Origin of the sequence: Fischerella thermalis PCC 7521, from assembly GCF_000317225.1 — a bacterium.
Classification (GTDB): domain Bacteria; phylum Cyanobacteriota; class Cyanobacteriia; order Cyanobacteriales; family Nostocaceae; genus Fischerella; species Fischerella thermalis.
Window position 1 is genome coordinate 1 of sequence record NZ_AJLL01000102.1, and the last position, 42,896, is coordinate 42,896.

Annotated in this window: 33 protein-coding genes and 3 pseudogenes; 16 read left to right on the forward strand and 20 right to left on the reverse strand. The window is 40.8% G+C overall.

The annotated features are described in order from the left end of the window. The coding region (locus tag UYK_RS24475; protein ID WP_016872178.1) for a tetratricopeptide repeat protein at positions 1-358 on the forward strand (358 nt) is incomplete at its 5' end. 148 nt (positions 359-506) lie between these two features. Here UYK_RS24475 and UYK_RS0122115 read toward each other — a convergent pair. From UYK_RS0122115 to tmk, 4 genes are all read right to left on the reverse strand, one after another. Continuing rightward, complete coding sequence (locus UYK_RS0122115; RefSeq protein WP_009456954.1) at positions 507-1,490, reverse strand: YegS/Rv2252/BmrU family lipid kinase; 984 nt, start codon at positions 1,488-1,490, stop codon at positions 507-509. A gap of 144 nt (positions 1,491-1,634) precedes the next feature. Continuing rightward, positions 1,635-1,856, reverse strand: coding sequence for a hypothetical protein (locus UYK_RS0122120; protein WP_009456953.1), 222 nt, complete (start codon positions 1,854-1,856; stop codon positions 1,635-1,637). A gap of 128 nt (positions 1,857-1,984) precedes the next feature. Beyond that, the gene (locus tag UYK_RS0122125) at positions 1,985-2,299 is read right to left on the reverse strand and encodes a response regulator (RefSeq protein ID WP_071588140.1); all 315 of its coding nucleotides are present in this window, start codon (positions 2,297-2,299) and stop codon (positions 1,985-1,987) included. 559 nt (positions 2,300-2,858) lie between these two features. After that, the gene (gene tmk, locus UYK_RS0122130) at positions 2,859-3,509 is read right to left on the reverse strand and encodes a dTMP kinase (protein ID WP_009456951.1); all 651 of its coding nucleotides are present in this window, start codon (positions 3,507-3,509) and stop codon (positions 2,859-2,861) included. A gap of 74 nt (positions 3,510-3,583) precedes the next feature. Between tmk and UYK_RS25425 the strand changes: the two are divergent. The 4 genes and pseudogenes from UYK_RS25425 to UYK_RS0122150 form a co-directional block, all read left to right on the forward strand. Beyond that, positions 3,584-3,865, forward strand: a pseudogene (locus UYK_RS25425) (YsnF/AvaK domain-containing protein); the annotation flags it as partial. A gap of 181 nt (positions 3,866-4,046) precedes the next feature. After that, positions 4,047-7,976, forward strand: coding sequence for a hypothetical protein (locus UYK_RS0122140; protein WP_016872182.1), 3,930 nt, complete (start codon positions 4,047-4,049; stop codon positions 7,974-7,976). Positions 7,977-8,166: 190 nt separating this feature from the next. Further along, positions 8,167-8,574 carry a tetratricopeptide repeat protein gene (locus UYK_RS0122145; protein ID WP_009456948.1) on the forward strand — a complete coding sequence of 136 codons (408 nt, stop codon included), beginning with the start codon at positions 8,167-8,169 and terminating at the stop codon, positions 8,572-8,574. A 20-nt stretch (positions 8,575-8,594) separates the two neighbouring features. Then, positions 8,595-12,329, forward strand: a complete 3,735-nt coding sequence (locus tag UYK_RS0122150; RefSeq protein ID WP_009456947.1) for a class I SAM-dependent methyltransferase — start codon at positions 8,595-8,597, stop codon at positions 12,327-12,329. A gap of 566 nt (positions 12,330-12,895) precedes the next feature. Here UYK_RS0122150 and UYK_RS0122155 read toward each other — a convergent pair. Beyond that, positions 12,896-15,118: an O-linked N-acetylglucosamine transferase, SPINDLY family protein gene (locus UYK_RS0122155; protein ID WP_009456946.1), complete on the reverse strand. Its 2,223-nt coding sequence runs from the start codon at positions 15,116-15,118 to the stop codon at positions 12,896-12,898. A 155-nt stretch (positions 15,119-15,273) separates the two neighbouring features. Continuing rightward, complete coding sequence (locus UYK_RS0122160) at positions 15,274-15,804, reverse strand: type IV pilin-like G/H family protein (RefSeq protein ID WP_009456945.1); 531 nt, start codon at positions 15,802-15,804, stop codon at positions 15,274-15,276. A 597-nt stretch (positions 15,805-16,401) separates the two neighbouring features. Here UYK_RS0122160 and UYK_RS0122165 point away from each other — a divergent pair. Then, the gene (locus tag UYK_RS0122165; protein WP_009456944.1) at positions 16,402-19,152 is read left to right on the forward strand and encodes a cation-translocating P-type ATPase; all 2,751 of its coding nucleotides are present in this window, start codon (positions 16,402-16,404) and stop codon (positions 19,150-19,152) included. A gap of 810 nt (positions 19,153-19,962) precedes the next feature. Here UYK_RS0122165 and UYK_RS0122175 read toward each other — a convergent pair. From UYK_RS0122175 to UYK_RS0122185, 3 genes are all read right to left on the reverse strand, one after another. Further along, positions 19,963-23,517: a beta strand repeat-containing protein gene (locus tag UYK_RS0122175; RefSeq protein WP_009456943.1), complete on the reverse strand. Its 3,555-nt coding sequence runs from the start codon at positions 23,515-23,517 to the stop codon at positions 19,963-19,965. A gap of 21 nt (positions 23,518-23,538) precedes the next feature. Next, positions 23,539-23,796 (reverse strand): GEVED domain-containing protein, encoded by a 258-nt coding sequence (locus UYK_RS26415; RefSeq protein WP_257998873.1) that lies wholly within the window; start codon positions 23,794-23,796, stop codon positions 23,539-23,541. A gap of 361 nt (positions 23,797-24,157) precedes the next feature. Next, entirely contained in the window at positions 24,158-24,745 is a 588-nt protein-coding gene (locus UYK_RS0122185; RefSeq protein ID WP_009456940.1) for a transposase, read from the reverse strand. Between UYK_RS0122185 and UYK_RS26420 the strand changes: the two genes are divergently transcribed. Continuing rightward, positions 24,744-24,893 carry a hypothetical protein gene (locus tag UYK_RS26420; protein WP_157221849.1) on the forward strand — a complete coding sequence of 50 codons (150 nt, stop codon included), beginning with the start codon at positions 24,744-24,746 and terminating at the stop codon, positions 24,891-24,893. The two genes, UYK_RS0122185 and UYK_RS26420, sit on opposite strands and share 2 nt — an antisense overlap. Positions 24,894-24,908: 15 nt before the next feature. Here UYK_RS26420 and UYK_RS0122195 read toward each other — a convergent pair whose 3' ends face one another. From UYK_RS0122195 to UYK_RS26425, 5 genes and pseudogenes are all read right to left on the reverse strand, one after another. Continuing rightward, positions 24,909-28,682, reverse strand: coding sequence for a hypothetical protein (locus UYK_RS0122195; RefSeq protein WP_016872185.1), 3,774 nt, complete (start codon positions 28,680-28,682; stop codon positions 24,909-24,911). After that, positions 28,679-30,214 (reverse strand): DUF11 domain-containing protein, encoded by a 1,536-nt coding sequence (locus UYK_RS0122200; protein WP_009456938.1) that lies wholly within the window; start codon positions 30,212-30,214, stop codon positions 28,679-28,681. The genes UYK_RS0122195 and UYK_RS0122200 overlap by 4 nt, the downstream gene beginning before the upstream one ends. A gap of 88 nt (positions 30,215-30,302) precedes the next feature. Next, a complete protein-coding gene (locus UYK_RS0122205; protein ID WP_009456937.1) occupies positions 30,303-30,875 on the reverse strand; it encodes a DUF11 domain-containing protein in 573 nt (190 codons plus the stop codon). A gap of 71 nt (positions 30,876-30,946) precedes the next feature. Beyond that, positions 30,947-33,445 (reverse strand): DUF7925 domain-containing protein, encoded by a 2,499-nt coding sequence (locus UYK_RS0122210; protein ID WP_016872186.1) that lies wholly within the window; start codon positions 33,443-33,445, stop codon positions 30,947-30,949. A 474-nt stretch (positions 33,446-33,919) separates the two neighbouring features. Then, positions 33,920-34,015: pseudogene (locus tag UYK_RS26425) on the reverse strand (IS5/IS1182 family transposase); the annotation flags it as partial. Between the two features lie 187 nt (positions 34,016-34,202). On the opposite strand from UYK_RS26425, the gene thrC reads away from it, so the two are divergent. Together thrC and UYK_RS0122220 are read left to right on the forward strand one after the other, a co-directional pair. After that, positions 34,203-35,501 carry a threonine synthase gene (gene thrC / locus UYK_RS0122215; protein ID WP_016872187.1) on the forward strand — a complete coding sequence of 433 codons (1,299 nt, stop codon included), beginning with the start codon at positions 34,203-34,205 and terminating at the stop codon, positions 35,499-35,501. A gap of 114 nt (positions 35,502-35,615) precedes the next feature. Next, the gene (locus tag UYK_RS0122220; RefSeq protein ID WP_009456934.1) at positions 35,616-35,891 is read left to right on the forward strand and encodes a MoaD/ThiS family protein; all 276 of its coding nucleotides are present in this window, start codon (positions 35,616-35,618) and stop codon (positions 35,889-35,891) included. Between the two features lie 80 nt (positions 35,892-35,971). On the opposite strand, the gene UYK_RS0122225 is transcribed toward UYK_RS0122220, so the two are convergent. Next, positions 35,972-36,325, reverse strand: a complete 354-nt coding sequence (locus UYK_RS0122225; protein WP_009456933.1) for a hypothetical protein — start codon at positions 36,323-36,325, stop codon at positions 35,972-35,974. Between the two features lie 247 nt (positions 36,326-36,572). On the opposite strand from UYK_RS0122225, the gene UYK_RS0122230 reads away from it, so the two are divergent. Further along, positions 36,573-37,184, forward strand: a complete 612-nt coding sequence (locus tag UYK_RS0122230; protein ID WP_009456932.1) for a DUF2996 domain-containing protein — start codon at positions 36,573-36,575, stop codon at positions 37,182-37,184. Here the strand turns inward: UYK_RS0122230 and UYK_RS0122235 are convergent. Then, complete coding sequence (locus tag UYK_RS0122235) at positions 37,181-37,687, reverse strand: TM2 domain-containing protein (RefSeq protein ID WP_009456931.1); 507 nt, start codon at positions 37,685-37,687, stop codon at positions 37,181-37,183. The genes UYK_RS0122230 and UYK_RS0122235 overlap by 4 nt on opposite strands. 468 nt (positions 37,688-38,155) lie before the next feature. On the opposite strand from UYK_RS0122235, the gene UYK_RS0122240 reads away from it, so the two are divergent. After that, positions 38,156-38,665 carry a hypothetical protein gene (locus tag UYK_RS0122240; RefSeq protein WP_009456930.1) on the forward strand — a complete coding sequence of 170 codons (510 nt, stop codon included), beginning with the start codon at positions 38,156-38,158 and terminating at the stop codon, positions 38,663-38,665. 40 nt (positions 38,666-38,705) lie between these two features. On the opposite strand, the gene UYK_RS0122245 is transcribed toward UYK_RS0122240, so the two are convergent. Next, entirely contained in the window at positions 38,706-39,200 is a 495-nt protein-coding gene (locus UYK_RS0122245) for a DUF4385 domain-containing protein (protein WP_016872188.1), read from the reverse strand. A gap of 77 nt (positions 39,201-39,277) precedes the next feature. Here UYK_RS0122245 and UYK_RS0122250 point away from each other — a divergent pair, with 77 nt between their 5' ends. Together UYK_RS0122250 and UYK_RS0122255 are read left to right on the forward strand one after the other, a co-directional pair. Next, positions 39,278-39,739 (forward strand): VOC family protein, encoded by a 462-nt coding sequence (locus UYK_RS0122250; protein ID WP_009456928.1) that lies wholly within the window; start codon positions 39,278-39,280, stop codon positions 39,737-39,739. Between the two features lie 175 nt (positions 39,740-39,914). After that, positions 39,915-40,190 carry a hypothetical protein gene (locus UYK_RS0122255; RefSeq protein ID WP_009456927.1) on the forward strand — a complete coding sequence of 92 codons (276 nt, stop codon included), beginning with the start codon at positions 39,915-39,917 and terminating at the stop codon, positions 40,188-40,190. Positions 40,191-40,285: 95 nt separating this feature from the next. Here UYK_RS0122255 and UYK_RS0122260 read toward each other — a convergent pair whose 3' ends face one another. Then, positions 40,286-40,666: a phosphomannose isomerase type II C-terminal cupin domain gene (locus tag UYK_RS0122260; protein ID WP_009456926.1), complete on the reverse strand. Its 381-nt coding sequence runs from the start codon at positions 40,664-40,666 to the stop codon at positions 40,286-40,288. A gap of 79 nt (positions 40,667-40,745) precedes the next feature. Next, the gene (cutA, locus tag UYK_RS0122265) at positions 40,746-41,069 is read right to left on the reverse strand and encodes a divalent-cation tolerance protein CutA (protein WP_009456925.1); all 324 of its coding nucleotides are present in this window, start codon (positions 41,067-41,069) and stop codon (positions 40,746-40,748) included. Positions 41,070-41,489: 420 nt separating this feature from the next. On the opposite strand from cutA, the gene UYK_RS0122270 reads away from it, so the two are divergent. Then, a complete protein-coding gene (locus tag UYK_RS0122270; RefSeq protein WP_009456924.1) occupies positions 41,490-41,879 on the forward strand; it encodes a hypothetical protein in 390 nt (129 codons plus the stop codon). Positions 41,880-41,939: 60 nt separating this feature from the next. Here the strand turns inward: UYK_RS0122270 and UYK_RS0122275 are convergent, their stop codons facing one another. After that, positions 41,940-42,125: a hypothetical protein gene (locus tag UYK_RS0122275; RefSeq protein ID WP_009456923.1), complete on the reverse strand. Its 186-nt coding sequence runs from the start codon at positions 42,123-42,125 to the stop codon at positions 41,940-41,942. 168 nt (positions 42,126-42,293) lie between these two features. Here UYK_RS0122275 and UYK_RS25435 point away from each other — a divergent pair. Beyond that, a pseudogene (locus UYK_RS25435) lies at positions 42,294-42,558 on the forward strand (transposase); the annotation flags it as partial. A gap of 90 nt (positions 42,559-42,648) precedes the next feature. After that, positions 42,649-42,855, forward strand: a complete 207-nt coding sequence (locus tag UYK_RS0122280; RefSeq protein ID WP_235182373.1) for an SH3 domain-containing protein — start codon at positions 42,649-42,651, stop codon at positions 42,853-42,855. Positions 42,856-42,896 lie beyond the last annotated feature (41 nt).

Sequence of the window (42,896 nt, forward strand, 5' to 3'; positions counted from 1 at the left end):
AGCAATTGCATATAGCCACAAAGGTAAGGTGCTATGGCAAAAAAAACAATATAAAGAAGCTCTTGCAGCTTTTGATCAAGCTTTAATGAACGATCCACAATATTTTACTGCTTTGCGGGGTCGGGGTTTAGCACTTCAAGGTTTAAAGCAATATAAACAAGCGATCGCTCAATTTCAGCAGATGCTAAATGAATCTCCTTTGACAGATACTCAAAAAGCAGAAACTTTGTATTACATGGGACAGACTCATTGTCAGTTGTCCCAATTTTCAGACGGAATTGTTGCTTTAGAAGCAGCCCTCAAACTCAAACCAGACTACCAAGCAGCAGAAGAAGCGAAAGGTAAATGTAGTAGATGATTAAAGCAAAGGGAATAACCCAGCTTCTCCAAGAGTTTCTTGACACTTTCAGGTCGTTGTTTGTCAAAAACCTCGTTGTCTCAGCCTTGAGTGGAAGCTACCACATTTTCATGCATGGCGGTGAAATTTTTTCATCGGGACTACCTTCTTAAGAGTCAAAGCTTTCATTGGTTTGTTTGACCTGAATGTTTAAGTTAGGTAATCCCTCTAACTTTTCTGGAGGAGGAAGTTCCTCTTGCGCTAGGGGTACAAAAACTTTTAGACTTGTTGGTATGCACTCAATTTCTACTGGAGTTTTTCCTAGAACTTCACCATCAACAACAACTTTTTGAGGTGGCTCGGTTGTAATTTTAAATTTTTTAGCTCGTAGATATCCAATGTCATTTCTTTCTGCTGGACTACCCGTAGAAGCTGTCTGAAATAAGTGAAATGTAGCCGCGATCGCAGCTGCTCTGTTAGCCGGAGCTACTATAGTTAAATCCAGCAATCCGTCATCTACAATGAGTCCTGCTGGCCCTTGGGCTAAAACGGATGTAGCAGGTGCAGCATTTGCTACTGTTACTGCTGCTGCACAAGTTGAAATTACCTTATCTTCAGTTTCAATTTCTACATCAAATGACTGTAATTCACTTAATTGTTTAAATCCAGCTATGATATAAGCCAAGAAACCAAAACGATTTTTCGATTCCCGGTCTGCTTTTTCTACGGTTTCTGCTTCAAAGCCAATACCTGTCAGCAGTACCATTGGATAACCATTGCAAGTGGCAGTATCTACAATCCGCGTCCCACCTTGCAAAATTGTTTTGCAAGCACCTTCAATTGTGTCTGGTATGCCTAAGGCTGTGGCAAAGGCGTTTGCTGTTCCACGAGAAATGATGCCAAATGGAATATCACTACCTACTACAGCCGCCGCTGCTGCCGAGAGAGTGCCATCTCCTCCAGAAGCAATGATAGCATCTACTCCTCTTTGCACTGCATCGTGTGCTAGTTGATCGGCAGAGATTTCTTCTGTTGTGAAGTGAATATCCAGGTCGATTTCTGGCTCTAAGATAGCTCGAATTTGTGCCAACTCTTGCTCTGAGTCGCCCTGACCTGCTACTGGATTAAAAATGAGGCAGGCTGAACGTTTCATGTACTTAAAAATAATATAGTTCGCAAAGTTATCAAATCAATTCTTAACATATCTGTAAAATTAAAACTTCCCCCTTACGATAGGATTTTGAGTAATGAATCGAAAGATTAGAAGTTCCAAGTTTTGAATTAGACCAAATACAACCTAAACTTGTTCTGCATCTTGATTAAGTAATTCAAATTCATCCCGGGGCAATGATACTATGATACGCTCTGAAGTACAATCTACTTGAATTAGCCAGCGTCCTGTTGGGCGACCATTTGAAAGTAATTCTTCACCACAAACTACTCCAAGCTTTCCCGCTACATATGCTGGATGCAGAACTATGACTTTTTGTGTAACCAACGGTTGTCGAGATTTTAGCATTACCCCAATTTCCATCCACACTACGATTCTCAAATTTATGCATCCCGATCATAAGAGTTCTTCAAAATAGCTGCAAAGCTTCATTGTCTTAATTTTGGTTTAAGTAAGTAGATTCATTATTGTAATAATTATTTTTTATCAGATAGACTGGCAACTACTTTTACTAATCTATCGGGATCAATAGGTTTGGTTAGGTGCGTCTGAAAACCTGCATTGAGTACGAGGATATCTTCATCATCTCTCAAGTAACCTGTTACGGCAATAGCTGGAATAAATCCACCGAGTTCTTGCTCACGGGAGCGAACCTTCTGGATTAACGAGCAGCCATTTCCATCTGGTAAATTAATGCTACTGATCAAGATACTTGGTTTCATATATTCGAGTGCTAAGAGTGCTTCACTAATTGCTGTTACTACTATTACGCCTCCTCCAGCGTCTTGCAGTACAAAAGTTCTCTACTAAAAGTATCTGTAAACCATTAAGTGTATGAAATTCATTTGATATCATTAATATGTCCAAATATTTCTGATTTTACTATTTCGAAAATCTCGTTATTTAAATAATTTACTTTTTATGTATAAAAGCATAAAAATGCTTTTAATTAATGAAAGAATATTCAATGTTTACGTGAAATTTAAATTTTATATTTACTAGCTAAGCTCAAATAATATCGTCAAAATCAAAACTACGCATCTATCTATATGATGAGTAGAATAGGGAATATTGTTAAATCATACTGTAGCAGTAACTACAACGAATCAATTATACTGAAATCAGTATGATGGGAGACTATCTGATATCTTTAGAAAAGCATGGGCAAATATAATTTGTCAAAAAATTAAAGTTTATATCAAGTATGGCTAATCATATCAAGTCCGGCTAATTACTTACGATATTATTGTGATGCAGTTGGGCATTGGGCATTGATTTTTGCCATTACCCATTACCAATTACCAATTACCGGCCTTCACAGATATGATAAGTCTTTAAACGGACATGATATCACTTATCATCTTGCAAGAAGTCTAATTTAAGTCTCTGAGTTAAAACGTCTTGAATTTGTTTTTCTACTATCTCTACACTGGCACTAGCGTCTATACGTACAATTCTGTGTGGTTCGGTTGTAGCTAATTCTGCATATCCTTGTTGTATGCGACGATGAAAGGCAATTGCTTCTTGTTCAATGCGGTCTAGCGCCATAGTTGTTCCACGTTTGCGGGTTAATCCGACCTCAACATCAAGATCAAGCCATAGGGTAATATCACTTTCTAAGCCATCAGTGGCAATGCTGTTGAGCTTATGGATTAAGCTCATATCTAAGCCACGACCATAACCTTGGTAAGCAATGGTGGAGTCAGTATAGCGATCGCATAATATTATTTTCCCGGCTGCAAGATTTGGTCTGAGTTCTTCTTCCACGTGTTGCGATCGGTCAGCAGCGTATAATAACAACTCTGTTCTATCAGCGATCGGCTGATCTAGTGACTTTTCTAGTAACAAGCGCCTCAGATGCAAGCCTAAAGGAGTTCCTCCCGGTTCACGAGTCACTGCGACAGAGAGACCCAGGCTTTGCAACCACTTACTACAAAGTTGTATCTGAGTTGTTTTGCCGCAACCTTCTACCCCTTCAAATACGATCAATTTACCGTTCATTTTGCTGAACCGATTTTTACCTAGGTGCTTTATTAGGGTAGCAGGTATGTTGCTCAAACCTGAAAATTGGAAATACAGCCCGTGTAGCAGTTCCCGTTGCAAAAGAGCGAGTTGTAATTGAGCGCACAAATCCTACTAATGCTACACCAACCAGTCCAGATCAGGCCTTTCGTGAAGGTGAAGCAGCTCGCATGGAAATTTACGAAGAAACACCCGATATTCGCAAAGAAGCTGTTGTGCGCGAAGAAGTCCGAGTCAAGAAAGTTGTAGAACAGGACACAGTTCAAGCTCAAGAAAATGTTCGACGCGAAGAGCTTGACATAGATAGCGAGGGGCGTCCGATTGTGTACAAGTAAGTTCAAGTCAAAGTCTCACACTCAGCAGATATGCCGCCCAAAAGGCGTACTCAGGGCGGGGTGTAACTCAGGTGAGTAAATAAAAATTAACGACAGTCAGCAACATAAGTGGCACAGCTAGAGCGAAAATACAGTTGGAGAAACTGATGATTTAAGTATCTTAGCTGCATTGCTACTACTTATGTCATCCCCCCTTGACCGCCCACTCAAAATTGAAATTAGGCTGCCATCCTACCATCCGCAGTTACTGCAAGGACTTGATACGTGGTTGCGCTTGGGCTTGATATCTGATGCCCAAATTCGGCAATTATGTCGAGAACACCTTGTTTGCAAAGTAGTATTGGAATCTCAGATTCAACCTGAACCAGAGAAAGCAACTGTCACATCTACATCTGTACAACCTGTAACTACTAACAAAGTTCAGCCACCACCAGAACCAGTAAAACCGAATTTTGCCACAGAAATATTGCAGTCACTTCTATCAGAATTAAGTGTGCGTTGGCTGCTGTTTTTGGGTGTATTTCTGGTAGTGTTGTCTTCTGGAGTGCTTGCAGCTAGCCAGTGGGAAAGATTTCCTGCATCAGGACAGTATGGGGTTTTGTTTGCTTATACCCTGAGTTTTGCGGGAATGAGTTTGTGGACAGCCAAGCAAAGTAATTTAAGACTGACGGCACAGACATTATTAATTGTCACGCTTTTATTGGTGCCAATAAATTTTTGGGCGATGGATCGCTTTGGGCTGTGGCACAATCCTGTGAACTGGATAGTAGTGGCGATCGCCTCTATTTGTCTAAGTGCGATTACAATTTTGATCGGCAAAAGTCGCCTATTTCCAGCCAATTTAGCAAATCAAAAATTATTTTTAGTAAATATTCTCGGCTTAAGTTATCTGCACTGGGGCTGGAATCTACCAATATTTCCCTTAATTGCCCTTTATCTGGCAGTTGTAGGAACGACTCTGATTACCGCTTATCAAACTCGTTTGCGATCACGACAAACAGATAACGGTATTAGTTTATCTGCCTTGGTTGTGGTTTATGCCTTACTGGTATTGTTAGTTAGGGGAATTTTTATTCACCACCTAGATGTGACGCAGTTGGGGTTAGCTGTTGGTATTTGTGGTTGGCTGCTAACTTGGTTGGCACTATCGAAAGGTGTAGAGACGCGCCATGGCGCGTCTCTACAAGCCCCATCTGTACCTTGGCAACTAATCGGTGGTATCTTGTTATTCCTCGGTTGGTTGGTTTCGATAGTATCTCATCCTTGGCAGGCAATAGGTGTAAGTGGTTTGGGTTTGTGGTTTTGCGCTCGTCGTTTGCAACTATATAACCACAAGCGTGACTTTGTAGCTATTTTTGCAATCGGTTTGCAGGCTATCTGGCTGGGCTGGCGGTTAGTACCTGATGCTTTACAGCAAAGGGCGATCGCCACTGCAACTCAACTCACCAATTCGCACAATCATCCTTGGGCGTTACTAAGTATTGCTTTATTTCCCTATGTCATTTTGATGGTGCTGCTGACAGACAAGCTGTACTGCACTAGTAGAAGAGAAATAGCTAAGTTTGGCGAAAAGCTAACATTGGGTTTTGCTTCTGCGTTAACCGTAATTGCCTTAGTTAACCCAGGATTGCGATCGCTAAATCTACTTCTATCCACAATTACTTTAGCAATTGTCACACAAAGGTACATGTATCGCGACAGAGGAACAAGGGAACAAGCAGATATTGTTGCAGATCCCTCATCTTTGTCCTTCCCTGTCTCCCCAACCTTAATATTTCTCACTCATATCACCGGAGTGTTGACGCTGTGTTCGATCATTGATTGGGTGTTCCCAAATCTGAGTAATGAAATCTGGGCAACTATTTTACTGGTCGTGATGGTAGCCGAGTGGCTATTTAGTCTTGGTTATGGTTGGTGGCAACGTAGTGCTTGGTATATTGGTTTGGGACTAGCTGCAATTAGTTTTTACCTATTTTGGGTAAATGCTGAATTCGCCTGGAGAAACTATGCTGTCAATAATGCGAGTTGGGGGCTGATTTGGTTAACTACTCCCCTAACTCTCACAGGTGTCGCTAGTCGTAGTGGTGGAGAAAAGCGGGATTTTACTACTGTCTTGAGTGTCATCGGGTTGGGACTTACCCAGTTACTCACTTTACCTGTAGCTACAGCCAGATTAATCGGTTTGACAGTTGCTGCGGCTTTGATGTTTGTAAACACTAGTTTTTTAAGACACAAAGCTTATGCGGTAATTACAGTTGGTTTTGTTCTGAGTGCGATCGCCACCTTGCTGTGGGAAGGCGTACCCGGTTTCCCGAAACTATCAGTACAAGGGTGGTTTGTAGTCGGGGCAATAACTATCTTATGTTTATGGTTGACTCGCACAGCACTGCGACAAAGAAGTAATGAATTAGCAAATATTTATGCAGTTGCCACAGATAGATGGGCGATCGCATTAACTGGTGTAGAGTTATTGAGTTTGACACTGCACTCTGTCTGGATTTACCAAAAAGTTGCAACTCCTGGATTATTGTATGTAGCTGCTAATGTGATTATTCTGGCAGCCATCATTTATCGTAGTTGGCGACAACCAACAAATTCTGCCTTTTATGGCATTGGTTGGTGTTTAGAATTATTAATTGCCGAGTTGCTGGCTTTTGGTGAACGTTCGACTATTCAAATTGCGATCGCCAATATAGCCTTGGGTTTATTCTCTCAGTTGTTTGGAGAATGGTGGCAACGGCGACACCGCCTAGAAAGATTGCCTAGCAGCTTTCACATTCTTCCATTGATCTATGCAAGTTTCAGCTTACTGCTACGATTGAACACCTTCACAGACTGGACGGGTTTGGCTTCTTTGGGTGTAGCTGTAATTGTGATTGGAGTGGGGCGACGTCGGCAAGAATTTAAACCCCTAGTTTACCTGGGAATTTTAGGTATATCAATTTCTGCCTATGAACTGTTGTTCTATCAAATGCTGCAAGCTTCGGGGGGTGCGTGGGGCGATGGTTTAATTGCGATGTCAGCTTTAGGCACAAGCATCATGTATGCCTATCGTATATTGTCCCCTTGGCTGGTCAATTATTTACGACTGACACCACAAGAATTAAAAGTGATTGCCCATCTGCATTGGGCTTGGAGTAGTTTTTTGCTAATAGTTGCGATCGCCGCACCCATCCAAGTTAACCGCCTCTTGGGTTTAGGAACAGGTATATTTTTGGTTCGTTACGCCATCTTTCAGGGAAGACGCCCACAGCACAGAGAAAACAGCAGTAACTTTGCGTCAGTAGCGACACCCGATGAAATTTGGGTTTACCTGGGGTTATTAGAAGTAGCTGCGATGAGGGTTTTTTGGCGAGAAACGGCTGTGGGACAATGGTTTGCTGGGCCGTTAGTACCTTGGAATGCTGCGATCGCCTGTGTGGTTGCCTATTTCCTCTACATCTTACCTTGGGAAACTTGGGGTTGGTCGAAAAGACCTTGGCAAAGAGCCGCCTACATCATACCACTAATACTTTTATGGGAAACCAGGCTGCTAATTCATCCAATTGCTTTGCTGTTAACAGCTGGATTTTATGCTTTCCTTGGCAAATTTAGCAATCAATTCCGTGTCACTTACATCAGCGTGGCGTTGATTGATTGGGCTATTTTCCGCTGGTTTGCTGTCTTGGGTTTGAATGATAGTTTATGGTATGTGACAGTAATCGGCTTATCCCTACTATATGTTGCCCAATTTGATCCCCAACTAAGACAACCAGAAATGAAAGCCAGCCGTCACTACTGGCGACTGCTGAGTAGCGGCTTAATTTGTGGGTGGGCGATATTATTTCATCAAGATACAGTCCTGATACCAGGAATCTTCAGTCTGATCGCTATCTTTGCAGGCTTAGGTTTGCGAGTGCGGGCTTTTCTGTATGTTGGTACAGCCACATTTATCATCACCGCTTTTTATCAATTGGTTCTTTTTAGCTTGCGCTACCCATTCTTTAAATGGATTATTAGCTTAGTAGTGGGTATCATCTTCATTTCCATCGCCGCCAACTTTGAAACTCATCGCGCCCAGTTAAATTCTTTACTTCGCAATACAAGCGATAAATTTCAAGATTGGGAGTAGATCACTCCTGTTTCTTCTGTGTGTTTTCTGTTTATCTGCGGTTCAATTAAAAAAACACAGAGACACAGAGGACACAGAGAAAATTGTGCGAAATATCTTTAGCTCAGATGTTAGTTTTTGAAAAACACTGGGTATTCTCTTAACAGGAGGATTGCTGGTACTTAAGTATTTACCGCAGTAACTGTTGAAGATGGCTAGTTCAGGTGAAGAATACCTAGTCGCCCACCGTAAAAAAATAGAGCGGCGACAAAAGATTTTGACTTGGGTGTCAATTGTATCTTTTTTTGGCTCTGGGGTGTTTGCTATAGTTCCTACACTGCAACAGGCTATTCAAAACCCTAAACCAGTGACATCTTCTGCTGATACCTCGTTACAACAACAAGCCCAGGGTTTCGAGTTGGTATTACAGCGAGAACCAGAAAACCAAACTGCATTGGAAGGGTTAGTGAAAATACGGTTGCAGCTAGGTGATATGAAGGGTGCGATCGCACCCTTGGAAAAGTTGGTGAAATTGAATCCAGAACGACAAAATTACAAAGTCCTCTTAGAAGAGTTGAAAAAACAAGTCAGTAGCAAGAACAAACAAGAGAATAACTAATTAAAAATATAAGTATGAATATGAATAATGAAAATACTAATTCTGAACTGAACCGCTTAATTCCCCCAGAAATTAAAAATGATGAATTTTATGCAATTCTTCAAAGAATTACTAGAGAAGAAAATATCAAAACTGTTTTAGAAATCGGTTCATCTTCAGGAGAAGGAAGTACAGAAGCATTTGTTACAGGAATAAGACACAATCCTCACAAACCCATCTTATTTTGTATGGAAGTGTCAAAAACTAGATTTACTGAATTAAAAAAGAGATACGAAAATGATGATTTTGTAAAAGTATATAACTTATCTTCTGTACCTATAGAAAGTTTTCCTAACGAAAAAGAAGTTGTTGATTTTTACAATAATACAGAAAACAATCTAAAAAATTATCCGTTAGAACGTGTGCTTTTTTGGCTACATCAAGATATTGAGTATGTAAAGAGTTCTGGATTATCCGAGCATGGAATTAGAAAAATCAAACAGGAAAACAATATTGATTATTTTGATTTAGTACTGATTGATGGTTCAGAATTTACCGGGAATGCTGAATTCAATGAAATTTATGGAGCAAAATATATTTGTTTAGATGATATCAATACATTTAAAAATTATAGAAATTTTCTACTATTATTGGAAGATTCTAGTTACACTTTAATTAATTGTAATAAAAGAATACGTAATGGCTATGCTATTTTTAAACAAAAAAATGTTAAACCAGTTACTTATCAAACTATTCATGATGCTGTTAAATCTATACCAGGGTTCATGATTTCTGGGCAAGAAGAATACCTTTTTAACAAAGTACAATCTCTTCCAGAAGAAGCTGTGATAGTAGAGATTGGTTCCTTTAAAGGGCATTCAACGGTTGCTATGGGCTATGCTTGCATAGGAACAAATCGAAAAATTTATGCCATTGATACATGGGATGGTAATGATTCCGATTTTTCTGAGCGACAATTTTTTGAAATTTGGCGGCAAAATATTCAAATCAATGGACTTGAGGAATATATTATACCATTACGTGGTTACTCCCATGATGCGTTGAGTTGTTGGCATGAATTAACAGATGGTAAAAATATTGACTTTATTTTTATTGATGGTTCTCACCAGTATTTAGATGTTTTAAAAGATTTTGAATTATCATTTCCATTGGTCAAAGATGGTGGTTGGATAGCATTTCATGATGTTATACATACATGGCCTGGTCCAGAACGTGTATGGCATAAAACAGCGAAATACATTCTCGTAAACCATGAATATTCCTCAAGTATCGCATGTGGACAAAAAAAAATAACTGCTACAAACTCATCATTAACAACAGGTTTGCCAATTCACTTTTTTACTATTGTTCTAAATGGACAACCATTTATCCGTTACCATATTGAAATTTTCAAGCAACTACCTTTCAAATGGCATTGGCATATTGTTGAAGGTGTGGCAGATTTAAAACATGACACCAGTTGGAGTGTAAAACTCGGTGGGCGTATTAGTGATGAAGTTCATAAAAATGGGCGTAGTTGTGATGGTACTACGGAATATCTAGATGAATTAGTGCGCCAGTACCCAGATAACATTACAATTTATCGTCAACTAGAAGGTGTTTTCTGGGATGGAAAGCGGGAAATGGTAAATGCTCCACTTGCCAATATCCAAGAAGAATGTTTGCTATGGCAAATAGATGTAGATGAACTATGGACATTAGAGCAGATTTGTACTGCTAGAGAAATATTTATTAGTAACCCTGAAAAAACAGCCGCTTTCTATTGGTGTTGGTATTTTGTAGGTGAACAACTAATTATTAGTACTCGTAACTGCTATGCACAGAATCCTCAACAAGAGTGGCTAAGAACTTGGAGATATAAGCCAGGATATATTTGGGCTGCACATGAACCTCCTGTACTAGTCGAAACTTTACCAGATGGTCAATTTAAAAATGTAGCTGCCGTAAATCCTTTTTTACATCACGAAACAGAACAGCATGGTTTAGTATTTCAACATTTTGCCTATGTAACACCAGAGCAATTAAAATTTAAAGAACAATACTACGGTTACAGTAGTGCTGTTGCTCAATGGAACGCTTTGCAGAAAACTACCAAATTTCCAATTTTGTTGAGGGAATATTTTCCTTGGGTGCAAGATGAAACCCAAGTAGATATTGCACATACTAAGGGAATAATACCAATAGCACAAAGAGAGAGTGGCAATAATATTTGGCGATTTTTACAACCAGATGAAGTGCAGCAAGAAATTACTCAGATCAACAAAGTATCACCAATAATTATTGTAGATGGTGTATTCTTTCAACTGTATCAAACTGGTATTGCACGTGTTTGGAAATCATTATTAGAAGAGTGGTCAAACAATGGGTTTGCTAAACATATTATTGTACTTGACCGCGCTGATACTGCTCCTAAAATTCCTGGTATTAGATACCGTACAGTACCAGCTTATGACTACGATAATACTGATGTAGACCGAGAAATACTACAGCAAGTTTGTGATGAAGAAGGTGCTGAAGTTTTTATCTCCAGTTATTACACAACCCCGATAACAACGCCTTCTGTTTTCATGGCACATGACATGATTCCCGAATTAATGGGATGGAATTTGAGTCAGCCGATGTGGCGAGAAAAACACTATGGTATTCAACATGCCACAGCTTATATTGCTGTTTCCGAAAACACAGCCAAAGATTTAGTTAAATGTTTCCCTGAAATATCATTAGAGTCTGTAACGGTTGCCAAAAACGGCGTTAATCATCAGGTATTTTTATGCGCTACTCCAGAGGATATTAATAGGTTTAGAATAAAGTACGGTATTTATAAACCCTATTTTATTTTGGTAGGCCCTGGCAATGGATATAAAAACAGTGTTTTATTTTACCAGGCTTTTTCTTTGCTAGCAAGTAGCAATGGATTTGATATTGTCTGCACAGGAAGTGGTGGTCTATTAGCACCAGAATTTAGAACGTATACATCAGGTAGTGTTGTACATATGTTGCAACTGAGCGATGAGGAGTTAGCAACAGCTTATTCTGGTGCAGTTGCGTTAGTCTATCCTTCTAAATATGAAGGTTTTGGAATGCCAATAATAGAGGCAATGGCCTGTGGTTGTCCAGTTATTACTTGTCCTAATGCTTCACTTCCAGAAGTAGCAGGAGAAGCAGCCATATATATTAAGGATGATGATGTACAGGGACTAGCAGATGCACTTTGCGAAGTGCAAAAACCTAGTGTTCGTCAATCATTAATTGCTGCGGGTTTAGAACAAGCGAAAAAGTTTTCTTGGTCAAAAATGGCAGAAATTGTTAGTTCAGCTTTAATTGATGCCACACTTTTGCCTTTAAATCTAAAACAGATGAATCTAATTATTTTTCCTGATTGGTTACAATCAGAAGAATTAATCGGTTTAGAGTTGGCACAAGTAATTAAGACACTAGCAATTCATTCTGAGAGTAGCAATATAACTTTACTTATTGATACTAATAATATTGCTACTGAAGATGCAGAGTTGTTCTTATCCAGCGTCACCATGAATCTTCTCATGGAGGAAGATCTAGATATCACTGATGGATTAGAAATTTCTATAGTAGGAAATTTGGCTGATATTCAGTGGAAAGTTTTACTACCTCGTCTTCATGGGCGAATTGTTTTAGAACATGAAAATCAACAAGCATTAATACAAGCAAAAGCAGATACTCTTCCAGCTTATGAATTAGCAAGCTTTAGCCAAGCACGAGATAAAGAGTTTTTTTAGTTGAGTAAAATCAAGCAAGATAGCAAGAAGCGATCGCCTCATATAAAAAATTGATATAATTGCATCAAGGTAGTGCAAATATTTACTGGAACTTGGAATAACACACGCTAAAATTAGGGCTATAACTGCTGGTAGTCCTCTACAAGTTTATCTAGTACTTCGCCAGAACAACTTTGAGGTGTTAAATAACAAACCGCGAAGGCGCGAAGGGCGCAAAATAAGCGAAAAAGAAGAGAAATAAGAAAGTTGATTCACCCAGCAAAGTAGCCTTTTATTTGGTTTTACTCTAGACTTGCAGAATTAATTTGAATTCGATTAATATTATCAGACTAAACAATCGAATCGCCCGCAAGTAAACTGCGGGATAAGAAACCTAAGTCTAGTCAAAGTAGACTGAATGAATAAGCTACCCACTTTAAGTGGGTTTTTGCTATTAGCCCTAAATTGATTTGAGGGCGGGATGTTGGACTATATGAGATCTATCGAATTTACCTCAGATTAGAATATTTGATGTATTGGCAATAATTAAGAAGAAACAACAAAGTCCTGAGTTAGTTGCTAAAAGTCTATTCTTCCTCTAGATATTTCTTCCACATCTGTTCGTAAGCCTTTTCCATTTCACGGGTAAACTGCTTACCATTCCAAAGAGGTGATGTTTTCCTAGATTTTTTCAATTTCCAAGCAATTTGTTGTCGTAAAGCCTCATCTTTACCCAAGCGTACACCCCATTCTACATATTCTTCATCAGTCCAGGCTATCCCTTCTGTAATTCCAGCATTGATCATCATAGTGTAGCTATTACGCGCAGCAAATTGTTCACCTACTCTTGTCACCATAGGAATACACATCCATAGGGTTTCTAGGGTAGTTGTAGCTCCGTTGTAGGGATATGTATCTAATACTACATCTGCAATTCCCAAGTTAGCTCGGTGAACTGATTCTGCAACTACGATGGGTAGAAAGCGGAATTTTGATGTATCAACACCTTCTTCTTCTGCTAGTTTTTCAAAGAATGCTTTAGTAGATTCTTCATCAGATATACCTTTAATTAAGAAGTAGCTATTGGGAACTTCTTTAAGAATCCGCAATTGAAGTCTTGTAATATCTAGATGTCTTTTAAAGCCACGTTGAGCGCAGAGATAGACGACTGCATCATGAGGAATATCTAATTGTTCACGAGTTATCGTAGGTACACTAACTTCAAAACCATCTACACCTATGTAGGTTTGAGGTAAACGCCAAATTTTTTCAGTGTAATATTCTTGGGCTGATTCTGGTAAAACGTAGGGATCAGCAATAAAATAATCTATTGATGGACTACCAGAAGCATCGAAACCCAACCAAGTGACTTGAATTGGTGCAGGTTTTAGGGATACAACTTCACAAGTAATATCTAAGGTGATGCTATCCAAATCGATTAATATATCAATTTCATCTTGGTATATTTGTTCGGCTAGCTCGAAAGTTTTACTTAATTTGTATGCTTTATCGACATTGCTAAGATACCATTCATGTAAAGGATCAAATTCGGGATTTGTGTTGATGAAATAAGCATGGATCTGAAATTTCTCCCTGTCATGATATTGGAATAGCCAGCGTGCAAGCCAACCTACAGAATGGCTTCTTAGACAATGAGATAGATATCCTAACTTAATTTTATTATTAATCCGAGTTGTTTTCTTTCTGCCTAAGTTACCATGAAAATATTTTTCTACTTGTTCTTTTGCATAATTCACTATATTTGCCTGGCAAAGTTGTAGTAAACGGTTTTGCAGACTTCTATGTTTTTTAGGATTGTCTTCAAGATATGGGCTGAAAAAGAATGCATTAAATAGCCTCACTATTCTAACTGCATCTAGTTGGGTAGGATTATTTTCTATGAGTTCTGCTACTAATGACTCTTGTCTTTGATTTACAGAACAGGATTCTTGCCAATGTCCGCCTGCACTCATTAATCCCCGTAATATCTGACGATTAGCAAAAACTTTATCTGCGATATCATCGACCAAAGAATAGTATAATTTTGCTGTTTCTATACCTTTGTCGAATTGACCAGAATTTTGATAAAAACTAGCTAATTGACCTATAACTTCTGTGTTATTAGGACTTAATTTTAAATAAAGTTCACACAATTGTGCTGCTACTGTCGGTAGTCTTTTGGAGTATGCAATTTCTATTGCAGCTGGCAATAAAATAGTTAGTAAAGCTTTGGTGTTATCTTGACAATAAGGTAAGCAAGCTTCTAGGAAATTTAGGGTTGATGGATGCGCGGGAGCATAATCTAAAGTAGCTTCTAGAACCTGCATCAATAACTCAAAATTTACCTGTATATTAGGTTCAAATTGAAGAATCTCGATTACTCCCAAATCTTGTAAATCATTCCCTGTATATATTTCTAACTTGATAGATAACAAAACAAGATGCAAGAGATTATGAATATCTTGAGGATAAATTTCCTTGATGACGCGGCGAATTTTCTCAGCAATTGAATACTCTTTCAGTGATTCCTGACGTTCAGCTTCTGTTTGTAAAATCGTGACTAATTCTGTATTCCATGCATCAACCTGTTCTGGCTCCCCATCCATCATTGCCATGAACCAAGTTGTTTGAGCTTCTACCTCTTGCCCCTGCAATAGCAACATTAATCCTAAATACCAATAGTAGGATTTAACATCAGGCTCTATATTAATAGCTTCTTCGTAGAGACTTGCTGCTTGAATATAATTACCTGTAAGAAAATATTTTTCTGCACGCTGATGGCATTGACTGGGAGTAGTTAAAGAGAGCATAGCAATTCTTAACAATTGGTGAAGGTAAATATTAAAAGATATCGCAATTGCTTATGGAGAAATATTACTGTAAGCTAATTGCAGAAGTTGGGTAGTGTCTAAAAACACTACCCAACGAAAGAAACTTATAAGATTGATAAATACTTTAAACGAGTCTATCTAGCTAGAGAAACAAAATTGTCTTTACAATCTGTAGAAAATGTAGTATTAGTCGGTACTGATGTTGTGGGACCTGGCGACTCGCAAGCTATTGCTAGTGTTAGTGCTTCAGAGGTAGCACTATCTCCTACAGTTGTACCTACTAATCCGTAATAGGATTTCAGTGCTTTTTTAGTAGCTTCTCCTTTAAATTGAGCATCCGCAGTTCCCCCACCAAAAATTTGGTATTTATAATTTTCAGATTGGCTTTTGATTCCTACTTGCAATTCGGAGAGGTTGGTAGCAAACTTTTGGTATTCTAGGAAGTAGGCTTGTTGAGAACGGTTCACTGTACCTACGTAGTTCCGGGCTTCCGATTGCTTCGCTTTGTTCACCTGACCTAGTAACGAAGGCAGAGCAATAGCCGCTAATACACCGATAATAATTACTACCACTAACAGTTCAATAAGTGTAAAACCTTCGTCATTCTTTTTCTTACGATTGTTGAGGTGCTGGAGGAATTTGGCTTGCAGTTCTGGCTTGAGCATTGGTTTCTCCTTAAAGTGGGGATGTTATAGGCAATTGCTGTGTTCTAAAAGTAACTTACCCACTTAAAATGACTTTCATATCACTTTGGTAAAAAATTTTTCTCGCCAGCGCGGAAAAGGGACATGGGGAGGTCTTTCAAGGGCAGGGATTTAAAAATTAGGTAGTATTGGCTTATAGACTTTGACAGTGCTTTGAACTACACGTCCAGGTATCTGTTCTAATTGAATGTCGATAGCATTTGGGAAAAGTAGTTGGTGAGTGTTTGTGCATAACTTTTGCCCACCCAAGGCTTGATAATGCTGCACAAAAAAGTATCCTTGTGCCTAGTCCTGAATTTTTGTCATCTACTATAAGTGAGAAATTTACTTGAAGTTGACTGATCAATTGCACTCACTTTTGAATCACATTTGTTTCTAATACTGGATGTACAGGTCAACTTTAGTAATTAGCTAGCAACTAGAACAACAACTAACAGACTAATAATCTTAATTTACCCAGTCACCTCAAGGATGAAGTATGAAGAATGAACAATGTTCACACTTTATCCTTCCTACTTCATCCTTTTTTAGTCAGTGTTAAATATAAGGGCAAATAAGATGACAGCAACATCACAAGAGATAATTCAGTCAAGTCAATGGCATCATCTGTCTATACAAGAAGTAACTCGGCATTTAGATACTAATTTAGAAACGGGTTTAACCTCTGCTGTCGCGGCAAAAAAACGAGAACGTTTTGGTGCGAACGAACTCAAAAGCAAACCTGGAACAAGTCCATTACTAAGATTTCTCTTGCAATTTAACCAACCACTGCTGTACATCTTGTTGATTGCGGGTGCAATCAAGGCATTTTTGGGGCAGTGGGTGAATGCTGGGGTGATTTGGGGTGTAACTCTGATTAACGCCATTATTGGTTTTGTGCAAGAATCTAAGGCCGAAAGTGCGATCGCTGCCTTAGCTTCCTCAGTAAAAACCAATGCAACCATCATTCGCAATGGTCAAAAGATGCAAGTTCCTTCCACAGAGTTAGTACCGGGAGATGTGGTACTACTTGCTTCTGGAGATAAGGTTCCAGCCGATTTGCGTCTGGTGCAAGCACGGAATCTGCAAGTGAATGAGTCAGCACTCACAGGTGAATCAATTGCAATTGAAAAAAACATCCAACTGCTGGACATAGATACACCATTAGCAGAACGGACAAACATGGCTTATGCTGGTAGCTTCGTCACCTTTGGTACTGGCAAAGGCATTGTTGTTGCCATAGGAGATGCTACAGAAACTGGACGCATTTCCCAGCTCATAGAACAGGGAACTAGCCTGAAAACACCATTAACCCGCAAATTTGACAAATTTAGCCGTACCTTGCTGTATATCATTTTAGGGATAGCAGCATTGATGTTTGCGGTTGGGTTGGGATACGGCTACTCCTGGGTAGAAATGTTTGAAGCTGCGATCGCCTTTGCTGTCAGTGCCATTCCCGAAGGATTACCAGCTGTTGTCACGGTTACACTAGCAATTGGTGTTTCCCGCATGGCGCGGCGTCATGCTATTGTTCGCAAATTGCCAGCAGTGGAAACCCTCGGCAGTGCCACAGTTATCTGTTCTGATAAAACTGGAACCCTGACAGAAAATCAGATGACTGTACAAGCAATATATGCAGGAGATCAAAATTATACTGTCACTGGTGTAGGCTATGTCCCACAAGGAAAAATTTTACTCAATGAAAAGCCAGTAAATTGGGATAATTCTTCTGCTCTTCAGGAATGTATAAAAGCCGGACTATTATGTAATGATTCACACCTAGAAAAAAAGAACGGACAGTGGCAGGTTGTTGGTGATCCCACAGAAGGAGCATTGATAGTTGTTGCCAACAAAGTTGGAATTACCCGTAGCAGCTTAGAAGAGGAAATGCCCAGGTTAGATGTCATTCCCTTCGAGTCTGAGTTTCAATACATGGCAACTTTGCATGAAACTTCCTCATTCGCAAGTGATAAAAAACAAGGAACTATCTACGTCAAAGGTTCGGTCGAAGCAATTCTCAAACGTTGTCAACAGATGTTGGACGTAGAGGGGAACCTTATCCCTCTGGATGCAGAAACTATACATCAGGAAGTTGATGCAATGGCTCATCAGGGTTTACGGGTGTTAGCATTTGCCAAGAAAACTGTGCCAGATGTAGAGACGTTGTGCACAACGTCTCTACAACATGCAGATATCGAAAATGATTTGATTTTCTTGGGATTGCAGGGGATGATCGATCCACCTAGAAAAGAAGCAATCAAAGCAGTTCAAGCCTGTCAAGAAGCTGGTATTCAAGTCAAAATGATTACAGGCGATCATGCAGTCACTGCCCAAGCAATAGCCAGAAGTATGGGCTTCAACAAAAACGGTGAAGTTCTGGCCTTTACAGGAAGTCAACTTGCTCAAATGGGTAAATCAGAACTTGCTACAGCCATAGAAGATGGAGTGGTGTTTGCTCGTGTTGCACCAGAACAGAAACTGCGTATTGTTGAAGCACTACAATCTAGAGGCGAAGTCGTCGCCATGACAGGGGATGGTGTCAACGATGCACCCGCCCTCAAACAGGCAGATATTGGTATTGCGATGGGAGGTGCAGGTACAGAGGTGGCGAAAGAAGCCTCTGATATGATTTTGACCGATGATAATTTCGCTTCCATAGAAGCAGCAGTTGAAGAAGGGCGGACTGTATATCGAAACCTGCTCAAAGCGATCGCCTTCATTTTACCCGTCAACGGTGGTGAATCGATGACGATTTTGATTAGTGTACTACTTGCCAGAGAATTGCCGATTTTATCTTTACAAGTTCTGTGGTTGAACATGGTGAATTCCATCACCATGACTGTACCCTTAGCCTTTGAGCCAAAATCTGAACGGGTGATGCAAAAACCACCACGTAATCCCAGTGAACCTTTACTATCCCCAAGTCTACTCCAACGCATCTTGGCAATTTCCATCTTTAACTGGATTTTGATTTTTGGCGTATTTGAATGGATACAACAAACCACAGGAAATATCAACTTAGCTAGGACAATGGCAATTCAAGCCTTAGTAGCTGGACGAATTTTTTATCTTTTAAGTATTAGTCAATTAGGAAGTGCTGTTATTGCCAGTATTCGAGGAATTAGACATAGAATTAACGATACCTCAGCAATTGTAATTGGAATTGCTTGTACTGTAATTTTGCAGATAATTTTTAGTCAATGGAACTTGATGAATAGCTTATTTTCTACAGCACCACTAAACTTAAATCAATGGTTAATTTGCTTGCTTATCGGGTTGCCAATGGTTATAGTATCCGCATTAGTCAACCGATTTGACCCTCTTGACTGAGTTATATCATGTCCGTTTGAAGACTTATCATATCTGTGAAGACCGGTAATTGGTAATGGGTAATGGGTAATGGGAAAACCAATTTACCTGTTACCTACAAGGCCAACCAAATCGTAAGTAATTAGCCGGACTTGATATTAGTTAATCACTCAGTAAAAGGAAACAGGGAATAGGTAGAAACCAATTACCTTTTCCCCAATTACCAACTGCGGAAATACAATATCATACGCAATTAGCTAAACTTGATGTTAGAAAAATTTGATTCTTGGCGTTCTTGGCGTCTTGGTGGTTCATTCTTAATCCTCTTTTATACAACGCCCAAAAATCCTTACCTGTAAACCATACTAGCTGAAAATCTTGAATTAGAAATAGATGCATTGAACCTATTTTTACAATTGTCTCTGAATAAGTATCTAGGAAAATCAGATTAATACCAATAGAATAGATACAGGAATGAAATTCAGATTTAGTGATCGCTGCCTTTTTTGGATTTATAGGTATTTTGATTAAGTTAATTGACCGAAAATCAGAGGGTACAAGCTCCTGACTTCAGTCATTGGGATAAGCCCTTAGGAGATTTTAATTCCCTTTTAGACCTCATGAGAGTGCGTCTTCACATTAGACATCTGGTGAAAAAGAATGTAAAGACTCGCTGTTTGAAGCGTCTCTACAAGGATTTTGAGCAACGCATAATTAAATTCGGTCGATGTCTATTAAATTGCTATTAGTTGGGGTTCTGTGTCTTTTTAAAGAAAAAGGAGAGCCATCGCTCTCCTTTGTTCTTGTCATGGATAATTGTGGAGTAGGGAATTATTTCACCCGTCCTCGGAAGCGAATGAAACCATAGGAATTGGTGGGTGTTCCAGAAGCGGTGGCGTTGGGTAAATCGCCTAAATTCACCACAATTGCACCATTAGTATTTTCACCACCACAGTCAACAGTAGGATAAACATCTGTTGGATCTTCTTGGGGTGGGAAATACTGCGCGACATCTCCATCTTTGATATTGGTAAGAGATTCGGTATTACCATTATATTGCCAGACAATTCCTCGGTCAGTGTTTTGTAAACCCAGGTTGTTTTTGGTAGCAAAGTTGTTAAAAGCAGTGGGGATGAAGGTGACATTATTGGGGATGCGATCGCACACTAATACATTCTTGGCTTGATTATCTCCAGCTGAGAGATAGTAAATCGTGTATTCCACCTCATCCCCAGGATAAATTTTACCACCGTTGATACCACCAATGAGAAATGTATTGGGATTAGGCCATTTATCCGTGTCCTTAGGATCGGGTGTGAGAGTATCGAGATTGTTATCATCATAGGGATTATTGGGGTCATCTTTATATTTATCTAATTCATCGCCCCCGTTAGTAGTCACGCTGTGATTGATAGCTGTAATTCTTTTGACTAAAATTACATTCGGATTATTTGCAGTAGCGGCGACGTTGTTAGTGTCTGAGGCACTATTATTATCGTTGTTTGGATCGCTGACAGTTGGTGGAGTTGTGACTGTAGCAGTATTAGTAATTGTACCACTGGCGTTAGAATCAACTTGGGCATCAACCGTTAAAGTTGCAGTACCATTTTTAAGCAAGCTAACTGTGATATTCAGCTCACCCGTACCCGATGACTGATCGCAGCTAGAACCATTACTAGCATTACAAGACCAGTTAGTAAATGTTAAACCAGGAGGAACTAGATCAGCGACATGGATGCCAGCGACATTATCAGGGCCATTATTCCGCACTACAATCGTGTAGGTAGTTGTTGCTCCTGGTGCCACAGAAGAGACTCCATCATCTTTTTTGACTACTTCGATATCGGCTGTACCCAACAGAGTCAGTGTTACTGATGGCTTATTGTTGTTAGTCACACCCTCGTTAGAAGTCACTAAGTTATTTGGTAATTCATTCGTAAGATTACCAACAAAATCTGATGTAACTTTGACTTTGAGCGTACATTGAGCCCCAGCATTGATAGTGGCATTACTCAGAGAAACTTGATTGCTACCAGGATTGGCTACTATAGTGCCACCGCTACAACCAGAACCTGTAAAAGTGGCATTAGGTGAACTGGCAATTTTCATGCCCGTTGGAAATTCGTCTACTAATGCAACACCTGTCAATTTGATGGCATTGGCATTGTTATTCAGAATCAAAATATTTAGCGTCGATGTATCACCATAGTTGATGCTTGTGGGTGAGAAAGATTTGTTTAAAGTCACGAAACTATTAATCCTAGTTACTGTCGCCTTGGCATCACTTGTATTGCTTGCACCTTGGTCAGTAATGACAGAATTTTTGGGAATAATATTTTCATCAGAGCCAGTTGTATTAGGTACTTGCACATTAACACTAATACTGCAACTTCCGACTGTGGGCAATGTACCACCGCTCAAGGTGATCTGCGTGCTGTTAGTAGGGGCACTGACTGTGCCATTGCAAGAATTTGTTAGGTTGGGTGCAGAGCTAATTTTGTGTCCAGTGGGTAAATTATCAGTTAGGTTGATACCTGTGAATGCGGGTGCGCCACTATTACGGGTGACAGTGATAGTCAAACGAGTGACGCCTCCCACCGGAACAGTTACTGGAGAAAATGATTTGCTGAGGCTTAAAGCAGGCTTCACATCTAGTTCCGCAGTAGCGATCGCAGTATTGTTGCCCAAATCTGTCTTTAAACCATTAATTGCGATCGTATTTGTACGTTTACCTATAGGAGCATTGATGGCAACTTGCACAGGCACGGTAATTGTACATGAGCCTTTGGCAGGAATTGTGCCACTATTCATAGTAATAACTGTGCTGCCTGCTGTAGCATTCACCGTACCACCGCTACAGGTGGTGCTAGCCGCAGGACTAGAAGCAACGGTGAACCCCGAACCCATTGTTGTCAAGTTGTCGGTGAAAGATGTGATGGTGGCTTGGGTATTTGCCGTGTTAGAGAGGGTAATTGTGAGAGTGCTTTGTCCTCCCTGTACACTCGTACTTGGTGAGAAGCTTTTGCTCAAAGAAACAGGCGTAGCCTGGCTGACTGTTAAAGTGGCGTTGGTTGCAGGGTAATTTACCCCATTCAAGTTGCCAGCTGGTATGTCGTTTTTGTAGCTACCGCTTGTATTCGCAGTCACATTTACCTGAATCTGACAGGAACCAGAACCACTACCTGAAGGTGCAGGAGGAACTGTACCACCTGAGAGTTGGACTTGAGTGGCAGTAAACGTTACTGTGCCACCGCAGGTATTTTTTACTAATTCAGTTACTGTCAGCCCAGAAGGCATGGTATCAGTAATATTAGCTGAGGTAATTGGCGTACTGTTGAAGTTACGTAGGGTCAAAGTGAGTACAGATATCTCACCTGTTTGGATATTACTAGGAGAAAAGGCTTTATTGACTTCGGCTCCTGTTTGTACCTTCACAGAACCTTCAATCGGGCTAGTGTTAGTAATTCCTTCTGTTGTAATGACATTTTTTGCAGCAATTGTATTTTTAACGTTGCCGTTTTGGAAATCATTGGGACTACTGGCTTCTAATTTAACGGTGACAGTACATGAACTACTAGCCGGGATGGTTCCACCACTCAGACTAACTGTATTCGACCCAGCAACGGCAGTAACAGTGCCACTACCACAGGTTGTTGAGGCTGAAGGAGTTGTTGCTACTTTCAAAGGAGCTGGCAAGTTATCAGTGAAGCTTGCGTTAGTTAGTGGGAAACCATTTGAGTTGTTTAAGGTAATGGTCATTGTAGTGGGTGAACCATTACCCTGAACAGTGCCAGGAGAAAAGGATTTAGAACCTGTGATTGGTACACCAGAGGAGACAGTGAGAGTAGCGTTAGCTGCTAGTGGGTTGGTGCCTTGAGAAGAGGTAACGGTATTTGCCGCAATTGTATTGACGTAGGTATTGGGAGTAGATGCAATTACCTTCAAAGTGATTTTGCAATTACCAGGAGTACCACTTGTTGCTGCTGGAATAGTACCACCGGAGAGTTGAATACTAGTACTACCAGGGTTAGCTGTCACCGTTCCGCCACAGGTATTGCTCATCATCGCTGGGCTAGCAATCACAAGTCCAGATGGCAAATTATCAGTCATGCTAGTGTTGGTTGCGGCCGACAAGTTGGAATTAAATAGTTGTATTGTTAGGGTTGAAGTTTGATTAACAAAAATAGATATGGGGTTGAATTCTTTATTAACTGCGACCGCAGCATGAGCTTTACCTGCACTCAATCCTATGCCAACAAAGGCAAACCCAAAAGACAAGCAAGACAAAATTATTGGGGACTGTTTAAGTGTTTGAATGGGGGTTTTTTGAATAATTTTGCTTCGGGATAGATGCAATTCCCGCAGGTACTTAAATAAATATTTCATTGTTTAATTCCAACAAAATGTTTATATTGCTGATATTGGCTTTACTAACTGTAATTGCAACATTGTTTGGTATACCCAAGGTATAACCAATAAGAATATCAGTATCGCTGGTATCAACTTGGATGCAGTACTAGGAGTAGTGATGGGTACAGAGGTCGTCGAGACGGTAGTACTGGTAATGCTGCGATCGCTAATTACCTTCTCACCTGTATCGTTAAAATCTCCATCACGATTCAAATCAATCCAGCCACTTAAGTAACCCGTACCAAAGGTAGTAATGTCTCCAACTTAGTCTGAGAAAATTTTTCATGATAAATTCTCTACATCGGACGTTTTTCATTTAGACACCCCATCAATTGACCGCACAATGACGTTGACAGCAGGTTCAGATATCCCATATTGGGGATAAATAGCAATCATACTTAGGTATTCCCTAGTCTTTAGATTACCCAATTTGTACGAAAATTTACTATGATTATCTATATTTACTGGGGCGATCATTCTTAGGTACATCACAAATTATTCAATAAAATAGAATTTGCAATTTTCAAGACGTTGCATTGTAGAGACGTTGCATTGTAGAGACGTTGCATTGTAGAGACGTTGCATTGCAACGTCTCTACATTCGGGGGTGTAGGTATCACATCCATAAATTTGCAGGGTTATTTTTGTCTTCTTCCCATTTAGTAGGATTGTTAATGATGTATTCGCGAATGCGGTCTAAAGAACCATCAGCACGAATGATGTGGTCGTAGAATCGTGATTGCCAAGCAAAATGGTTATGACCGTTTTCCCGACACCAACGGGTGACAACAGATTTGTATGATCGTGCGATCGCACCTAACGAACCTGGTTTGGGAGATATGTTAGACATGAATTGACGTTGGGTGATGTCCCATGGCACATCATTTTGTGTAGAGACGTTGCAGTGCAACGTCTCTACGTTTTCGGGACGGTCGATAACAACAATGCCGTGTACGTGATTGGGCATAATGACGTAGGCATCGATGTAGGTGTAATCAAAATGGTTGGGAATGTCTACCCAGAATCTTTGGGCAATTTTCCCAATTACTGATAAATGCACCTGACCTGAAACCACGTTACCGAAATAATGGTCACGATTTTTGGTACAAATGGTAATGAAATACGAACCGTTGGCGGCATAGTTGCGATTTGGCAAACGGGTTGATTCAACCCGGTATTTACCTTGGAATTTTGGTTGTGTCATGGTTACAATTCCAAATCCGTTACCCTGGGGTAGAGACGTTGCATTGCAACGTCTCTACACATTGCAACGTCTCTACACATTGCAACGTCTCTACACATTGCAACGTCTCTACACATTGCAACGTCTCTACACATTGCAACGTCTCTAAATTTGATTGGTAATTTCATGTCTCACCCCTTTGCACCCCCAGCGTCGCCCTCTTCAATTTCTCCACTAAGGTTTTGGTAGATTCTTGTTGTTGACGTGGCGGAATTTTTTGCAATCCGAAACCATCAAATAATTCGTTCAACTTCACCGTTAAACCCAGATACGGGCCACCTGCGGAACGAGTACCCGAAAAGTCGCGGTCATCAACTTTACCAAAGACATAACCAGCAGACAGACGTAAGTTGGGTGTGAGGTAGTAACCTGCTTCGACAACAAAGCCTGTTTCTGTGTAATTATTTTGACTAATCAATCGTGCTTCACCGACTAAATCCCAGCTGTAGCCTAGACGATATGTTGCCCGTAATTGTCCTAAGTTAACTGTACTAGTTCCAACTAAATCTTCAGCTAAATATGAAGTACTATTACGTAGAGCATACTTCCCATAAAATTCCCATTGCCAATTGGGGGCGTAGATAGCTTCCACAGCAAAGGTGTGGTCTTCGGAACCTGTACCACTGCCCAATAGAACAGTATCAGGAATGACGGCAGGATTTTTGCGATATTCATAACGCAGCAAGGCGTTGAACTTGTCGTTTTGAGGGTCGCGGTAGGCTAAACCGACTTTCAGGTTGGCTGTGTCTCCCAGTCCTGTTAGTTTTTGATTGGCAGAATTTGCCTGTTGATAACGTACCAAGGCTGTAAGCGATGGTGATATTTTACCTGTTGCACCTGCGGTAATTACGGTGTTGGAACCACGATCAGAACTACGATGTTCAAAACGGGCGCTGGCTTGGAACTTCGGGTTATCAGTGTATTCCAGACCAATGCTGTAACTATCGCCACTACCAAAACCCAAGGAGTAGCCACTTTGACCGACAGCAAAAGGTTGGGAAAATTGTTGCCCTGTGGCGGTGCGTCCGAAGAAGTTGCCGAAGACATGTTCGTAAGCAAGATTGAGTTTTAAGCCAGGGGCGATAGTCCAACGGTTATTTAATCCTATGGCTCCTTGGGTAGTCAGTTCATTCGCCCCACCCAAAATTGTGTAACGACCAGTGATAGTCGTATCTCTACCAAGTTTGTGTTGACCATTGACACTTAAACTGGTGATGGAGTGATCGTCATATTGACCGCGAGTGAAAAACTGCTGTGCCAAACTGACGTTGATACCAGGTACAACAGCCCAATTTAAACCAAACGCAGTCCGGTCTGGATAAACAGCATCAGTTTCTGAAGATAGAGTTAATTCATTGATGGCTTGGAAAGTGAGGGTTTTAGTAATCGGGATTTTAAGTTGCGATCGCAATTGATCGGAATTTGTAGAGACGTTGCATTGCAACGTCTCCAGACACAAGCGGTCTTCCCTGTCCCGATGTACCCAATCCACATCTAAGGTGGCTTTACCAAAGCGCTGTTGAATACCCGCAGTAATTGTTGTCAGAGAATTATCAACTTTGCTTCCAGGAACTGCTTGTGTGCGCGGTGCAAATAACTCTTCAAAAGTATCCAGGGGTTGGGGTGCAGTCCCAAAATTATCTTCGTGGTCGTATTGGAACCGCAAATTAGTAGTAGGTGAAATTTTTCCTGTTAATTGCGCCCCGTAGCGAGTTTGACCAGGGACAAAGCTGATTGTGGCATTGTTAGTAAAGCCTGCATCTGTGGAACGGTAATAGGTGCGCCCTCGTAAACCGGGGAAAATTTCTCCCTCGGCTTCAATCCGGTAGGCAGAACCGCTCACCTTTCCTGAGATATCCTGGGGCTTAAGCCCCAGGCTATTGGTAGAATGGGCATATTCTGCGATCAATTTGCCTCTTGAACCCAAAGCAATCTGTGCATCTGCGCCGTAGAGTTCAAAGTCGTGCATCCCCTGGTCTTGTTGGAAGTAAGTCGTTCCTATCCAACTTTCTTTGTTGAGGGTGCGGTCAAAATTGTATTGTAGACGACCAGCATAAATATTACTATCGGAACCACTACCTTTGTATTGGTAGGTGACAACTATACGCCGGACTAAAACCTGTCCGTCCTCACCTAAATCAGTACGTTGAATGGGTTCCCGGAATAAGATAGTGCCGCGATCATAGTCTATCTCGTAATCAGGGCCGCGATTAAGTTGCTTACGTTCCAACACAGTACCAGGGCGGTTGAGTTCTTCCAACTCAATGGTGATGTTTTCACTACCCGGAACTAGTAATCTACGGGAAAGGAAATAGTAACCACTCGTACCATCAGGAGCAATGGTATCCCGTTGGAAAGCTTCGATGTTATTGCCATAGAAAGCAGTAATTTGCAGATTTCCCAGGCTGTAGTTTCCCTTGAAGCCGTGTAATTGGCGTGTTACTGAGGTAAATTGCTGGGATGAACGAGCAAATTCCTGGGTGGTGTAGTCACCCCACATGAAATAATCGGGGTCAGCACCAGGTATTTTTGGCGATCGCTCAAATCGTGCATAGACGCTGTCAATCGAAGGAGTCAGCACTTCAATTTTGGAACTGTCGCCGTAGACGGGATAGTTTTGATCGTTGAATTGGAAAGCACGAAACAGCTTGTTATCACAGTTGCAGTCTTCATTGAGATTACGAGAGCTGTTGTAAGCACCAGTAAATAACCATTCTCCAATCGCCCCAGTCGCAAAGACCGACGAACGCACATCTAATTGAGTGCTATTGTCTTTCTTCGGGGGGAGAAAATCGCGGAAACTGCTGTAGTAATCTGTACCCCTCGCACCCAAACGCACATCTACTATTCCTGTTACCAAACTTGGACGCAGGGCTGTTTCAAATTGCAGTTGAGTGTATGCTTCTAAATCATTGGCGATCGCTCGAATTCTCACAGTTTGAGCATTCAAACTTGATTTGAGCGAGGCGGTAAATTGTCCTTTCTTTACCTCTACTTGAAATCCGGGTTGGTCTGGTTTGAAATCTGCGCCGACAAACTCGCCAGCAGTAGATACGAGAGTAACAACTCCATCACGGTTGGAACGGTTGCCGTTTTCATCTCGGAGTTCCCCCTTGATTGTAGCTGTGGAACGTCCATCTGCTGGAATCCGAGTTTCAACGGTTTCCAACTTCAATTGTGTGGGTGCGCCTCTGACGACAACTTGCACGCTGACAGGAGGTTCACTAGAACCTACCACTTGGGTAGTAATAGTGTTAGTTCCTTCTTTTAAGGAGACACCATACCATGTCTGCGTTACTAAGTTAGTATCGGCATCCGTTTCTGTCCGTCCCACCAATGATGGATCTACCAAATTCCCATTCACTCGCAATTCTACCTCTGCACCCACCGGAAATTGCAGGATGACGGTAGTTGCTGGTAGATCAACTACAGTATCAGGGGTAAGGATTTTGATGGGGAGGTGGGGATTAGGGGCAGTGGGGGAAATAGATGTGTTTTGTGATAGTTGTTTTAGACCTTTTGGTAATTGGATATCTTGTGCTGGTTGAAATGGTTGTATCCCTGGAGATGTTGTCTGAGATAGAGGAAATTCATCTTTTTCCTCTGATAAAACGGATAACTGTTCCGTCAGGGGCGAGTCAATAGTATCTTCAGATAAAATTGCTTCAGATTCTGGAGGTTTCTCTACATCTTTTGAGTGCTTGGGTGTGAGGTCTTGCTGTTCTTCTGGAATAAGATTGGGGTATTCTGCCTTAGCTACAACAGGATACAATGCTACACTCACAGCCCCTGCGATCGCCCCCATTAATCTGAGGTTGAACCTATCTGCATTCAATAGTTGAGGCCGAAGTAACTTCCTTGTGCCTTCTGGCTTGTGGCTTCTGCCTTCTTTATTCATTTCTTGACCTCCTCAGCAGATGTGGGGGTGACTGCAAAATTCATGCGTGCCATACCACCGGGTTCTAAACGTACTAGGCGGGATTGGCTGTTGCGTTCTTTAAATTTGAGGTTGGGTGCTAGGGTGTAACCAGGTAGGCTGCTGAGGTCAAGAACTCCTGTATGATTACCAGGCAAGACATTTGCTACAGAAAACAAGCCATTAATGTCAGTAGTTATACGGTTACCATCCTTCATGATGATTATCGCATTGGGAACCCCCGGTTCCCCTGATTGCTGTTCGCCATCAAAGTTTTTATCCACAAATACTCGGCCGATAATTGTACCGCAGTCTGATACAATTCCCGGTCTAATTTGTAACTGGTGTGTAGCTGGTCCGTCTTTAGTGAGGAAACGGTTATCTACTCTTTGAGCAGTGACACTAGCTAAGTTGCGTCCTGATCCACGTACTGCATCTGGTGTGAGTTGGGCTGCATAGGCAATATTTAATACTTTTTGCGACGGAATCACAGTATTTGCCCGGAAGACGACATTGGAACCATGGCGTTCTGCTGTGATGGTGACGGGCTGACCATCAATTTCACCCCGGACGGATTTCGGTAAGAAATTGAAACCCAAGGGTAAGGTGTCAGTGACAACTAAACTATCTAAACCAGCATCAGCTAAATTTCTGACTGAAAGGCGGTAGATTACTGTATCTCCTGGTTCAGCCACAGCGCGATCGCCTGTTTTGATAATCTGCACCTGTTCCGGCTGACACATATTGGTAGTAAATTCAAAAGCTAGTAAGTCTAGTCCTTGGAGTTCAGCATTGGCGACTAAGACAACCGTTGATTCAGTTTGGGTTTGACCTGTAAGTGTAATTGGTTGACCGTCTAAGGATGTAGCAACATACCGGACAACATTATTATTCTCCGTACCAGTGCTTTGCACAATTTGAATTTTGATGCGACGCTGTTTATAAATAGAATTTGCTGGAGGATTAACTACAAAAATGTAGGTTCTACCAGGATCAGTTTGACCCAAATTCGGATCAAGTAGGAAGTTATAAGCACCCAGTGGTTCTGTATTGGTGAGGAAATAGGGGTTGCTATTCTCAATATTTGGTTTTAATCCACCAGGAATTTTGTTGTTAGGAATATTAGGTAACTCTGTACGAGTCAGGGGTAACAATTTTCCTAATTCTGTCCCTGTGGGGTCGCCGGGGTTAGGCTCATAAACAGCAACAGAAAAGCCTGTGTAGTCAGGTAAAACATTACCGGCACATCCTAAAATTCGTCCTATTGGGTCAACTAATGGGATGGGAGCAGCTTGAATCTGACGGGAAATTCCTTGATGTTTAAGATTATTGCTAGAATCTGTATAGGTATAAGTAGCTTGATTTGTAAAGTTGGTCAGCGGCTTGCTACTCTCAACTTGAGCGATCGCAGACGTGGAACTCTGCAATACACTTGTGACCAAAAACGTTGCTGCTATCCGCCTCAACCAGCTAATTTTGGCATGATTTTGCCATTGCGAACTTTGAGGGCGCACGCTTATACTCTCCTGTGAAACTTTACGGTTCCGTAGCTGGGAATTTCAGTCAACAGTGATCAGTTGTCAGTGATCACTGTTGACTGACTTAGCGCACCTGCACTTGATAAGTTCCTTTGATTTGCGCCTTGGCTGCAACGGATGTACCAAAATTCCACCGAATATGGGTGTAGGCGATCGCTGGTGCAGGACGAGTTTCCACTTTGCCATTGGGAAGCTTGACTTTTACCGTTGGCTTTTCTACAAAGGTGCGTCCGTTATCAATACTGTAAGTAATTTTGGCACCAGTGTTAGGATTGACAGTTGCAGAGTTCAGCACATACATCATTCCTTTGGGAATCGGCTGATTAATAACAAGATTTTTTACTGCTTTATCGCCATTGTTGACGCCAGTAACTGTGTAACGCAGTACATCGCCTGGTTGCACCACGGCTTTACCTGACAATTTTTGCCAGCTTTCTTTTTGCTTACCTTGGACTTGCTGACCTAATATTTTCTTTTCTGCTTCTAGGCGCAACTCTACTTGGCCCTTGGCTTGGGTATTTTGAGCCAAAGCAGCATGAGAATGCCAGATATTTGTGAGTATCGGAATTTGATTGACAAATGGAAGTGTAACAATCAGTGCTACTGCTCCCATACTGCCAATAGAAAAACGCTTCATATTGATACACCTGTTCAAAATTTTTCTTATTGGTTATGAGAGACGTTGCATTACAACGTCTCTACAAACTACTAATTCACCTTGCGTTGGAATGTGAATGTTCTAGATTCACCCGGTGCAACGTTACCTGTGACAGTATCCACGTACTTGGTGACATCGGTATTCACAGTTGTGCCGGTTTGGTCAATGCTAGAGTTAGTTGCAGGATTACCGTTGTAGAAGTTGATGGTTGCAGCCCCAGAATCTTTAGCTGATCCGACAATGTTACTGGTATCGATTTTACCGTCACTGTCGTTATCTAATGCCCAGTTATTACCGCCCGTTGTCCCATCTTCAGTAATCACAACTTTGTCAGCTCTTAGGAGTATGTTACCTGTACCAGCTTGAGCTTCTGAAATATTCTTGTAGGTAATTCGGTACTCAATAATGTTTCCTGGTGCAGGTTTCTTCGGATCGCTGCTGAAAGTACCATCATTTCCTTGAACAGCTGGGCCAGTTCCTGGGAGTATCCGTGATTCTTTGACCAGTTTCAAGAAGCCAGTGTAGACGCGATCAATTGTGGTATTCTGCGGTTCTGAACCTAGACCAGGAGTCCCATCATCCACGAAAGCAGTGATAGGAACTGGGAAACCTTTGTCAATATCGGTAGACAGAGGAGTATTTGCAGGTAGATTCACCTCAACACCGTAGTTGACATTTGTACCTGGTGCAACGTTAGGAATAGTGATGTACTCAGAGGTAGCATCAATGGGAGATTGGTCATTGGTGGTGCTGGGATTACGGTCTACATCATACAAGAACTCGTCACCATCCCAGACATAGGATTTGGACTCAGCCCCGTAGGTAATGGTTACTAGTGTACCCACAGGTAAATCACCAGGATTAGTTGGTTTTGTGGGAACTAGAGAGATATTGTTCGGGTTAGTACCGCTATTTTGAACTGTGTTAGTAAAGGCTACACCTGGGGGATCGAGGGTAGAACCGGGGGCTTGATTTGGAGGTACAAAGGAAGATTTATTAGTGAAGTCATCGTTATTCCTGGTCGGACCAATAGCATCTGGGGTGCGTTCAGGTCCGTTGAGTACATCAGAAGCAAGAGGTGTTTGCACTGTAAAGGTGTTTGCTTCACCACCAGGTCCACTACCACTGTTGTTGTTACCAGAGTCTGTACCTGTGTTACCTAAGTCAGTGGCGTCATTGATATAGCCGTCAGTCACCGCAGGATTTGTATCAGGAACACCATCATTATTGGTATCTGTGGAACCTGGAGGAATTGTCGAACCATCGTAGTTACTGGGATTTTGGTCCCCGGATTCGTCGTATACCAGGGTTGTACCGCCTGAGGTTTGACCAAATAATTGAGCAATGTTGTTAACTGTTAATGGTGAAGTTGCAGTTGATTTAACTTTGACTTTAATCGAGAATCCGCTAACTGTTTGACCTGGTGCAATGGAAGTAATTACAGCTGGGTCATTGACAAAACCGACGCGGGTAACTGTAGAAAGATTGGTAGCAGCTGTAAGTGGTTGCCAGGTAGCGTTGTTGGCATTAATACTAATTGGGTCGGTTGTAAAAACTACTTGCCAACCAGGTGGTGGAGTGGGTATAGCCGCTAGTTCTGTACCGTTAGGAATTGCATCGGATATTAAAATGCGTGGGCCGGTTAAGCCATTAATTGTTGTGCCCACCAGTGGCGCAGGAGTAATATTATTACCTGTTGGATCGTTTAACTCTACCCTCAAACTCAAGCCGTAGCTCAGGGTATCATCAGTAATTACTGGGGTGTTGGCATTGTCATAATTACTGCGGGTTTTGAGAATTGTAGCCAAGGCATAGTTCTTCAGGGAGGAATTTACAGTTGCTTTCTGAGTAGCGCTAGCCTCACGTACTCCGTTTACAGGTGTGCCAGCAACTTCTCCTGTAACCGATCCATCGGCGTTATCTACGGTGTAAACGTCACCACCATTAGGATCTCGCAGTTGGTTCTGACCGTCACCAGGGGTATCGCCCAGGGTAACGGTAATTACATCATTGGTTTGAGCTCCAGGTTGTACAGTTACCGGCACACGTACCAAGATTGAAGCGTCAGCAGGAATGGAATTTGTAACATATTCACTACCACTAATTGGTGTCCAGGTTGTACCGCCATCGGTGCTGTATTCCAAATTACCCGCCGTTGCTGGGCCTGTAACACGGGCTAAGTTGGGAACACGAAACTTGGTGGGGTCGTTACCGACGTTGGTGATGGTGTAGTTGTAGTACAGGATATCACCCACTGCAACCGGTGTTCCTGATGTGTTGTCTGTAATGCCAGAGGCTGTGACAGTTATACCAGCGACCTCTGCTACGGTGACAGTTACTGTATTAGAAGTAGTATTGATGGTCGTGCCTGGATTATTCGGATCTTCGTAGGTTGCAGTTGCCGTGTTGCTAATCGATTGACCAGCTGTTGTGCCTTCTGCTAATACAGGGGCAACAAATTGGAAAATGCCGTTGGCAAGTAACGCTGTTATTACCAAGGAACGATACAGCCTTGGGGCTTGCTTGACAAAATGATTGAGTTGTGACATATTTCAGACTACCTAATTTATATTCAAAGTCAGTCCTGTGTCAAAACACAGGATTTTTTGTCCAAAAGTTTCTATTCTTAGGTGAGATGGCCGCAGATTTACTTGATAATTCAGGTTCAACCCAACATAAAAGCTAAATAACTATGTAGATTTTGGGCGTTGGATGAAATAACGCAACACAAATGGTAGATATTTCGACAATTGTGAAACCCAATATGGTTTGCCAAAACATCTATCAACAGATTCCGGCGTTGCTGAATTTGGTCATGAATTATGTGTGCATACATTTTTGTAGTTCGATGCCAAATCATTGTAGAGACGTAGCTTTTAATCAACCATATGTCTAATCTCAGAAATCTATCTTAAGAGATATTGATCAATTGTTAAAGTAATGAATATAAAAGTAGCATTTATTACAAGTTTAGACCATTAGTGAAAACAATGAAGTTTTAGAGCTGATTCGTAAAGTAAATATTAAATAGCCAATCGCCTAACCATGAGACGAAGCAAGGAGCCATAAATCATAGCTTCACTTACCTCTGAATACACTTCATAATCTTTACTCAAGCGTCATTACGGAAATTAAGTCAGTAAATATACATAATTGATTGTATGCATAGTGCATTGAATATATGCAATTTATGCAATTTTATTAGCTTCTTAAATCCGACAAAATTTGTCGGGTATATTTGACTGGTATTTTTACTCGTGATAGCATCAAGCGACAGTTGAGGGACATCCAGGGAGAAGCTAGTTTATGACTCAGGCAATTGACACCCAAAAGGCAACCGCCGCTTTCAAAGCGTTGAAATGTAAAGAATGCGGTGCAGAATACGAACTCAAAGCCAGCCATGTATGTGAGTTCTGCTTTGGACCTTTGGAAGTAAGTTACGACTACAGCAGCCTTCGTCAAACTGTCACCCGCGAATCAATTCAGGCGGGACCAAATTCGATGTGGCGCTATCGGAAGTTTTTGCCTGTGGCTAGCGAGAATCCTATTGATGTGGGAACTGGTATGACTCCCTTGGTGCGTTCCCAACGCTTGGCACGTCGCTTAGGTTTGAATAAGCTTTACATTAAAAACGATGCTGTGAATATGCCTACCCTCAGTTTCAAAGATAGGGTGGTATCAGTTGCTTTGACACGGGCGCGGGAGCTGGGTTTCACGACTGTTTCTTGTGCTAGTACTGGTAACTTGGCTAACTCTACTGCTGCGATCGCAGCTCATGCTGGTTTAGATTGTTGTGTTTTCATCCCTGCTGACCTAGAAGCTGGTAAGGTCTTGGGTAGCCTGATCTACAGCCCTACTTTAATGGCTGTTAAGGGTAACTACGACCAAGTCAACCGCCTCTGTTCGGAAGTTGCCAACACACATGGTTGGGGTTTTGTCAATATTAACTTGCGTCCTTACTACTCAGAAGGTTCCAAAACTTTGGGCTTTGAAGTAGCCGAACAACTGGGTTGGCAGCTACCTGACCATATTGTTGCACCTCTGGCATCAGGTTCGCTGTTTACAAAAATTTATAAAGGCTTCAATGAATTTGTGGAAGTTGGTTTAGTCGAAGGTAAACCAGTGAAATTTAGTGGCGCTCAAGCTGAAGGCTGTTCACCCATCGCTCAAGCCTTTAAAGAAGACCGTGACTTTATTCAACCGGTGAAACCCAATACAATTGCTAAATCGATCGCGATCGGCAATCCAGCAGATGGTATTTACGCTGTCGAAATTGCCAAGAAGACAGGTGGTAGCATTGAATCTGTAACGGATGCTGAGATTATAGAAGGCATCAAGTTGCTAGCAGAAACTGAAGGTATTTTTACCGAAACCGCTGGTGGTACAACTATTGCTGTGCTGAAGAAATTGGTGGAAGCTGGCAAAATTGATCCAGATGAAACCACCGTTGTCTATATCACAGGCAATGGTTTAAAAACCCAAGAAGCCGTACATGGCTATATTGGTGAACCTTTGACAATCGAAGCAAAGCTCGATAGTTTTGAAGGAGCCCTTGAGCGTTCTCGTACACTTGAGCGCCTAGAATGGCAACAAGTTCTTGTTTAGTTAGTGTTTAGTGGTTAGTGGTTAGTAGGAACCAACCACTAACTACTAACTACTAACTACTAACTAATAACTATTAACTATTAACAACCAACAACCAACAATTAACAGTTAAAAATGTCTGTAAAAGTTTTAGTCCCTACCGCTCTGCAAAAATTTACTGATAATCAGGCTACTATAGATTGCAATGCTAGTACTATTGCAGAACTTTTTGAATCTCTAGAGCAGGCTTTTCCTGGTATTAAGTCACGCTTGTGTGATGAAGGAGGACAGCCACGACGATTTTTGAATTTATACGTCAACAGCGAGGATATCCGGTTTTTAGAAGGAGTAAAAACACCTTTAAAAGAGGGCGATGAAGTCAGTATTGTCCCGGCTGTAGCTGGTGGTTGATCGGAAGTTATGAGTTATGAGTTAAGAATGACAATTTATGGCTCATAACTCTTTGTTTTTTATGAGTACATTGGTTGTGACTAATGAGTTATTAATTGGTTGAGTCTTTCCTGCCAATATTTATTGTTATCAATAGTCAAGATAATTCTCTGATAGGATTCATTTTGTAATTCAATAGTTAAATAATCTTTATCTCTATTTACATACCAAAACTCTTTGCCTCGGTCTGTATAATAAGTACCAGCTTTAATCAATCCTGGAATAAAGCTACCAGGAGCGCGTATTTCTTTCCAATTACTTTCAGGCTCTGCTGTTTTAACTTGGGTAATATGTGCGAGCGGGATAGTCCAGCTTTTTCTCCAGCTAACAGCTAGTAGTTGTTCTGTAAATGTAAATTCTATATTTAATTTATTTTCATTGATATATAAATTCATAGTTGATTTCAAAGACTGATTTGAATTTAGGTCTATATTAAGATTTAAAATTATTGTCACTATCAATAAATTTTAAACTTGGAAAAATTTATACAACTTTAGCATGGGCTACTTGCAAATAGGAGTAAGTATATGTAGACTATCTTGGCTATGTCAAAATGAAAGTGGCCCCTATCTAAGGTATCTCAAGGTGAGCGATCGCTCCCCAAGCTTCCCTAAAAGCTATACATAAGGATTGATCTGAGCAATGACAGAACAAACCAATCACAATGAAGCGGGAGAGGTGGCTCCCAGCGCCGATTCCCCGGAAGCGACAGACATTCCCACTTCCAACGCGCCAGATCCAAAAGCGGCAAATCCAGACACAAACCCCAATGCTGCTAAAACTACAACTGCACCACCCAAGCGGGAAAAACCCGCCGCCGCAGCTAAAGCAGCAGATGGGGAAAAACCCGCCGCCAAGGCTGCTAAGAAAGAAAAACCACCAGCAGTTGAAGATAAGCCGTTTTCAGAGTTTATCCAACAATATTACTTACCTGCTTTACAAAAAGCTGTAGCCCAAGAAGGGGTAAAAGACTTACAAATTTCTTTTGTAAAACAGCCGGTTCCCATCAAAGGGATGGAACAACTCGGTGAGTGTTGGCAAGTTGTTGGCAACTTTGCAGATGGCGTACGCCACTTCAATTTATATTTTCCCGATGAAGATATTCAAGGGAAAAAAGCTTTTTCCTGCAATGAAGGGAAACGCCCCAGTACTTTGGAATCATTTTTAATTGATGAACGCAAAACCACACTAGATTTACTGGTGTATGGTTTGATGCAGCGATTAAATGGTCAGAAGTGGCTGGGGAGAAATTAACCTAGCTCGTAGAAATGGTAGGTAACAGCTCCAGTCATGGGGTCGTTATCTATCCTCACATAACCTGATTTCAGTAAGTCTTTTAAAGCTGTTTCTACTTCTGCAAAACTGGCTCCAGTTGCTTTTACACCTTGAGTAACAGTGATCATTCCACCCCGACTTTCAGCAGCCTCGATGAGTTTGACAATAAGTTGATTAGCAGTGGGACGATATACTTGTGAAGCAACTACAGCTTGTTCCAAAGGTACACCAAAGGGCGACAAACCTGCTTTTAATCTTAGTTTTAGTTCATGTTCATCTACCATATTGGGGATGAAAAACAAATCTATAAATTGACCGATGCCAAAAACACCATAGGTCACTAACCATAACAAACCCGTGCCAATTTTGCCATTGTATAAACGATGTAATCCTCCCAATCCCAAAAACCAACCTGCACTCAAGATGTAGGAGACAAATAGACGTTCTTGATGGTCTTTGTTGGTATGGTTTTCTGCATTCATCTTTTTTCAACCCCTTGGACTCTTCATTCTTGGTTTTTAGACAGTTTTGTTATTGTTTTTTGTTTCTTGTGGCAATAGACTTTTATATTAGATTTGGTGGTAGGAACGAGTTTGTATAGACATAAGGAATTTCTAAGTTGACTAAAATATTGCTAAACTCGCCTCTATATTAAGTAGTCGGCGGTTGCAAACATTATCACTACGACCATGATTTGACTAACGCTAACCCACTTAATTCTAAGATAACTAACTGGTCGAATAAATTTAGAACTCGCAGTGACTAAAAATACAGAATATTAATTTTTATGTCACAACTAGGAACTAAGCAGGTAATACAACGAGATTGGTAGATGGCTGGCTAGACAGTGTTGACGTGGCTTACAAATTTAAGATTGATTTTGTACTCAGTTGTGAATACTTGTGATAAGTGTAATAGTAAAATACTAGCTATTTTAGGTACATCTATCCATGCTAACAAAAAAATCTATATTCTTTTTTCTTGCTTTTTTAGGAATTTTATCTATTTGTACATCAGCCAAAGCAGAATTTGGCTCTGAATCTACTGCGTCGCAAGAACAAGTCGAAAAAGAGGTATTAGCACAAGCCAATACAAAAGTTACAAGTTGCGATAGACAAGATAAAAGCGATACAACCTTACTTTTTAATACTAATAATGGCAAGACTGTGAGAGTTTTTCGGACAAGAAATACTTCACCACAGCAATTATTGATGAATATATACGACAGCAAAAACCGTAAAGAATTAGCTGCATGTTCTCCAGCAGCGCGGTTAACACAACCAAATCAAATTACTTACAATACAAAGGTGCAAAACACGATATACTATGCCACAGTCTTAATTAATAAGCAATCAAAAATAGAAGGAAGTATAATAGCAACTGATCAAAACGGCAAAAGAAGATTATGGACAGAACCAGCTGCTGGCGAGGTGACGTTGAAGCTGAGAATTTCTGATTGACACAGTCCCATCGCTAAAGGCTTTGCGTTATAGCGGGAAATTATTTTTGTTCGTACATTTGTTTATGTCTGGCTACAAGTTGGAGATATTTCTCGTTAGTTTTAGCTTGTATCCACTTTTGTTTAAAGATGTTTGCTGATTCAGCTTTAATTGGGTCTAGTTCATAAGGTGAGATTTCATTTCTCGCTTGCTTTTCGGCTTCTGCGGAGCCAGCCTTTTGGAGATTGGTTTTATATTTTCTGCCACTTTTGTGGTTTGCATAACGGCGCGATCGCGTGTAACCCATTTGTAAAAATTTCCGTGCCATATCTGCGCCCACAAAATCATCCTGATCAAGATAAGCTAGAAACATTTCATAGATTTTTTTGCCAGATTCTCGAGCAATATCTGGTGTTTTAAACAGCCAATGCGGCAAAATTTCCGATTTATATGGTTCTACCAAAAGCACACCCTGTTCACCTTTACCAATACAATACAATTCAGGGTGTTGTCGAAAATTGATATTTTGAAAATCTAGTGAATAATCAAATATCATGATAGCTTTTTATTATTAAAAATAGATTTTAAAAAAATCTTTGCCATCTATCCTCGAAAGTAAATTTTAGTAAAGTTATGCTATCCAGCCCCTACTCTCTCAACTCTGTTTTGACTCCAGGAGACTTGCGGCGTGTACATCATATTGCTTTGAATGTCCAGAATATGCAAGCTTCACGACACTTCTACGGTAATATTCTGGGTCTACATGAACTCACAGGTGATGAAGTTCCAGAAACGTTAAAGGATTTAGTTGTCCAGGGAAAAGTAGCTAACTTTATTACTCCTGATGGGACTATCCTTGATTTATTTTGGGAACCAGAATTATTACCACCAGATCCCAATCCAGAACGCACTTTTACCAGAGCTTATCATCTTGCTTTCGACATAGATCCACCGAGTTTTGATCGCGCCGTCGAAGTACTCAGACAAAACCAAATTGCGATCGCCCACGGTCCAGTTACTCGCCCTACTGGACGCGGTGTCTATTTTTATGACCCCGATGGCTTTATGATTGAAATCCGCTGCGATCCCATTTGAAGGAGGACAAGGGAGATGGGGAGATGGGGAGAAAACAATTCAAAATTCAACTGAGTAAAATTCAAAAATTTAGGAAGAAGGTGTGAGGAGTTTGGGGAGTGTGAGGAGAATAATATAGTGACAAATAACAAATGAAAAATGACCAATAACCATTGACAATTGACTATTGACTAATATGCAAATTTTCCAAGTCATTGAAGAAGCAATCAAAAAACCTCCAATCCCACACGAACCAGCAAAACAGTCATTAAAAGCCTGGGCGATGTATTGCTTGCGAGACAGAGGTTTTAAGGTGGTATATGCTCAAAATGCTGATTTTGCTATTGAAATGAAGGGCGGTGAAAAACTTTATTTTAAAGTAGCAAACACTGATGATAACTTAGATCATCAATTTGGTTGGATAGTTTGGAACAGTGCTACAAAAACTGCTAGCCTTGTTCCCCCGCAATAACAAATGAGAAAATATATATTTAATTTATATCCTATAGGGCGGGGTATTGCCCACCCTATGATTTTTGTAAGATACAATTTGTGCTACAAGCCAGACTAGATTGATATTGGGCGTTCTACATCATCTTCACCCAAGTACTCGCCATTCTGAATTTCCAGAATAATCAGTGGGATAAATCCTGGATTTTCTACCTGATGAAGTGTTGCAGGAGGAACAAAAGTTGATTGATTTTTATTAAGAAATTTTTCCTCCTGACCACAAGTAACCTTTGCTGTACCAGAAACAATGACCCAGTGTTCACCACGGTGATAATGGATTTGTGGTTTAATGCCGTGCTTTGGCTTAATTTCTATACGATTAATACTGTAGTTATTCCCTTTTTCTATGACTTCTACTTTGCCCCAATATCGTGTATCAATATGGGAAGAAGATTGATTGACTTTCGACTGAGTATTACAGTTCTCATTTCGAGTCATAACTAGTTTCTTAACTAGACAACTATTATTATTGTTCTCTAGCCCAAGGTGAAAATAACTACTGCTATAGAATTTTTAACTACATCTTTTTTAATGAATTTAAGGGAACTTCTGCATTTAACCATTCAAGAAAGTGTTGGTTGATTTCGGTGGGTGAAATTTCGGCAATAAAGTTAGTGTAATTAATATACTGGCGAATCACTCCTTCAATTTGTTCCCGATATCCAGCTTGAGTTTTCACAATTAAAACCATTTCTGGCTCTTCTGTGATTTCTCCTTTCCATATGTAAGCACAAGTAATAGGGAACCAATTGACGCAAACGGCTAATTTTTGTTCCAATAAAGCACGACCTATCTGACGGGCTTCATCTGCGTTATTTAAGGTAATGTAGTAAAGTTTCATATGAAAATTCTTGATATTGTTATCTAAATACTTGACTTTTTCTCAAAATTAGACGTTATTTAGTGTACCTAAGTTTTTCCAAAAAATCTATTACTAATAAACTTTAGTCAATTGTGCGATCGCTAGTTTCATCCAGCGTTGTAGTTTTGGTCATCTCTCATTGGTAGAACTGCGGCTAGTTGCCAAACTGTCACACTTTGCTGCATCTAGTCTAGGTGATTAGGCAAAATTGAACTTGTTATGGATGGAGGTAAAGAAACAGGACATAGGAAGACGCGGTGCGGTGATGTATACCGTCAAAACCTTTAACTTACCTTTAACCCGGATGTTGCAGAATCAAAAAGTGTCCAGCTATAGTGCAGCTTAAAGTAGAATCAGCCAAAATTAATAGTAGGTATTTATTTATGAGAAATTGAATTTATGAAATGCTTACTACTAAATTTGGCATTTTTAATTGGTACACTTAGTTTGATTCCAAGCGCCTATGCCAACCAGGCGGATACTCCAGTAACTAATGGCAGTAATCGAGCAGGTTTTTTGGTTACTAAACCAGTGACAATTAATAACAGGTGGAGTAATATCAGCAACCGCAACAATCCTCTACAAACAACTGCAAATTCCATTACGGTAGTCAGGGAGCAGGGATGCACCAGGATTGATCCACTTGAGTTAATTCAGAATCCTGGTCTGGTCATCAAAGAATGTGAAGAGCGGAAAAATCAAACTCCTGAGTATCTCCAGCCAATAGAATATTTCAAGACTCCAAAACAAATCAATTCTGGTATTAATGTTACAGTGACTAAATTTTGACTTTACCAATTTACTGATCAATAACTGTAGGGCAAATACTATAAGTACTGCCCTATTGCATTATTTTTGATTTTCAACTCTGGTGATTAAATTTTCAGCCATTTCAATGGCGATTATGATCAATTCTTGCTCTTGCTGACCTTTAGCTCCTTCATCACTGACTGTTGCATATATATGAGGATTAGCAAGCATAGCCGCTAATAACTGTGTAGCAATTTGTTTAACTTCCTTAGCTTGTGATTCCATCTTTCCCCCGCTCACAATTTGTAAGATGCTAGATTTAAACTTAGAGGGTGTTTGAAAAGTCGAGTATGTTGTAAAAAAGCTCTCTCAGTATACGCTGTGAATAGATAGTAAACAGCACCGAGACAGTGGTATAAGTAAAGCTTACCCCAGCAACCTGAGCTTGGAACAATTCCAGAAGCAAAACCGGGTGGTCGTAAGCGTGAAGTCGATATGTGGCAAGTCCTAAACGCGATTTTCTACATTTTGGTAGAAGCAGTCAGATGGCGATCGCTACCAGGGGATTTTCCAACTTGGCAAACGCTCTATACGTACTTTCGCAATTGGCGTAAAGACGGGACTTGGCTAAAAATCCACGACAGTCGTAAGAGTTTGGGTTCGCATAGAACATCAACACCATCCAAGTCCATCCGAGGCAACTTTAACCTCTAAAAACTTTTAAAACATCCTCTTACCAGTCAAAGCAGAAATAGGCCCTGGACTAGGTCCTAATAACATAGCATCTAGTACAGATGATGTGGCTTATGTGTGTACCAATGATGATAATGGTCGCCTAACCCTTCGCAGTGGATCTGGAACAAGTTTCCGTAAGATTAAAGAAATTCCCAACGGTAACATTGTAAACATTCTATCTGGACAATACGGTCGAGATCGTTATTATTGGTGGAATGTCGGACATGGAAGAAGTTTGGGTTGGGTTCGCGCTGATTATGTTTGCAATGATCCTCAATAATTTCGAGGGCGTTGCATATTTGCGGGATGATTTTATTTTCT

What these genes read in the sequence shown, in the direction of transcription:
- UYK_RS0122115 (WP_009456954.1), bottom strand. Translation starts at nt 1,490, where the DNA reads ATGAAACGTTCAGCCTGCCTCATTTTTAATCCAGTAGCAGGTCAGGGC.
- UYK_RS0122120 (WP_009456953.1), bottom strand. Translation starts at nt 1,856, where the DNA reads ATGCTAAAATCTCGACAACCGTTGGTTACACAAAAAGTCATAGTTCTG.
- tmk (WP_009456951.1), bottom strand. Translation starts at nt 3,509, where the DNA reads ATGAACGGTAAATTGATCGTATTTGAAGGGGTAGAAGGTTGCGGCAAA.
- UYK_RS0122140 (WP_016872182.1), top strand. Translation starts at nt 4,047, where the DNA reads ATGTCATCCCCCCTTGACCGCCCACTCAAAATTGAAATTAGGCTGCCA.
- UYK_RS0122145 (WP_009456948.1), top strand. Translation starts at nt 8,167, where the DNA reads ATGGCTAGTTCAGGTGAAGAATACCTAGTCGCCCACCGTAAAAAAATA.
- UYK_RS0122150 (WP_009456947.1), top strand. Translation starts at nt 8,595, where the DNA reads ATGAATAATGAAAATACTAATTCTGAACTGAACCGCTTAATTCCCCCA.
- UYK_RS0122155 (WP_009456946.1), bottom strand. Translation starts at nt 15,118, where the DNA reads ATGCTCTCTTTAACTACTCCCAGTCAATGCCATCAGCGTGCAGAAAAA.
- UYK_RS0122160 (WP_009456945.1), bottom strand. Translation starts at nt 15,804, where the DNA reads ATGCTCAAGCCAGAACTGCAAGCCAAATTCCTCCAGCACCTCAACAAT.
- UYK_RS0122165 (WP_009456944.1), top strand. Translation starts at nt 16,402, where the DNA reads ATGACAGCAACATCACAAGAGATAATTCAGTCAAGTCAATGGCATCAT.
- UYK_RS0122175 (WP_009456943.1), bottom strand. Translation starts at nt 23,517, where the DNA reads ATGAAATATTTATTTAAGTACCTGCGGGAATTGCATCTATCCCGAAGC.
- UYK_RS26420 (WP_157221849.1), top strand. Translation starts at nt 24,744, where the DNA reads ATGGTTACAATTCCAAATCCGTTACCCTGGGGTAGAGACGTTGCATTG.
- UYK_RS0122185 (WP_009456940.1), bottom strand. Translation starts at nt 24,745, where the DNA reads ATGACACAACCAAAATTCCAAGGTAAATACCGGGTTGAATCAACCCGT.
- UYK_RS0122195 (WP_016872185.1), bottom strand. Translation starts at nt 28,682, where the DNA reads ATGAATAAAGAAGGCAGAAGCCACAAGCCAGAAGGCACAAGGAAGTTA.
- UYK_RS0122205 (WP_009456937.1), bottom strand. Translation starts at nt 30,875, where the DNA reads ATGAAGCGTTTTTCTATTGGCAGTATGGGAGCAGTAGCACTGATTGTT.
- UYK_RS0122210 (WP_016872186.1), bottom strand. Translation starts at nt 33,445, where the DNA reads ATGTCACAACTCAATCATTTTGTCAAGCAAGCCCCAAGGCTGTATCGT.
- thrC (WP_016872187.1), top strand. Translation starts at nt 34,203, where the DNA reads ATGACTCAGGCAATTGACACCCAAAAGGCAACCGCCGCTTTCAAAGCG.
- UYK_RS0122220 (WP_009456934.1), top strand. Translation starts at nt 35,616, where the DNA reads ATGTCTGTAAAAGTTTTAGTCCCTACCGCTCTGCAAAAATTTACTGAT.
- UYK_RS0122225 (WP_009456933.1), bottom strand. Translation starts at nt 36,325, where the DNA reads ATGAATTTATATATCAATGAAAATAAATTAAATATAGAATTTACATTT.
- UYK_RS0122230 (WP_009456932.1), top strand. Translation starts at nt 36,573, where the DNA reads ATGACAGAACAAACCAATCACAATGAAGCGGGAGAGGTGGCTCCCAGC.
- UYK_RS0122235 (WP_009456931.1), bottom strand. Translation starts at nt 37,687, where the DNA reads ATGAATGCAGAAAACCATACCAACAAAGACCATCAAGAACGTCTATTT.
- UYK_RS0122240 (WP_009456930.1), top strand. Translation starts at nt 38,156, where the DNA reads ATGCTAACAAAAAAATCTATATTCTTTTTTCTTGCTTTTTTAGGAATT.
- UYK_RS0122245 (WP_016872188.1), bottom strand. Translation starts at nt 39,200, where the DNA reads ATGATATTTGATTATTCACTAGATTTTCAAAATATCAATTTTCGACAA.
- UYK_RS0122250 (WP_009456928.1), top strand. Translation starts at nt 39,278, where the DNA reads ATGCTATCCAGCCCCTACTCTCTCAACTCTGTTTTGACTCCAGGAGAC.
- UYK_RS0122255 (WP_009456927.1), top strand. Translation starts at nt 39,915, where the DNA reads ATGCAAATTTTCCAAGTCATTGAAGAAGCAATCAAAAAACCTCCAATC.
- UYK_RS0122260 (WP_009456926.1), bottom strand. Translation starts at nt 40,666, where the DNA reads ATGACTCGAAATGAGAACTGTAATACTCAGTCGAAAGTCAATCAATCT.
- cutA (WP_009456925.1), bottom strand. Translation starts at nt 41,069, where the DNA reads ATGAAACTTTACTACATTACCTTAAATAACGCAGATGAAGCCCGTCAG.
- UYK_RS0122270 (WP_009456924.1), top strand. Translation starts at nt 41,490, where the DNA reads ATGAAATGCTTACTACTAAATTTGGCATTTTTAATTGGTACACTTAGT.
- UYK_RS0122275 (WP_009456923.1), bottom strand. Translation starts at nt 42,125, where the DNA reads ATGGAATCACAAGCTAAGGAAGTTAAACAAATTGCTACACAGTTATTA.